General features: G+C 57.2%; 53 protein-coding genes and 4 pseudogenes. 22 read left to right on the forward strand and 35 right to left on the reverse strand.

The window, feature by feature from the left end; genetic code table 11:
• The first annotated feature begins 421 nt into the window (after positions 1-421).
• On the forward strand, positions 422-1,234 hold the full coding sequence (locus tag C476_RS15890) for a hypothetical protein (protein WP_008014761.1): 813 nt from the start codon (positions 422-424) through the stop codon (positions 1,232-1,234).
• Here the strand turns inward: C476_RS15890 and C476_RS15895 are convergent.
• The 4 genes from C476_RS15895 to C476_RS15910 all read right to left on the reverse strand — a co-directional run bounded on the left by C476_RS15895 (position 1,231) and on the right by C476_RS15910 (position 3,856).
• Entirely contained in the window at positions 1,231-1,503 is a 273-nt protein-coding gene (locus C476_RS15895) for a hypothetical protein (protein ID WP_008014762.1), read from the reverse strand. The genes C476_RS15890 and C476_RS15895 overlap by 4 nt on opposite strands.
• A 354-nt stretch (positions 1,504-1,857) precedes the next feature.
• Positions 1,858-2,724: a 6-carboxyhexanoate--CoA ligase gene (locus tag C476_RS15900; protein ID WP_008014765.1), complete on the reverse strand. Its 867-nt coding sequence runs from the start codon at positions 2,722-2,724 to the stop codon at positions 1,858-1,860.
• Positions 2,721-2,945: a hypothetical protein gene (locus C476_RS19150; RefSeq protein WP_008014767.1), complete on the reverse strand. Its 225-nt coding sequence runs from the start codon at positions 2,943-2,945 to the stop codon at positions 2,721-2,723. The genes C476_RS15900 and C476_RS19150 overlap by 4 nt, the downstream gene beginning before the upstream one ends.
• A gap of 473 nt (positions 2,946-3,418) precedes the next feature.
• Positions 3,419-3,856: a hypothetical protein gene (locus C476_RS15910; protein WP_008014769.1), complete on the reverse strand. Its 438-nt coding sequence runs from the start codon at positions 3,854-3,856 to the stop codon at positions 3,419-3,421.
• A 135-nt stretch (positions 3,857-3,991) separates the two neighbouring features.
• Here C476_RS15910 and C476_RS15915 point away from each other — a divergent pair, with 135 nt between their 5' ends.
• Positions 3,992-4,300, forward strand: a complete 309-nt coding sequence (locus C476_RS15915) for a hypothetical protein (protein ID WP_008014771.1) — start codon at positions 3,992-3,994, stop codon at positions 4,298-4,300.
• Positions 4,301-4,314: 14 nt separating this feature from the next.
• Here the strand turns inward: C476_RS15915 and C476_RS15920 are convergent, their stop codons facing one another.
• The 3 genes from C476_RS15920 to C476_RS15930 form a co-directional block, all read right to left on the reverse strand.
• Entirely contained in the window at positions 4,315-4,518 is a 204-nt protein-coding gene (locus tag C476_RS15920) for a hypothetical protein (RefSeq protein ID WP_008014772.1), read from the reverse strand.
• Between the two features lie 256 nt (positions 4,519-4,774).
• Positions 4,775-7,612 carry a UvrD-helicase domain-containing protein gene (locus C476_RS15925; RefSeq protein ID WP_008014774.1) on the reverse strand — a complete coding sequence of 946 codons (2,838 nt, stop codon included), beginning with the start codon at positions 7,610-7,612 and terminating at the stop codon, positions 4,775-4,777.
• A complete protein-coding gene (locus C476_RS15930) occupies positions 7,609-10,236 on the reverse strand; it encodes a PD-(D/E)XK nuclease family protein (RefSeq protein ID WP_008014776.1) in 2,628 nt (875 codons plus the stop codon). The genes C476_RS15925 and C476_RS15930 overlap by 4 nt, the downstream gene beginning before the upstream one ends.
• A 245-nt stretch (positions 10,237-10,481) precedes the next feature.
• On the opposite strand from C476_RS15930, the gene C476_RS15935 reads away from it, so the two are divergent.
• Positions 10,482-11,228: a proteasome assembly chaperone family protein gene (locus tag C476_RS15935; RefSeq protein ID WP_049911994.1), complete on the forward strand. Its 747-nt coding sequence runs from the start codon at positions 10,482-10,484 to the stop codon at positions 11,226-11,228.
• A 40-nt stretch (positions 11,229-11,268) separates the two neighbouring features.
• Here the strand turns inward: C476_RS15935 and C476_RS15940 are convergent, their stop codons facing one another.
• From C476_RS15940 to C476_RS15950, 3 genes are all read right to left on the reverse strand, one after another.
• The gene (locus tag C476_RS15940) at positions 11,269-12,168 is read right to left on the reverse strand and encodes a hypothetical protein (RefSeq protein ID WP_008014780.1); all 900 of its coding nucleotides are present in this window, start codon (positions 12,166-12,168) and stop codon (positions 11,269-11,271) included.
• 237 nt (positions 12,169-12,405) lie between these two features.
• Positions 12,406-13,515, reverse strand: a complete 1,110-nt coding sequence (locus tag C476_RS15945; RefSeq protein ID WP_049911995.1) for an AI-2E family transporter — start codon at positions 13,513-13,515, stop codon at positions 12,406-12,408.
• Positions 13,516-13,645: 130 nt separating this feature from the next.
• A complete protein-coding gene (locus C476_RS15950) occupies positions 13,646-14,680 on the reverse strand; it encodes a hypothetical protein (protein WP_008014785.1) in 1,035 nt (344 codons plus the stop codon).
• Positions 14,681-14,954: 274 nt separating this feature from the next.
• Between C476_RS15950 and C476_RS15955 the strand changes: the two genes are divergently transcribed.
• Positions 14,955-15,524, forward strand: coding sequence for a hypothetical protein (locus tag C476_RS15955; protein ID WP_152418237.1), 570 nt, complete (start codon positions 14,955-14,957; stop codon positions 15,522-15,524).
• A gap of 294 nt (positions 15,525-15,818) precedes the next feature.
• On the opposite strand, the gene C476_RS15960 is transcribed toward C476_RS15955, so the two are convergent.
• The gene (locus C476_RS15960; RefSeq protein WP_008014790.1) at positions 15,819-16,664 is read right to left on the reverse strand and encodes a DUF2250 domain-containing protein; all 846 of its coding nucleotides are present in this window, start codon (positions 16,662-16,664) and stop codon (positions 15,819-15,821) included.
• A 354-nt stretch (positions 16,665-17,018) separates the two neighbouring features.
• A complete protein-coding gene (locus C476_RS19940) occupies positions 17,019-17,222 on the reverse strand; it encodes a hypothetical protein (protein WP_008014792.1) in 204 nt (67 codons plus the stop codon).
• Between the two features lie 160 nt (positions 17,223-17,382).
• On the opposite strand from C476_RS19940, the gene C476_RS19845 reads away from it, so the two are divergent.
• Positions 17,383-17,901, forward strand: a complete 519-nt coding sequence (locus tag C476_RS19845; RefSeq protein ID WP_394295557.1) for a MaoC/PaaZ C-terminal domain-containing protein — start codon at positions 17,383-17,385, stop codon at positions 17,899-17,901.
• 517 nt (positions 17,902-18,418) lie between these two features.
• On the opposite strand, the pseudogene C476_RS19485 reads toward C476_RS19845, so the two are convergent.
• The 3 genes and pseudogenes from C476_RS19485 to C476_RS15975 form a co-directional block, all read right to left on the reverse strand.
• Positions 18,419-18,623: pseudogene (locus C476_RS19485) on the reverse strand (RNA-guided endonuclease TnpB family protein); the annotation flags it as partial.
• Positions 18,624-18,898: 275 nt separating this feature from the next.
• Positions 18,899-19,255, reverse strand: coding sequence for a DsrE family protein (locus C476_RS15970; protein ID WP_008014795.1), 357 nt, complete (start codon positions 19,253-19,255; stop codon positions 18,899-18,901).
• Positions 19,256-19,524: 269 nt separating this feature from the next.
• A pseudogene (locus C476_RS15975) lies at positions 19,525-20,546 on the reverse strand (FAD-dependent oxidoreductase).
• Between the two features lie 200 nt (positions 20,547-20,746).
• Between C476_RS15975 and C476_RS15980 the strand changes: the two are divergent.
• The 7 genes from C476_RS15980 (at position 20,747) to C476_RS16010 (ending at position 26,664) form a co-directional block, all read left to right on the forward strand.
• On the forward strand, positions 20,747-21,172 hold the full coding sequence (locus tag C476_RS15980; protein ID WP_008014801.1) for a hypothetical protein: 426 nt from the start codon (positions 20,747-20,749) through the stop codon (positions 21,170-21,172).
• A gap of 68 nt (positions 21,173-21,240) precedes the next feature.
• On the forward strand, positions 21,241-21,816 hold the full coding sequence (locus C476_RS15985) for a carboxymuconolactone decarboxylase family protein (protein WP_008014803.1): 576 nt from the start codon (positions 21,241-21,243) through the stop codon (positions 21,814-21,816).
• 92 nt (positions 21,817-21,908) lie between these two features.
• Complete coding sequence (locus C476_RS15990) at positions 21,909-22,904, forward strand: sulfite exporter TauE/SafE family protein (protein ID WP_206536898.1); 996 nt, start codon at positions 21,909-21,911, stop codon at positions 22,902-22,904.
• Positions 22,905-22,998: 94 nt separating this feature from the next.
• On the forward strand, positions 22,999-23,862 hold the full coding sequence (locus C476_RS15995; protein ID WP_008014806.1) for an SDR family oxidoreductase: 864 nt from the start codon (positions 22,999-23,001) through the stop codon (positions 23,860-23,862).
• Positions 23,855-24,829: a patatin-like phospholipase family protein gene (locus C476_RS16000; protein ID WP_008014808.1), complete on the forward strand. Its 975-nt coding sequence runs from the start codon at positions 23,855-23,857 to the stop codon at positions 24,827-24,829. The genes C476_RS15995 and C476_RS16000 overlap by 8 nt, the downstream gene beginning before the upstream one ends.
• Positions 24,830-24,970: 141 nt before the next feature.
• The gene (locus C476_RS16005; RefSeq protein WP_049912010.1) at positions 24,971-26,065 is read left to right on the forward strand and encodes a DUF3179 domain-containing protein; all 1,095 of its coding nucleotides are present in this window, start codon (positions 24,971-24,973) and stop codon (positions 26,063-26,065) included.
• The gene (locus C476_RS16010) at positions 26,062-26,664 is read left to right on the forward strand and encodes a hypothetical protein (protein ID WP_008014811.1); all 603 of its coding nucleotides are present in this window, start codon (positions 26,062-26,064) and stop codon (positions 26,662-26,664) included. Before C476_RS16005 ends, C476_RS16010 begins: the two co-directional genes overlap by 4 nt.
• Positions 26,665-26,800: 136 nt before the next feature.
• Here C476_RS16010 and C476_RS16015 read toward each other — a convergent pair whose 3' ends face one another.
• Positions 26,801-27,832: an NAD(P)/FAD-dependent oxidoreductase gene (locus C476_RS16015; RefSeq protein WP_008014813.1), complete on the reverse strand. Its 1,032-nt coding sequence runs from the start codon at positions 27,830-27,832 to the stop codon at positions 26,801-26,803.
• Positions 27,829-29,193: a dihydrolipoyl dehydrogenase family protein gene (locus C476_RS16020; RefSeq protein ID WP_008014816.1), complete on the reverse strand. Its 1,365-nt coding sequence runs from the start codon at positions 29,191-29,193 to the stop codon at positions 27,829-27,831. Before C476_RS16020 ends, C476_RS16015 begins: the two co-directional genes overlap by 4 nt.
• Positions 29,194-29,398: 205 nt before the next feature.
• Here C476_RS16020 and C476_RS16025 point away from each other — a divergent pair.
• Positions 29,399-29,692 (forward strand): annotated as a pseudogene (locus tag C476_RS16025) (FAD-dependent oxidoreductase); the annotation flags it as partial.
• A 27-nt stretch (positions 29,693-29,719) separates the two neighbouring features.
• On the opposite strand, the gene C476_RS16030 reads toward C476_RS16025, so the two are convergent.
• The 4 genes from C476_RS16030 to C476_RS16045 form a co-directional block, all read right to left on the reverse strand.
• Positions 29,720-30,319 carry a helix-turn-helix domain-containing protein gene (locus C476_RS16030; protein ID WP_008014820.1) on the reverse strand — a complete coding sequence of 200 codons (600 nt, stop codon included), beginning with the start codon at positions 30,317-30,319 and terminating at the stop codon, positions 29,720-29,722.
• 62 nt (positions 30,320-30,381) lie between these two features.
• On the reverse strand, positions 30,382-30,654 hold the full coding sequence (locus tag C476_RS16035) for a hypothetical protein (protein WP_152418238.1): 273 nt from the start codon (positions 30,652-30,654) through the stop codon (positions 30,382-30,384).
• 623 nt (positions 30,655-31,277) lie between these two features.
• The gene (locus C476_RS16040; protein ID WP_008014824.1) at positions 31,278-31,652 is read right to left on the reverse strand and encodes a winged helix-turn-helix transcriptional regulator; all 375 of its coding nucleotides are present in this window, start codon (positions 31,650-31,652) and stop codon (positions 31,278-31,280) included.
• A gap of 141 nt (positions 31,653-31,793) precedes the next feature.
• Complete coding sequence (locus tag C476_RS16045) at positions 31,794-32,204, reverse strand: hypothetical protein (RefSeq protein ID WP_008014826.1); 411 nt, start codon at positions 32,202-32,204, stop codon at positions 31,794-31,796.
• Between the two features lie 171 nt (positions 32,205-32,375).
• Here C476_RS16045 and C476_RS16050 point away from each other — a divergent pair, with 171 nt between their 5' ends.
• From C476_RS16050 to C476_RS16065, 5 genes are all read left to right on the forward strand, one after another.
• Positions 32,376-32,840, forward strand: a complete 465-nt coding sequence (locus tag C476_RS16050; protein ID WP_008014828.1) for an Rrf2 family transcriptional regulator — start codon at positions 32,376-32,378, stop codon at positions 32,838-32,840.
• Between the two features lie 134 nt (positions 32,841-32,974).
• The gene (locus tag C476_RS16055) at positions 32,975-33,826 is read left to right on the forward strand and encodes an alpha/beta fold hydrolase (RefSeq protein ID WP_008014830.1); all 852 of its coding nucleotides are present in this window, start codon (positions 32,975-32,977) and stop codon (positions 33,824-33,826) included.
• A gap of 118 nt (positions 33,827-33,944) precedes the next feature.
• Positions 33,945-34,208, forward strand: a complete 264-nt coding sequence (locus C476_RS16060) for a helix-turn-helix domain-containing protein (RefSeq protein ID WP_049912015.1) — start codon at positions 33,945-33,947, stop codon at positions 34,206-34,208.
• 95 nt (positions 34,209-34,303) lie between these two features.
• A complete protein-coding gene (locus tag C476_RS18765) occupies positions 34,304-34,480 on the forward strand; it encodes a hypothetical protein (RefSeq protein WP_160162908.1) in 177 nt (58 codons plus the stop codon).
• Positions 34,481-35,140: 660 nt separating this feature from the next.
• On the forward strand, positions 35,141-35,728 hold the full coding sequence (locus tag C476_RS16065; RefSeq protein WP_152418239.1) for a hypothetical protein: 588 nt from the start codon (positions 35,141-35,143) through the stop codon (positions 35,726-35,728).
• A 501-nt stretch (positions 35,729-36,229) separates the two neighbouring features.
• On the opposite strand, the gene C476_RS16070 is transcribed toward C476_RS16065, so the two are convergent.
• The 6 genes from C476_RS16070 to C476_RS16095 form a co-directional block, all read right to left on the reverse strand.
• The gene (locus C476_RS16070; RefSeq protein WP_008014836.1) at positions 36,230-37,276 is read right to left on the reverse strand and encodes a metal ABC transporter permease; all 1,047 of its coding nucleotides are present in this window, start codon (positions 37,274-37,276) and stop codon (positions 36,230-36,232) included.
• 2 nt (positions 37,277-37,278) lie between these two features.
• Positions 37,279-38,046 carry a metal ABC transporter ATP-binding protein gene (locus C476_RS16075; RefSeq protein ID WP_008014838.1) on the reverse strand — a complete coding sequence of 256 codons (768 nt, stop codon included), beginning with the start codon at positions 38,044-38,046 and terminating at the stop codon, positions 37,279-37,281.
• Complete coding sequence (locus C476_RS16080) at positions 38,043-38,264, reverse strand: DUF7511 domain-containing protein (protein ID WP_008014840.1); 222 nt, start codon at positions 38,262-38,264, stop codon at positions 38,043-38,045. The genes C476_RS16075 and C476_RS16080 overlap by 4 nt, the downstream gene beginning before the upstream one ends.
• Positions 38,261-39,718 (reverse strand): metal ABC transporter substrate-binding protein, encoded by a 1,458-nt coding sequence (locus C476_RS16085; RefSeq protein ID WP_008014842.1) that lies wholly within the window; start codon positions 39,716-39,718, stop codon positions 38,261-38,263. Before C476_RS16085 ends, C476_RS16080 begins: the two co-directional genes overlap by 4 nt.
• A gap of 346 nt (positions 39,719-40,064) precedes the next feature.
• Positions 40,065-40,286 carry a hypothetical protein gene (locus C476_RS16090; protein ID WP_008014844.1) on the reverse strand — a complete coding sequence of 74 codons (222 nt, stop codon included), beginning with the start codon at positions 40,284-40,286 and terminating at the stop codon, positions 40,065-40,067.
• Between the two features lie 182 nt (positions 40,287-40,468).
• Positions 40,469-40,720, reverse strand: a complete 252-nt coding sequence (locus C476_RS16095; protein ID WP_008014846.1) for a GTP-binding protein — start codon at positions 40,718-40,720, stop codon at positions 40,469-40,471.
• A gap of 216 nt (positions 40,721-40,936) precedes the next feature.
• On the opposite strand from C476_RS16095, the gene C476_RS16100 reads away from it, so the two are divergent.
• Positions 40,937-41,158: a hypothetical protein gene (locus C476_RS16100; protein ID WP_008014847.1), complete on the forward strand. Its 222-nt coding sequence runs from the start codon at positions 40,937-40,939 to the stop codon at positions 41,156-41,158.
• Positions 41,159-41,443: 285 nt separating this feature from the next.
• Here C476_RS16100 and C476_RS19710 read toward each other — a convergent pair whose 3' ends face one another.
• From C476_RS19710 to C476_RS18770, 4 genes are read right to left on the reverse strand one after another with little or no spacing between them, the layout of a single operon-like run.
• Positions 41,444-41,578, reverse strand: coding sequence for a hypothetical protein (locus C476_RS19710; RefSeq protein WP_275039684.1), 135 nt, complete (start codon positions 41,576-41,578; stop codon positions 41,444-41,446).
• Positions 41,575-42,531, reverse strand: coding sequence for a hypothetical protein (locus C476_RS16105; protein ID WP_049912001.1), 957 nt, complete (start codon positions 42,529-42,531; stop codon positions 41,575-41,577). Before C476_RS16105 ends, C476_RS19710 begins: the two co-directional genes overlap by 4 nt.
• A gap of 40 nt (positions 42,532-42,571) precedes the next feature.
• Positions 42,572-42,856, reverse strand: coding sequence for a hypothetical protein (locus C476_RS19155; protein WP_049912002.1), 285 nt, complete (start codon positions 42,854-42,856; stop codon positions 42,572-42,574).
• 42 nt (positions 42,857-42,898) lie between these two features.
• Entirely contained in the window at positions 42,899-43,057 is a 159-nt protein-coding gene (locus tag C476_RS18770; RefSeq protein ID WP_160162909.1) for a hypothetical protein, read from the reverse strand.
• A gap of 222 nt (positions 43,058-43,279) precedes the next feature.
• On the opposite strand from C476_RS18770, the pseudogene C476_RS19770 reads away from it, so the two are divergent.
• A pseudogene (locus C476_RS19770) lies at positions 43,280-43,405 on the forward strand (alpha/beta fold hydrolase); the annotation flags it as partial.
• Here the strand turns inward: C476_RS19770 and C476_RS16115 are convergent.
• Positions 43,367-44,572 (reverse strand): FAD-dependent monooxygenase, encoded by a 1,206-nt coding sequence (locus C476_RS16115; protein ID WP_008014850.1) that lies wholly within the window; start codon positions 44,570-44,572, stop codon positions 43,367-43,369. The pseudogene C476_RS19770 and the gene C476_RS16115 sit on opposite strands and share 39 nt — an antisense overlap.
• A gap of 84 nt (positions 44,573-44,656) precedes the next feature.
• Between C476_RS16115 and C476_RS16120 the strand changes: the two genes are divergently transcribed.
• Positions 44,657-45,313, forward strand: a complete 657-nt coding sequence (locus C476_RS16120; RefSeq protein ID WP_008014852.1) for a helix-turn-helix domain-containing protein — start codon at positions 44,657-44,659, stop codon at positions 45,311-45,313.
• Between the two features lie 83 nt (positions 45,314-45,396).
• Here the strand turns inward: C476_RS16120 and C476_RS16125 are convergent, their stop codons facing one another.
• Both C476_RS16125 and C476_RS16130 read right to left on the reverse strand, forming a co-directional pair.
• A complete protein-coding gene (locus tag C476_RS16125) occupies positions 45,397-45,783 on the reverse strand; it encodes an HVO_A0114 family putative DNA-binding protein (protein WP_008014853.1) in 387 nt (128 codons plus the stop codon).
• A gap of 23 nt (positions 45,784-45,806) precedes the next feature.
• Positions 45,807-46,058, reverse strand: coding sequence for a toxin-antitoxin system TumE family protein (locus C476_RS16130; RefSeq protein ID WP_008014854.1), 252 nt, complete (start codon positions 46,056-46,058; stop codon positions 45,807-45,809).
• Positions 46,059-46,218: 160 nt separating this feature from the next.
• On the opposite strand from C476_RS16130, the gene C476_RS16135 reads away from it, so the two are divergent.
• On the forward strand, positions 46,219-47,580 hold the full coding sequence (locus C476_RS16135; protein WP_008014856.1) for a restriction endonuclease: 1,362 nt from the start codon (positions 46,219-46,221) through the stop codon (positions 47,578-47,580).
• 27 nt (positions 47,581-47,607) lie between these two features.
• On the opposite strand, the gene C476_RS16140 is transcribed toward C476_RS16135, so the two are convergent.
• Positions 47,608-48,165 (reverse strand): hypothetical protein, encoded by a 558-nt coding sequence (locus C476_RS16140; RefSeq protein ID WP_008014857.1) that lies wholly within the window; start codon positions 48,163-48,165, stop codon positions 47,608-47,610.
• Between the last annotated feature and the right edge of the window lie 158 nt (positions 48,166-48,323).

The following is a 48,323-nucleotide window of genomic DNA, read 5'->3' on the forward strand; positions in this document are numbered from 1 at the left end:
CACTTGTCCTCGTAGTCGTCGGGCAGCGAGCGCTCACCCATGCTCGTCTCGACGGTCAGTTCAGGGAATGTATCGCCAATGCCAGGTACGTCAGTCGTCGGTTCGTCAATCTGATCTGCTTGTTTCGTCATCTACACCTTTTCTTTGGATAGCAGGCTACTAAAGCACTCTCTTACAAACTATATTTTTGGATTCGATAACCAACTACCCTAAGTATGGTACATAATTTCTGGTTGTTCACTCGAACAGTCGTGGTAACGGATTAAAATTGAGTCTACTCGATTCCAACATGACTGCCCAGTGTAGTGATACTGGATAGGTGAACACCATGACAGAACGTCTGACGCTCTCGGAGTTCGCCACGAACCAAGTGACTGACTCGAGGCTAGCTAGTCAGCCATCGACTGACGAGACCACGACAATGACCGCTGACGAGCGGGTTGCAACGTATCTGATCGAAGGTCAGCTGGCGGATCTCACAGACGCGATTCGCGAAGTTGTCCAAAACGGCATCGACAGTTCCGACTCATTCCGTGTTTTAGTTAACATCTCACCTGAGCGATCGCTCATCTTCGATGATGGCGCTGGTATCGATCTCGAGTCAACCAAAGGGCGGCGCAACCTCTCAGCACTTGGCGCAGGAAGCAAGCAACGAGCTGATGACGAGGCGATCGGAGAGTGGGGCATCGGCAAGGATGCGATCATCACGAAGGGTGCAGTTCGCATCTGGAGTCACGACACCGAACTGTGTTTCGACTATCGAGACCGACGCGGCTCTGGACCGTGGGCAGACGTCAGCGGTCGTGATAGCCAACGCGTGGACGCTAAGCATCCTCTCGAGGGGCTGCTCGTCGAGATCGATCATTCCGAGGAGGGAGTTCCTGATCCGGACAGCTACCGATGGCGGCGCAACGTTCGTGGTCTTCGCAAGTGCTTCGTGTACGTGCAGTCACGAACGGGCGTCTCGGTTGTGATCAATGGCGAACCAGTCGACAAGGGCGATCCACTTGAAGTGGCTCATTCGCGGAGCTTGTCCAGCAGGTCGTCAATGAAGGATTCGAGTCCGTGTTCAAAGAGTAGGGGTGAGGGTCTAGCAGAACGCAGCCATCGCTTCTGGATAATTCCGGTAATGGAGTGGCGGGCTGTCGAACTGACTCGAGTTGAGTGCAGTGGCTCGATATCGGTATCGTGTGCTGACAGATCTCTACAGGTCTGCGCTTCGGAGAGGCGTTAACACTGCTCTTCTGGGGAGGTGACCCGAAGTTCGTCTTCGACTTCGTAGAAATAGCCTCGTTCGAGGAGGCGCGTAAGTGCGTGCTCGACGTCCCGTTGCTCGAGTGCCAACTCTGCATCGGAACTCAGTATATTGACGGCGTCGTCGTAATCGATCAGCGGAACACTGTCTTCGCCGATATCTGGCTGACACGCCTGCGTACACAGCCGATCGTAGCACTCGAGAATCCACTCCGGAAGTGGTGGCCGTGGATCTGTAATGCCAGCCATTGCAGTTCTGTATGGTGATTGTGGTGGGCAGCCGCTTAAACTTTCGTCCAAAGTAAATTCGCCAGTGATCCGAATTCGCCTGTCTCGTCGATTGTGGCAAGCCAGTGAACTACCCGCCCTCAAGATGTCGCCGAAGGCGGCAAGTAGGGCGGGGGAGTTCACCTCGACCCTCGCCGCTGCTTTCGCCTGCGATAGCGTCCATGCTACGGACTAACCGTTCATCCTCTGATACGGACTACTGTCAGTCAGTTCCGGTGCACCCGCGACCCGCACTGCGGGCCCACCGGGACATCGGGACAGCAGACCGTATGAGTCTGGCAGACATTCCGAACTGCGTCAATTCAACACGAACAGCTAGGTGAATCCATCGTCTCCGAAGAGCATATCGGCGGTGATTTTCCTGCCGCCGGATACCCCGTTGACGAGTACCGGCTGGGTCTCCAGACAGTCGATGACCTCGTCGACAGGCGCGTCCGGAGCGACAAAGATGGCCCGTCCGCCTTCCGTCGCGCTCTCCGGTTTCAATGCGGGGAACCGGTAGTATGCATCTGGGGTGGCCACGTAGCCCGCGTCGTAGTCGGGATCGTCCGACCAGCAGAGTTCGGCCCGTGTCCCCGGCGCGTGAGCGATGGCGGTTGCAAGCACTACTGCCTCCCGGACCGTCTCTGCAGACGTGACCCCGTGCTCCGTGATCAGAGCCTCAAGCGCGTCCCGACATGCGTCGCTCGTGCCGATGTGGGTTGCCCGCACCCCTCTCGCTGGCTTTGGATCGAGACGCGAGCCGTCGGTAGCGTCGATCAGTGCCGCCCCGCGTCTGGCGGTATCGCCCTCGATGACGTCGAATCCACAGGTTTGTATGTCGTCCTCAACGCCAGCACGCGCGAGGAGTTCCTGTGCTACTCGACGACCTTCGTCAGCATCGGCAACGTCAACCGTGACCACGGGGAGTGCTTCGACGCGACGGAGCTGACGCGACAGCCGTTCGACAGTCACCGTCACGTCGTCCGGATCGCCTCGTGGATGTTTGAGCGCACGTTCGACCATCGACTCAGCGACCGACGCGACCACGTCTTCCGTGTCACCGGAACCGTCGTGGACGACGATCGTCTCGGCACCTGAAACGTGCTCGTCACCAGCGCTCGCTCGCATCCGTACGTTGAACGCATCCGCTTCTCGTTTATTTCCTCCGCCGACGATGCCGTCGCTTGGGGTTCCGTTCACGCTGCTTCCCCCGCACACTCGCATGCCGGAAGGACCGCCGTCGAACGGTGACCCCGCATTCCTCGAACGACATCGGCCATCCCGTCACCGAAGTAGGCACGCACCGCATCCGCAACCGGTCGGGCTAGCACCGCTAGGGCGTCTCGCCTGTCGGGACGTTCGCTGTCCATCACGCGTTCGACCGCTCCGTCGATTGTCAGATTACCAGGCTCGTAAACCATAAATCCACCTGTAGTTTACGAGCTGAAAATAGTTGTGGTGACCGCATATGCAGGTTGATCTTTGCGGGCGGCATGATATTCAGCGAGTACTTCGCTGATGAGCAGGTCTCTTGCGACGTGATGTCCAGCATTACCGTCGGTAGCCGCAGTTTCGGCAAAAGAATCAGAGCTACTCGTCCTCGAGCCCCCAATCCAATGCCCCGAGTCCATCGTCGGCGACGATCAGTTCATCGTATTCGTCGGAGCCGAAGGCACACCCGTGGCCGGGCGGCGAGCAGCTACGGCAGTGTGCGGTTTACGATTCAGGAATATGTGACCGTTTGGACTCGAAGATAGCGATAGTCAGTTTAGCGAGAAGCGAAAGCGGGAACGTTGGTGGAAGTCCCTGTCTAACCGGTTGGTTCCCGCCCGCCATTCGAGATGGCCATGGCCTGATAAATCAGTGTTTGGGAGTGTATCAATACGTGACGTGGCTATGGGCTGGTATCCAACATCACATTTGATGTGAATTTTATATCCACTACTCCGAGAAAATCGGGACATTGGATAGTCAATTCGACCAGAATCTCGAACAGCTCTCGTTCAGCGACCTTCTTGGGCGAGCGTTTTCGGAACACAACCCGTATCAGTAGCCTCAGAAACGCCAGTATTAGAACATCGTTTTCACCGAGACGGCTGCCCAACACGACCAGCTGCTGGCGTTTCTGAACGAGAGTGATCTCAGCCACGACCAGCTTGCCACGCGTCTCGAATCCCTCAATCGATTCTATCGGGCAGAGGCGTACTACCAGAAGTTCAACCGCTGCGGAAATCGATTGATTACCAACGTATTCACTGAGGCAGACTTTGACGATGAGACAGTCAGAGAGTCGCCGGCGGCGACGAAATTGAACACTCACGTTGCTGGCCACGATGTCAGTGTTTTATTTATCGATCAGTCGTCCGATCCGCGGACACGGTGATAACTCCATACTCCGACACGTGGATTCAGCAACCTAACTCAGTGAGCCCGAGTTGTTTTGATCGCGCCGTCCGTAAGTTCGATAATGCCGACCACATGTGAGCTCTGTCGGCGTATCATCCCTGATGAGAAACTCAGAGATCCACAGGTCGTCCAGGAGCACCATCTTCGGCCCGAAGAGCGAGCAGAAAGTCCGACAGTAATGCTGTGCCGCCCGTGCCACAAGCAGATCCACGCAGTGTTTACGAACGACGAATTACGGGCAGACTACGATACGATCTCTGCCCTCCAAGCGGCGGATCGGCTTCAGGACTACCTTGGCTGGATTCGCAACACCGAGAAGCTCGATATTCAGGTCTCGACCAGTAATCACATCCGTGAACGGACAGGATAGGTTATTTGATGGGATCAACTGGAGAGGCTCCTCCGTGTCTGGAGGGGCGTATCGAAAATAGCGATCCCGACCGCAGTGAGGCCAAACGCGAGCACGCCAGCAGCACCGACAGGACTTGCGACCAACTCCTCGAGGGCAAGGCTATCCGCAGGTGCATATTCGACAACGAGCCCGGCAGAACCGTTGAACACGTCGTGAAGGAGCGCTGCAGCGACCACCGATTATGCGCGGATGACCAAGTCGGTGTACACCGGCGAGCGGGAGAGACAAGCGATTGTCATAGCGACAATGCCCACCCCCATAACCGTATCAAATTATTATACAGTGGGTGTACATAGTACCTTCCGGCTCAAACTCCTCGGCCCCCTCATTCGTCGCTTCAAGGCCCACAAGTAGGCGTCCCAAACACCCAGGCACAGAAAAACCGACTCGTCACGTTTGACCAGAGTCAGCTTTCGAGGCGGTTCCTCGTTGCTATGCTCGAATTTCGAGAAGGTCTGCGAGATCGTCCTTCGAGAGCGGTTCAATCTCGACCCGGCTGTCTCTCGCCGAATAATAAATCGAGGCGCTCACGTCTCGACTCTCGAACCACGCATCGAGTGCATGATAGTACACGCTGAGCTGCGTTCGATATTCCGACTCTGCGTGACGTCCCTGATCTGTCTTGTAATCGATGATCTCCGCTCGGTCGGATGTCACATGGACGAGGTCGACAACCCCGGAGATCGTCACCTGATCGCCGTCGATCTCGAGCGGCAGATACACCTGTTCTTCGACTCTGGGGGTCCCCTCGAGCGAATCGAGGAGTTCCTTGATATTCCGCTCATCGTCGTTTCGAGGGGCAACGTCATCTTCGAGGACGTACTGTTCTGCGAACTCATGGGCTGCTGAGCCAAACTCTTTCCCCCTTCCCTGACCCACGTCCTCGTAGATCTCATCACTCATCAGTGAATGAGGTGAGTATCCGTCAGGACCGTTTGGCTGTGGGATCGACACGGTCAGTTGTGACTGGACAGTGTCTCCGACACGATCAATATCAACTGCTGGCTCGAGTGGGATAATGTCGACAGGCAACTCCTCGAGGAACGTGTTCGGATCGTCGCCAGCCGAAAACAGCAGGTGGTCTTTTGCCCGCGTCATCGCGACGTAGAGTAACCTGCGTTCTTCGTCGGCTTCCGTTGGCTGACACCGTCTCAGGACGTCGGTCCGCCAGTTGTCGTAGATGTGGGGGTCGCCGTGGGCTTCGGCATAGCACTTGCGCTGGCGGAGTCCGGTGAGTTCGGAGTACGTGATCGTCCCATCTCGTCCGCCAGCAGGCGGGAACTTCCCACTGTTCATATTTCCGAGGATCACGATCGGATGCTCGAGTCCCTTGACCGAGTGGATCGTCTGGACGGTGATCGCGTTGGTCCCTGCTGCAGCGTGGACTTCCTCGGTATGTCCCGATTCGATCCCCTGTTCGATGAAGCGGATCAGATCACCAAGCGTCATCGTCGTCGTACTGTAGACGGACTGAATCGTGGTGAGAATGACGTCGGCTGTCGGCCCGTCGTATCCGTAGCGATCGAAGACCTGTCGTGTAATGGCGTTCGTGGTCTCGAGTGCTGCGAGCTCCCTACGGAACGCTGCCATGTTCTCGGGATAGGACTCATGCCCGAGGATGTGATCGATCTCATCGAGCGTGTAGCCAGCACGCTCGAGGACGACTGCCCAGCCTCTGTCGGCATTGGTCTCGAGGATACGCAACCAGGCAAGCAGGAGTTTGGCCTGATCGGTTCGGAAGAGTTCAATGCCACCCTCGTACGCCATCGGCAGGTCGTACTCCTCGGCGACAGACAGCAAGTCCCGACCGAAGTCACGTGTGCGAGTCAACACTGCGATGTCGCCATACTCTGGAGTGCGAAGCTCACCATCGTCCTCGACTGCGTAGGCGTCGTTCCCGACGATCTCCTGAACCTTCGTCAGGATCGCCTCGTGTTCATCGTCGTGCTGGAACGCTTCGATCCGTGAGTGTTCGTGTTCGGTGTTCGACGACAGTGAGACAACCTGCTCGAGTATCGACTCTCGGTCGATCGATTCGCGGCGACTCGCTGGGGTTACAAGCGCGTGTTCCGAGAAATCGAGGATCTCCTGGGTCGACCGGTAGTTCTCCTCGAGTTCGATTCTGGTTATCGGCTCGACCGGGAACGAAACGCGTTCGGCGTCATCGTTCAGGTCGGTCGTGAATCGCTCGAGACGGGAGTCGAATTCGGTGATGTTCTCGATCGCGGCATACTGGAAGGAGTAGATACTCTGCTTCCAGTCGCCAACGACGCAGATATTGTCCGTTCCAGCGAGCAAGAGTGAGAGTTTGAACTGGATCTCACTCGAGTCCTGAAACTCGTCGATCATCACGTACTCGAACGCAAGCGACTCGCGAAGGTCGTCGTCCTCACAGAGGAGGACGAACGTGAAGAGCTGGAGGAACGAGAAGTTCAGGTAGTTCCGGCGGAGCGCGAACTCGAGGTACTCAATATAGATATCGTGAATGAATCCGATGAGGTGCTTGCGGTCTTCATCGAAGGCGCGTTCGGCAACCTCGTCGGGAACCGCCTTCGTGCCACGTGGGTCACGCAATTCTGACCGATCGGGAGCGTCCGGAAGGTAGCATTTGTTCTTGCCGTATCGGCCGAGTTTCGAGCGCAGTTTCGATTGTTTGCTGCCCCCATTCCGAGGCTGATTCACCTCATCGAAGATGTCTTTGAATGCATCGAAGTCTCCCTCAAGATGGCTCTTACTGTCACGATACCAGCCGTCGGCGGTCGGGAAGACGCCTTTGGCTGCGAGGTTGTTGATGAGATTCAACAGCTCTGTCGGCTCCGAGAGACTCCGGAACAGATCGTCGTATTCTGAATGGTCGTCGCTGAACTGGTCGATGAACCCCCCGAAGTACTCACGCTCGATCGTCTCGTTCTCAAGGATCTGCGTTGAGCCAGTGATTGCATCGTCGATCCCGAGATGTGTGGGCGCATGGAAGCCGTGTTGCTCGAGGATATCGTTACAGAGGCTATGAAAGGTCTGGATTGGTGCGTCCTTTAGCGCCCGCATATCGTAGTCGCAGTTGGCGACGATGCGGTCTTTCATCTCCGTCGCTGCGTTGCGGGTGAAGGTGATCAACAGGACGTCATCCGGCTCTACGTCGTTCTGGGAGACGATATTCGCGTAGCGACGGGTGACTGTGAACGTCTTGCCAGTCCCAGCGCCGGCATCGACGAGATACAGCCCCTCTGTGCTCTCGATGAGTTCACGCTGTTTCGGGTTCGGTGCTGTCATCGACTCACCTCGGTCTCGTCGGCCGTTTCATCGGTGGCACGCTCTGTCGTCAGAATCATATCTCGATTGTCCACATATCGGTAGTTCGGCTCACCTGCTCGTCCCTCGACGGGGAACCGGGACTCGCCGCGGCGATATCGGTTTAGTTCCTCGAGTTGGTCATCGATGAATCGCTCGAATTCGTCGAGATCCTCGACGAAATAGCCCTCTTTGCGGTAGCCACACAGGTGTCTGAATGCCTGCATGCAACCATTTGTGACGTATTTGTAATCGCCGACGGCCTCGATCATCCGCTCGAGAAGTGCGTTGCCGAACGGTGACTCGGCCATCTCATCTGCATCTCGCGTTCTGGGAGGTTGGTGCGCGTCGAACGCTGCCCGATAGTTCTCGTAGCTTGTCTTCGAGAACGTCTTGTTGCAATCGTTCGGTGCCGCTTCGCGGAGTTCGTCGAAGACGGCTCGTGACTGAACGAATTCGTCGAACGGGATCGGACGGTACGTGACCGTCGTCAGGCAGTCATCGAGAGTCCCCTCGCCTGTGACGACGTCATCGAGCGTCTCGAGGAAGTGGAAGAAGGTAAACTCGAGCTGTTCGTTCGGCCGTTGGCTCCGGTAGTAGGTGAGATAGAGCAACGCCTGGAAGTTCGGACGATCGCTTGGCGGATCGATCGCTGCGCGTTTGATTACCTGCGACGGTGATTTCTTGCTGCCACTTTTGAAGTCGACCAGCTGTGTCGGCGACTGTACGAGGTCGATCTTCCCGTTGATCTCGCGGTCGACGTCCTCGAACCATCGTTCGGTCGCTGGGGAGTCGACCGGTCGGTCGAAGTATATCGCGAAGACGTTGTCACTGCCACTCGTCGGTGTGAGGAAGTCAGTATCCGATGGCGCATTCCTCTCGAGGTAGTCGACGATCGTCTCGAGACCGACACGGTACGTCGTTCGTCGGGTGGCCAGATCGACGTCACGGTGGAACGCCCGTGTTTCCTCGATCATGACGTCGACGACCTCCTCGATGACAGTGTCGTCGACGAACGCGGGATGGTTGACGACGAACTCTGCGAAGTCGTGGAAGAGGTTCCCCTCGACGAAGTGGTCCTTGTCTGGGTTGTCGACGAGCCGTCCAAAGAAGTAGTCTCGAGGGCAGTTCGCGTATGAATTGAGACTCGACTGGCTGAGTGTCGTCTCTGGCTCGGTCTCGACGTTGATTGGTTCTTTGTCGAATCCTGCGCCTGTCGACCGAAACGTCCGTGCGTAGCGAATCGAGTCGAAATCACTGAAACGCTCGAACTCGGTTTCGAGGAGGTCTTCGAAGTACAGACACGGCGTTACGGGTGTCCCACCGGCAGTGTCCTGGACGAGATAGTATTGGTCGACACCACTCTGGAGCAGCGACTGGAACTGGTCGAGGTTCCGCTCGAATTCCTCGTCATGATCGACCCATGGTCGCTCTGGTGACGTGTGCGTCCAACTTTCGTCAAGGCCGAGGTAGAAGACGACTGGCCGATCGACAAACGACGCTGATTTCGCGTCGGCCAGCAAGACGCCCTCGTTTTCTCGGTCGATCGGGACGTCGTAGGTCTCGAGATAGAACGTGAGTCGATCAATGGTCTCTTCGGTGATCGGTTCGGTGAGGAGTCCGAGATGATCGACCTCCTCGCGAAACGTCTCGAGCGTACATTCGGCGCGGTTTTCGTAGGCGGTTAGCGCGTCACCGATCGTGAGCGCTGCTGCCCGATCGCAGAAATCTCGAAGCCATTCGAGTTCGGGATCGTCGACCTCGAAAAGCCGCTTTTCGTCGTGATCGACATCGATGGTCATTCCGAGACGGGTTAGGAGCGGTTTCACACTCTTGAGGCGGGTATCGGATCCCGCAATCGTGCTCCGGAGAAGCTGGATGACGGCTCGGTGATCTTGATCGTCGGTGAACGTGGGGCCACCGTAGTATGGGATCGCTGTGGCGTCGAAGGCGGACTCGATGAGTGGCGAATACTCACTACTCGCATCGAGAACGACTGCAATATCGTCGGCGTTCGCTGGGGTGACGGTATCGAGGACGGCATCAACGATTGCTGCTGGCGAGTCAAAGATTCGGATCGGAGGTAGCTCGAACGAGTCGTCACAGAAGCGGTCGACAGCGTCGTATTCGGCGGGAAGAATCGATCGCTCGAGATTCGTCAGTTGTTGTTCGCCGATGACGGCAACTGAGTCGTCCTCCTCGCGGTCGATCTGATAGTCAGTGAGCGTTCGCGACGTCGTTTCGAGTGATTTGATGCTGTCGACGACAGTCTGTGTTGCTGGCGTATCGAACGCATCGTACTCGAGAATTGCATCGGGGCTGCCCTGATACTCCCAGCACTGGAGCACGTTCCCGATCGCATAGGACGCCTGCTTCCAGCTGAGATCGGTTTGGCTGATGACCTCGAGGAAGGCCAGTCGGTCTTCGGCCGTTTCTCGACGTCTGGCAGCGAGTCGCCGTGGTGTGATCGCGAACGGGCCGAAATGAGGATGCTCGAGGCGTCGGTTGAGTGCACTCGCTAACGGGGCGTCAGGGACAATGACGAGATCGTACTCGGCTACTTCCTCGTACAGCCGATCGATCGGTTTCGACCGCTTGATTGACACGACGCATAGATTCTAGTAGACGACAATAAGTCTGTATATCGTGCTAATCTAGCGATATAGGGGTTTTCAAGGAGTAATCTGAGAGATCGAACCCCTTTCTCGGGTGTAATGAACACCGCGTTTCAACTCTATTCGGGACCGGAGCAGCGCAGACCCGCTTTTGATGATAGAGCACACTTGGGGAGACTCGAACGTGGCACGCCCCGTATGCATATGTAACGGGTCGGTGTAGTCCGACAAGGATCATGCCAGATACATCTAACGTGTCATTTCACCGGTCGGCCGAGCTTGATGCGGAGTCACCGACGCTGATCGAAGGGTTGCCGGGTCACGGGTTGGTTGCGTCGATCGCCGTCGATCAAATCACAGATCAACTTGGACTCGAGGAGTATGGGTCGATTCGGTCGGATTCTTTTCCGCCTGTGGCATCGTTCACGGACGGGATGGTTCAGGATACAGTACGCGTCTATGGCGGAACTGATCCGGATATTATGACGCTGCAGAGTGATGTCCCAATCCCGGAAAACGCGTTCGGCGATCTGAGTCAGTGCGTTCTAGAGGAACTGGTCGACGACTTCAGCCGGGCGATCTTCCTTGCTGGTGCGCCGGCCCAGTCCGAGGAACAGCAAGGCGATGTCATCGGCGTCGCGACGACCGAGACGTTGAAGGCGGACCTCGAGGACGCCGAGATCGAACTTGCGGAGGATTCCGGTGCCGTCGGTGGTGTGACCGGTGCACTCATCAATGCCTGTTATCAGGCGGACGTTCCGGCAGCATTACTTCTTGTCCGCGCGGATCCGCGTCTCCCGGATCCGGCCGCGGCACAGTCCGTGATCGAGACGGCGCTTGAGCCGCTCGTCGAATTCGATATTGATACTACCGAACTCCGCGAGCAGGCGGAGGAGATTCAGCGCCAGAAACAACAGGTCGCACAGCAGTTACAACAGACACAGGAGCAACAGGAAGAACCCGTCCGAGGGATGTTCCGGTAGTGAGAAAATCAAGTATGATCGACTATTGTCGCAGTGTTGATCATTCATACGTTTTAGCGATCGATTGCTGGATGTGAGTGCGTAGTGTATCGGTTGCAAGCGATCCAGTGACGTGCCCTTTTTCCAGAACCGAAAGATCGCTTCCCTCGTATGCAGTTCGTTGGGTCTCGAACTCGATTATCCGATCGTAGCGAGCGAGCAGGGGATCACAATCGTCTGCAGTAACGTCGGTAAAGGCCTCCTCGAAGTCGAGCATCGTTCGCAATACTGCCGGGTTCGCTCGTGCAACTTCGGCTGTCACTTTCCGATAGATCGACGATACGAACATTTCACCGAGGCGTGCGCCGGCGAACATCGGGATGTACCGATCGACACTCCCATAGTAAGCGCGATGGAGATTGACAGCCCAGCCGCCAAGGCTGATACCCGCAGCAAGGATATCAGGACTGCGTATCTCTCGTATCTGACGGACCAGCGCCTCGATGAGCGCAGCCGACGTGGCGAGCATTCCGATGAAGTTTTCGAGGTTGCCCATCGCCCGTATGTACTCCCTGGTCGAGCGGTCGTGAAACGGTGCTCGGAGCGCAATCAGGTTGACGTTTCGGTCAGCGTTCGTCCCGAAGATGCGGTGAAACGAGTTCGAACTGAACCGCCCGACGTTGAACGGCTGCTCGCCACTTCCGTGATGATATAGCAGGGTCGGTGCGTCTTGTCCTCGCCACTGGGAGACGAGATACGCTGCTTGGAACTCTCCGACAGGAGTGGATGCAGAGACTTCTTGTACGCTGCCAGTTCGAATTCCTTCGGTATCGATCACGGTACCACTGACGACGTCACCGATCGGAGCGCCGGAGACGGACCGGGAAAAGAACTTGGAATTCCGTAGCAGCATCCGGGTTATCGAGATTGTCGCGACGTCGATAAGTTCGTGTCTGTTCATCGAGCTCGCAATCCCACATCTCTGTGACGCTTGATAAGTTAATCCCCGCTACCGTTGGTGGTCAAAGCGGACGAAGGTCTGTCGTGTCGCTCCACAATACTTCGTTCAGCAGACAGCCTCATACGGTCTGCTGTCCCGATGTCCCGGTGGGCCCGCAGTGCGGGTTGCAGTCCCACCGGAACTGACTGACAGAGTCCGTATCAGTCGAATGTCGAGGGTCTAGCAGCTGTGAATAGTTCACTTAATCTTCTGCAGTGCTTCGTCTGAACGAGTCTCGTCCACGCTCTCCGTGGCAAGCGGCTCACTCGTATGTGCTCGAGCGAACGAATCGAGGGTGAGCTTTGCGCCGCCAAGGACGACAGGACCGATAAAGAGCCCAATAGCCCCGAAGATGATGAGACCACCGAAGATGCCGACGACGATAATGGCAGAATTGAATGCACTAGTGCGCCCGATCAGCGCAGGCCGAAGGTACGAGTCCGAAAACGTGACGAGCAATCCGTACACGACCATCGCTGCGCTGGCGGCTGGTCTATCCATTGCAATCAAATAGACTGCTGCCGGAATCCAGATCCCGAACGCACCGACTAGCGGAAGCAGTGTCAGAACGAACGTCGCAACAGTGAGGAAAACGATGGCGGGGACACCTGCGATTGCGAGTCCAATTCCGAGCATTACTGCCTGAATGGCCGCGACGGCGACGTTTCCGACGATCGAGGCCCACATGAGCTGATCCAAACCGGTTCGGAGTTCTGCCAATACCTCGTCGTCGATCGGTAACACCCACTGCAGCCATGCGACGAGTTGTTCTCCATCTCGCAATAGTGCAAAGAGGACGAACAGCGTGACGGTCAAGCCGATGAAGATTCTGGGTAGATCACCGACGACAGTAATGATCTCCCGCATTACCTCTTGGAGAGTGGACGCAATCCGGTGTTGATTTGCTTCATATAGTCCAACAAGATCGGCCTCATACCCGTTGCTCTCAAGACTGACCTCGATCGTCCCGAGGATTTCTTCGATCGCCTCACCGTTGGGTTGTCCCTGTCTGATCGCACGAACAAGCCGGAACGACTGTCGAACCGCAGTCGTGACAATGTAGACGAGCGGGAGCAGTACGACGAGTACAGTTGTTGCGACCACTACGATCGCTGCGACTGTCGGTCTGACGTATTGCTCGAGGCGGTGCTGTACAGGTAACATAATATACGCGAGCACGATTCCGAAGAGGACGTACTGCAGATACGGCAGGAGAACGAACAGTGCGAGGAGACTGCTTACCAGTGCGAGTATAGTTACGCCGAGCTGTGCGGTGACCCAGTTCGGCAAATGAGTACGATCGGCCACGTATGAATGTATACTCAAAATATAAGATGAATCTGATGATACGAACCGCTGTCTGACCGGCGCGAGATGTTGACACCTGCCTATCCGTATTGTCGTTTGCTATTGCAGACGACGGGTGTGGTACAACAGATCAGTACTGATGTTCGAAGCTGAGCTCGCCGTGTTTGTACGAATACGATTTGACACCAGCCTCGTCACAGCGTGAACTGAGGTCGGCTGGCTGAATGGCTGTCTGCTCACCGAATTCCTTCTCGAGATGCTTGCAGAACGAAACAGTGATATCGCGCTCGTCGTCGTTTGAGACCTCGAGAACAACTGCGAGATCCGGATCGTCGTAATCCGGCTTGACGACGTAGTCGCCCGGCGTGAAGGGGTTTTCCGCGTACTCGAGATTCGTGTGCTTGTACGTGTAGAGTTTGATGTCCTGATCGTCACAGTAAGAGGCGAGCTTCGCTGGATGGATTTCGCGCCAGTTCCCGGGACCGTCATCGAGCATATTCGGGAACGCAACGCTGACGGCTTCACCGTCCATTGTCTGCCCGTAGAGAGTGACGTCGTGTTCTGGTGGGAGCACTTCCACGACCACTGCGACTGATGCATCGCTATCTTCTGCTTTGACTACCCGATCGCCGGGATTGAATGGATTCTGGGGCTTCTGGTTCATGTGAGCCGTATTCGGCCCCAAATCCTGCAACTCGTTCATCGGTCTAGCAGCGAGATGGGCGAGTTTCTCTGGTTTTTCACCAGAATACGCCTCCTGTGTCTTGACTTTCGACTTGAGCGTCTCAGTTCGCTCCCAGCCGAGGAGGATGAGCGCATCTTCGTTGTCACGGTGCCAGACCATCACGATGATATCGTCGTCTGGATCGTTCTCGAGGAGAGTTGCCGGTTGAAAGGCAGAGACATCCCTCGAGGTTTTTACATCGATCTCGTACCCGAAAACCTCGAAGTCGTGTCCAGAGAAACTCTCTGAGTTACACCGACGAATCGCCTCCTCGTTTTCCCATTCCCACATCTCGACAGGGAGGAATTCTCGACAGAATTGTTCAAATGCGAGCTCGCCAAGATTGCCGATTCGTTTGACGTCCAACCTGTTTGTACCCTGGATAACTGCTTGGTGATGGGCACGCTCTCTATCGATTTCGTCCGGTGTATAGAGATACATTACACTTAGATTATTTATTATCGTAATGTATGCTGTGAATCAGTTGGAATCAACATCGGTGCTAGGTGCTGATTGATCTCATCCGAGTTGCGTGCATTCTGGATAAGAGCAGTCGGAAACCTAGTTCTTTCGAGGTGCTCGAGGCCATGATCGGGCTAATCTTGTCCGACTCTACCGGAGTTCTCGGACTCCGCGCTCGTGGTAAGTAGAGATGCGAACTTTTCGGGGAAAATTGATCAGAAGATATTTACTTACATTTAGACCACAACATCTCATGAACCGGCGACGATATCTCGCTACAAGCGGATTGATAACTATCTCCCTAGCTGGGTGTACTACGGTGGGGAGTGAGAGACGACTCACCGCCGATGACGTGATCGAAGACGATGGAAGTGTCATACTGCCATTTAGCGAGAACGGCGAGGATGTATTTCGAATTCAGTTCCAAAAACAGTTCATCGATGACGAGAAACGCGAGTACTATCCATTCTTTGTGGCTTCGTGGCAGCCAGCTGGCATTCGACTCGACTCACTCCGGCTCGAATTTCGCTCTCCACCATACACTGCTGGCTTCTCACCAGCCGGAATCTCCCTTCGGGAAGACGCCCATGCATACAAAGCGACGCTCTCTCAGGACGGTGACGACCCATCGACGACCATCTTAGACATGCCTGACACTACTGATATCGGCCGCGGAAGCGTGAGGGCGAATCTTCTTCTTGCTGGAGCTCACGAACAGAATCCCCAAGAACTGTGGATTGGAACCGAGGCCACGCTTTCGGATGACGGTTTTTGGAGAACTGAGTATAGTGCGACTGGAGACTTTACTGTCGAGTTTCCTTAATGTGCTATGCTGATAGTGTGGTCATTACTATACATCAAATCGAACATTCCAACCTGATCATACATACACGCTCTGTACTTACTGTTGCTCGCGCTCGTCCGTCCGACCCTCCCCGATTTCTCGGACATCGCGCTCGAGGTAACTGCAGATACGTATTCAACGTCGTCGGGGTCCGTAGCAGTAAGTTTATGGCCAGTTTCCCCGGCAGTGTTCGGATAAGATTGAAGGAATGAGGCGTCGCGTTTTCAAAGTGATTCATGTCCGAAAACGTGCGGAAGATTGATAATCACTAGGTCATCCGCTTCCAACCGATTCGAGCAGATCATCGCCGGTCTCTGTCGTCGCATAGTACGTACGGTCCATCGCTGATCTGGCTTCCCCATCGACCGGCTTACCATCGCACTGGGTGACGAGTCCCACGCGTCGAAGTGACCGGTAGTGGTGTCTCACATATTCGAACTCCATCTCCCACTCTGCAGCAGTCGTACGAGGAGAGTCCGGACCGATACGGGAAAGTCGCTGGACGATCGCTTTTCCATCCGGGAGGTGTCGCAAGACGTTTACTTTTCCCTCGCGCTTAGAGAGAAATCGGAGAAGATGATCCTCGTCCCGTGACAGCCGGTAGTAGGTGTGATGCTGGCGGACCTCGTCAGCCATTTTCGCCTTGACTCGACGTTGCTTGACAGTTCCAGATTCAACGCGTTCGAGCAACCCCGACTGTTCCATCTCCTTACACAGGGTTCTCACTTGGCTCCGCTCCGCGTCAAGGTGTCCAGCAATCGATTTTGGGTAATTCCCTTCGACGGTATTGAGATGATAGCAAATAAGATACGCAACCGGATCTGCTGGGAGTGGATCCAGTTGATCAGCGATTTGCTGTCGTCGCTCTTGCTCAGCTTCACGTTCGGCGACCTGGTCATATCGCGCTTGAGCGTTCCGCGCTGGATTCGCGTGGAGATCAAGCGCGACATCGATCTCCTCGCCATGCGGCGTTTCGAGTGTAATCTCGATTTCTTCCGTCTCCCAGTGTTTACCATCCTCGTTACGTGCTCGTTCCAACGCCTGCTCAACCTCCTGGTAGCGAGTCATAATCGTGTCTGCTTCCAGTTTAAGCCGCTCAATCTCCGACTGGCTGGTCATCGTTGTTCGTTTAAACCTTCTACTCTTTGCCGTTGCACCAGTAATCGGTGGGATTTGTGGGTTTATCGGATGGGCTTAGTATGAATGGAATGATAGGGGAATCCGTCTTCTTTGGCAACGCTGCATCAATTTCACAACCTGTTTTGAATAAAGACGTCATGTTCTCAACTACTGTTACGGCGGTATCACCAATAAGGACACCTACAGCAGTTCCGTTCGACGATGTCGCGGTAATCCACCCACGATCTCCGAGCTAGTGATCCGGCCTTCGCTCGAGGATGTCGAAAATATCGATCGCTTTGTACTCTTGATTCCGCTGATTGCCAGTCGTCTCAACGAGAACATCGTCGGATACTACTCCTCGATGGCGTTATATGCGGTTTGTCGACTGACATCGAACTCGTCTTGGACATCGTTGGCAGTGAAGTACGGCATGTCGAAGTTGTTCCCGCTTGCGACCTCCCACTCGAGGCGTACTTCGAAGACGAAGTGGGACTTGCCCGATGGACAGCAACCGACTAACGCGAGAACTGACTGTTGCCCTCGATTGAAGACCACTATCTATCTTAGCTGTCTAAGATAGTCATCTAAGGCAGCCATCTAAGATATCAACTAACAAGGGTTCGTCTGTAACCATTTCTCGAAAGAGTGTGCGAGTTCAGTACACGACCGAGAACTGGCTAAGGTGAGTCATGTCGTATTCTCGAACGAGAATACTATGGTGACAGATCCCGCCTGCGGTATGGAAGTCGATCCGCTCACGACCAGCGTGATGGCCGAGTACGACGGCCAACTGTACTACTTCTGTTCGGAAGGCTGCAGAGAGCAGTTTGAAAAGAACCCGCAACGATTCGCCGAGAGCGCGATCTCGGCGTTTGGCCGACGGGACGGCGTTCAATCGCCGAGGCTCTCCTCGGAGTCGGCCGGCGGAACATTCGAACTGCACATCCGTCACGATGATCACGTCAACGTCGGAGACGAAGTAACGCTAACGAAGACGATCTCCGAGGATGATGTGAACCGGTTCGCAGTGGCGACAAGCGATACCAACGCGTTACATCTCAACGAAGAGTTCGCGAGCCGCACGCGGTTCGGTAGGCGAATCGTCCATGGAACACTCGTCTCGGGCCCCATCAGTGCCGCTCTCGCCTCGCTCCCGGGAATTACGATCTACATCTCCCAATCGCTCGAGTTCCACGGGCCCGTCTTCATCGGGGAGACGGTTACGGCCCGTTGACAGATAGACGAACGGGTCGATGGAAGCAGATATCGTCTCACAACTCGAGTCGAGAAGGAAACTGGAGAGACGGTTATCGACGGGAGTGCAACCGTTCTGATCGACGAATTGCCGGTTAGGGAACGTGACGAGTGAACCTCACGGACGGTTACCGGCGCGTACTCTCCTAACTGATATGTTGGATTTTGTTTTATATTCGTGCGGAGCCATCCTCGGTATGGAGCACCTATTGCACACGCTCTACGTCCCTGCAACACCGAACCATCCCTGACCGCTCGAACCTCGGGCGCTCCGTTGCTCGGACTCATACTGCCGGACAAAACGGTTCATCCCACGATCGCACCCACGACGCTGTCGCCGACGGCGACAGCCGTCGAGACGCGATCGAGATTCCAGCCTCAGCGAACAGGTCGCGCCCGGTGCGTTCGGGATGGACTCCGAAGTGTGTCAGTCCTACGCCAGCGATATGAACTCTTGCCATACAACACCGCATCTGATAACAACATACAAAGACCCAGAGGAACGTTCCCCACGCTGCCGCTGAGCGATTTCGGCTGTTAGATGGCCGTTCGTCAATCTTCTCGCGTCAAGATCTTAGACCGCGACGAGATCATACTCTCGAGCGTAGTCTGTCGAGAGTTGCCTAAGAAGTTGTGGCGCTTGCGCTTCATATCGGCGTGGCACTCGACACCGCGACGGCGTTGCTTCTCGGAGTTGTTTGATACTACTGGACAGAAGTCAATACGAAACCGGTCGCGAATTCGCGGCCGTCCCCATAGGTGACGGCCGCATACGTGCGGCCGGCTTCNATACGAAACCGGTCGCGAATTCGCGGCCGTCCCCATAGGTGACGGCCGCATACGTGCGGCCGGCTTCACGTCGTTCTGTCCAGCAGTATGAGCTGTATTCTTTTCGTGAGAGTTTCTGTTGTTCATACTCGAGGTGGAAGAGCTTCACCTCCGCCCCGGTAGGGCGAGGAACTCGCGTTGCGTTCCGTTTAGAACGTAATAACTTCGTACCCGTCGTCGACAAGCGATCGAACACTGGGATGGCCATCGTGGTCGTCCAGACGGACCACACCGGCGTCGTTCACCGCATCGTCGACTCCAAACGCCCCGGTGCAGTAATCACAGACTGCTGCATCGTCTTGGACAGATTGATACAGTTCGTAATAATCACTCTCTTCGTCTTCGAGTTCGGGAATCCACTGCGTCCCGGCACCGTCGAAGATGAGCTCCACTTCGTCGTCATTGTTCTCAGCAAATTCTTTGGCTGTTTCGAGGCCATTTACGAGACGACCGAGGTTAGCGTGTCCGTCAGTACCTGCGAGGATTATGACTGCTGTTTTCGACATTGTAGTCTCTGGTAGCGGCCGGTAACATATAGCCCACATGCGGGTGTGCAAACTAAATGCCCTTTCGACGGTCAATTATATGTCTTGGGAGAATTATTACTCGTAGGTACGAACGATTTTGATTGAAAATAGACGCTAAGTACCCGAAATTGAGGTTTAACAGCGGCTGCCGTAAGCTATCGTATAAATATCAATAGTAACAGTATATTTATTTTAATATTTAAATATAACTACCAAAGTAATATTCGGCAGCTATTTATATGTCGTTCTCAGTGAGAGTGGCGACTGTTTCTTCCACGGGAAAACTGTCCAGAAAACGCCCGTTGGACGACCTCGGAGAGAGCAGGATGGATGTGGACCGAGTCGCGGATGTCCTGTACCGTTCCTGTCCCTGCTTTCATCGCCACGACGACTTCTTGAATGAGGTCGGCGGCGTCCGGCCCGATGATATGGCAGCCGAGGATCTCTCCATCTAAGTCGATGATGACCTTCACGAAGCCGTCGGCGTTCATGGCGCTCCCTCGAGCCGTCTGGTCGTATTGATACGTTCGCGTCGCATACTCTAGACCAGCGTCCCGAAGCGTCTCCTCGCGTGCACCGACACCGGCGACTTCCGGGGAAGCGAACACCGCAAACGGCATCGCCGTGTAGTCGACCGGCTGGAGGTCATCTCCAAAGAGGTTTCGGGCGACGGCCTGAGCCTCGTGGTTCGCGCTGTGTTTCAGCAGATACTCGCCGACGATATCGCCAAGCGCCGGCCGAGTTCGGCCGCGATATACCCGCCGCCGACGATGACGAGGTGGTCCGGTGGCGTCTCCGACTGGAGCGCTTCGGTACTGGTCAGGTACTCGACCTCGTCGATGCCGTTAATATCTGGAATTGACGGGCGCGTGCCAGCAGCGATCAGGACGGTCTCCGCCCGGATACGGGTGCCTTCGTCGTCGCCACTGATGAGTTCGACCGTCCGGTTGTCGACGAATCGCCCTTCGCCCTCGTATAGTTCGTGCTTCGGGGAGGAACGCAACCCACGGCGAACCGACTCGGAATCAGCCTCGACATCCTCGCTGACTTCACGGACGATCTCTGAGAACCCGACATCGCGCGCCTTCGCATCGATATGAAACTCGTCGGCTCGGTCGAACATCTTCGAGGGAATGCACCCGCGGTTGAGACACGTCCCTCCGAGCGGTCCTTTTTCGACGACTGCGACCGACTGACCGCGATTCGCGGCTGCGTTTGCGACGTCGAGTCCGGACCCTGAACCAATCACCAGAAAACCGACTTCGTCCATGCTCGATTCCTCGATCCCACACGCACAATAACTAATTGCGGGTGCGTAGTTTCGTTACCAATCCGTTGGAGCGATCACGGACGACGCTGTTCGAGAGCCGAAGGGTAGCGGGATGGTTGTGCATGCAGGCTGTGACCGGGTGTGCGACTGAATTAAACAACCGCACCGCGGCTTAGTAGCCGTCATGCGTCCAATAGATCATGGCAACCATACTTGCCGGTCTGGCCGGCGGCGTCGTCGCAACGATCGGTATGACTGTATTGATGATGGCGATGGGGGACGGCGGTCCGCCGCCGACGGCGGGGCTCGTCGCGAAGTTCGCCGACGGTGATCCCGAAGACTACGCAATGCCTGGGATGGCACTGCATATGATCTACGGCGTCATTGCCGGCGTCGTCTTCGCTGTCGGCGTCCCGCTCGTCGGCTTCGAACTCACCTCGATCGTCGTTGCTGCGGGCCTCGGCCTCGTTTACGGCATTGTCCTCATGGTCGGCGGGATGGCCTTCTGGATGCGGACGGTCATCGGAATCGATCCCGATAGAGACATGCTAACGATGTTTGGGACTGTTCACGTCGTCTACGGTGTTGTCCTAGGCGCATTCCTTGGGGCCGGCATCGTCGCATAAGTACGGACGTGAAAGTAAACTGCTACCAATACTCATATCGACGCATCACGAAGTGAGAACGAAACCACATGTCACGACTACCCCTGCTCGAACTGGACGACATCCCGGAGGAGTACCACCACCTGTTCACCGATGACTACCTCGGCGACCGCCATATTTTCCGCGTGTGGGCGCACAACCCCGAGGTGCTCGAGGCCACCCTGGAGTATCTGAACACGCTGTACGATCAGCTCGGAGCGAGACGGAAAGAGCTGGTCATCCTCACTGTCGCTCGAGCCCGAGGTGCCCGCTACGAGTGGCACCAGCACGTCGACATCGCCCGCGACAAGGGCGTCACGCTCGAGGAAATGCGAGCGATCGGCGGCGATGATCTCTCCGGGTTCGACGACGCCGAGTTCGTGTTGCTCCAGTACGCTCGAGCCGTCGAATCCGGCACCGTCACCGACCAGATCCACGAGGCGCTCTCGCGACAGTATTCGCCGGCGGAGATCGTCGCACTCGGCCTCCTCGTCGATTTCTACGTTGGCCTGTGTAACTATGTCGCTGCCGTCGACCTGCCGTTCGAGGGGGGTGAGTTCGTCGGCTGGATCCCCGACGAGGAGTCAATCGCAGAACTGTTCGATGAATCCGCAGCTAGCTCGTGACGACCACAGCGACACGACAACATGATCCTTCGGACCGATAGATTCCTGCCGCCCGTTTTCGACGACAGTAATGGCACCCGACCTGCCCGTCGATGACCAGAAACCGCACTGCCGTGATCAGCGGCTTCGTCGGTGTTCTCGGGATACTGGTCGGTTCCGCGGCGTCTGGTTTGGCCGGACTCGAACTCGGACTCGTCGATGTCGTGCTACAGTCGCTTCCCGTGCCGGCTGGGTTCCCGGTCGAACAGTTTTTAGCCCACTGGTGGGTGTTTCCGGTGTCGATTCTCTTCTCGCTGGTCGCGCTCTCCTCGGGCGTCTCGGGCGCGTTATTTTTCAGCCCGCTCTTCATGCTGGTCGTGGGCCTCTCGCCCTCGCAAGCGATCGGTGCTGGCCTCCTGACCGAAGTGTTCGGCATGGGCAACGGATTGCTGAATTACGTTCGTCAGCGGACAGTCGACTATGCGACCGCGAAGTGGCTGCTCCTCGGTGCAGTGCCAGCCGTGGTAGTGGGGGCGTTTGCCGCCCATCACGTCCCGACGACGCTGCTGACCATCGCTTTCGGAGCCGGATTGCTTCTTCTTGGGAGCTTTCTCGTCTACTACGACCCGCCCGAAAAGTGCGTTCCAGGTGAGGGCGAAGGGGCGTTCCTCGAAGAGAAGAACACCGGTCGTGGCGAGACCGTTATCGAGACGACCGGCGGCGAGACGTTCAGATACGACACCTGCTGGCGACCGCCCGGCCTTGGCCTCGCGACCGCTGGTGGGTTCATTACCGGCCTGATCAGCGCCGGACTCCCGGAGATCACGACGACACAGTTGATCGTTCGGTGTCGACTCCCACCCAGGGTGGCGATCGCGACGAGCGTGTTCGTACTCGCTATCGCCGCGATTGCCGGCGCGGCTGTCCACGCACTCGCTGCCACACCAGTGTGGTACGTCGTGGCCTGGTCGATCCCTGGCGTGCTGATCGGCGGCACCGTCGGGACGCGGGTCGGCAAGTACGTCCCCAGCGAGATCATGGAACCGGCGCTCGGAATCGTGTTCGCGATCGTAGGCGTGATTGTGCTTGGGAGCGAGGTACTCGTCTGAGTCGTGTCCACTCGAGCGCGTTGCCGATCCTCGCCGTGTATCTGTGGTACACAGCCGTTATAACACTATATGTGCTGCCCGCATAGCCCCGCGTATGTCTCCCAATGAGGTCGACCTCACCGAACCGACGCTTATGACCGACGACCTGCTCGTTCTCGAGGACCCACACTTCGGCCCCGAAACCACAGCCGTTGTAACAGGTGCCGCCTCGGGTATCGGACAGGCGACTGCGGTCGCCCTCGCAGCGAACGGTCTCACGATCGTCGGTGCCGACATTGACGAGGACGGCCTCGAAGAGACGACGGAACTCGCCGAGAGACTCGACGTGCCAGGCAAGATTCACTCGGTTCCGACCGACCTCACCAACGACGCCGATGTTGAGACGATGATCGACGTCGCGGCCGAGGAGGGAGAACTCCGGTACGTTGCGAACATCGCGGGGATGCAACACATTGCGTCGGTTTCAGAGTTCCCGATGGAGAAGTACGACCTGCTGTTGGACATCATGTTGCGGGCACCGTTCCTGACAGCGAAGTACGCGATGCCCCACGTTCGTGCCACCGACCACGGCGTCGGTGCTATCGGAAACATGTCCTCGGTCCATGGGCACTATGCGACCCAGGACAAGCCTGCCTACATCACCGCGAAACACGGGCTGCAGGGACTCACTCGAGCAATCGCTGCCGAGGGCGAGGGGACGCTTCGGGGGTTCTCGGTCAGTGTCGGATACGTCCTCACGCCGCTCATGGTCAATCAGATCGAGGACACGGCCGCGGAACGCGGCATCTCCGAGCAGGAAGTCGTCGAAGACGTGATGCTCGGGCAGGCCCGGACGAAAGAGCTGATGACGCCGGCCGAGGTGGCGAACCTCTTCGTGTTCGGGTTTTCCCGGCACAGCAAACATCTCAACGGCGGCGACCTGCTCTGGGACGGCGGCTACACGACGACGTATGAGTGAGGGAAATCCGACACGCGTCGCCATCGCCTGTCAGGGCGGTGGCAGCCACACCGCGTTCACTGCGGGTGTCCTTCGGACGCTGCTCGAGGAGTGGGACGACGAGTACGAACTCGTCGGCATCAGCGGCACGTCCGGTGGCGCGTTCAACGCCCTCGGGACGTGGTACGGGCTCGTCACTGACGATGCCGACCGGGCGCGTGCGATCCTCGACGGGCTGTGGACGGATCTGGCAGCCGACGGGGGACAGGACCGCTGGCTGAACTCCCTGGTGACGACGCTTTCGCGAATGGAGAGCGCCGGCTTCCCGCTGCCCACGATCAGTCCGTATCAGGTACTCGGCCCGGAAGTCGGGAAACAGCGGCTTAGAGAGGTGCTCGAGCGACACATCGACTTCGACGCGATCCCGGACCTCTGTCAGGAGCACGTCCCGGAACTAGTGATCGGGACGGTCGACATCAACGCCGGCGTCTTCGAAACGTTCGTCAACGAGGAGGTCACTGTCGACGCCGTCCTCGCATCGGCAGCGGTTCCGAACCTGTTCGAGGCCGTCGAGATCCACGGGCACCTCCACTGGGACGGCCTGTTCTCGCAGAACCCGCCGGTCAACGATCTGATGCGACTCCCGCCGGAACGCAAACCAGAAGAGTTGTGGATCGTACAGATCAATCCGCAGGAATTCGAGGGCGAACCCGACACGCTGGACGTCATCGCCGACCGGCGCAACGAACTGTCGGGAAATATCTCCCTCAATCAGGAGCTGGGGTTCATCGAGCGGATCAACGAGTGGGTCGCGGATGGAAAACTCCCCGCCGACGAGTTCCAGCGGACGACGATCCGTCGCATCCATATGGGAACGCGATTTCACTGCTCGACGAAGGTCGACCGTGATCCCGCGTTCCTCGACGAACTTCGATCCTTGGGTAACCAACGAGCCCGCGAGTTTCTGGACTCAAGACCCGGCTCGTGACGAGGACGGTCTCGAGCACTCGAGGCTGTCCTCCGCGGCCGAGACGGGCGCTCGGAACGTCCCGTTCGGCGAGAACGCTACTGTGTGTCCGTCACACACGACTGACGCTCGGTTATGAGTGTCGCGCTCCAACCGACGGATATGACAGATGGATACGAGAATGCGGGCGTCTCCCGGCGGCGTTTCCTCGGCGCGGCCAGCGGTGTCGGCCTCGCTGCGCTCGCTGGCTGTCTGGACGGTTCCTTCGCGCCCATCTCGGGCGACGATGGGAGAGCGATCACTAGCGCTCCGCCCACGGTCGACCGGTCGCTCCCCGAGGAGTACGCGACCAACGAACTCGACGAGGCGAGTCTCTCCGGCGGCCCGGGCAAGGACGGCATCCCCTCGATCGACGAGCCAGAGTTCGCCGCAGCCGACGATCCGCCATCGAGACTGTCGGCCGACGATCTAGTTTTCGGCGTCGAACTGAACGGCGACGCGAAGGCGTACCCCCGGTACGTTCTCGTGTGGCACGAGATCGTCAACGATGTCGTGGGTGAGGAGTCTGTCGCGGTAACGTACTGTCCGCTGACCGGAACGGCACAGGGGTTCTATCGCGGAGCAAGCGAGCTCGGCGTCTCCGGGCGCCTCGTCAACAGCAATCTCATCATGTACGACCGCGGGAGCGATACGTGGTGGTCGCAGGTGCTCGCACGGGGGATCCGCGGCCCACACGAAGGGGCGTACCTGTCGGAGTTTCAGGTGACGTGGACGACGTGGGGACGGTGGCACGAGCGACATCCGGAGACGGCCGTGTTGACCGAGAATACCGGCCACGTCCGGGATTACGGTGGCGATCCCTACGGGCAGTACAATCCCCGGACCGGCTACTACGACGACGAGAGCTTGCTGTTCGACCCGCTGGCGAGCGACGACCGGTTCACCCCGAAGAAAATCGTCGTCGGGGCCCGGACCGCTGACGGAGCGCTGGCCGTCCCCAAGTCGACGCTCCGGGAGCGCGGGGCCGTCGTCGACTCAGTGGGCGACGTTCCCTATGCGACCGCCTACGACGAGGAACTCGATACGAGCTACGTCTACCGCAATCCCGACGACCGGTCGGTCGAGTTCGAGAGCGGTGCACTCACCGTCGACGACGAGTACGAACCGGATGCGCTCCCGCTCGAGCGCGTGATCGGATTTGACGCGATGTGGTTCGCCTGGTACGGCTTCTACCCCTCGACGGAGGTTCATGGATGAGCACCTGGACTCAGTTCGACCCGGCGCCGAGGCGGCGGATCGACGAGACGATCGCCGCAACGGCGCTCGTCGTCAGACGCCGTGATTCGCTGGCGGTCGCCATCTTCGTCGGGATCGGCTACCTCGCGGCCTTCCTCTGGGCTATCGGCGACCTCGCGATGCGACCCGGCGCGGCCCCGAACCTGATCGTCGTCGACGACCCGCTGGTCCGGATGTTCCAACGGATCGGCCCCGCGTCGTTCGAGGCCGTTGCGCTGCTCGACACCGGTGTCATCCGATTTCTGGTGTCGCCGATCGACATCGCGATCGGGCTCGCGATAGCTGGCCTCGTCGGCCTCAACCTCGGACTGACCTACCTCGCGGTCGTCCAACCGGCGGCCTGCGGGATCGGAGCTGGCTCGGGGTTGCTTGCGTCGGTGCCGGCCCTGCTGTCCGGAACGGTCTGCTGTGGACCCGCCGTCCTGATCGCACTCGGGATACAGGCGAGCGGCCTCCTGTTGACGATGTTCGCTTGGCTGTTGCCGCTCGGAGTGGTGCTGATGCTTGTCAGTCTGACATACGTCGCTGGGAAGGTCGACGTCGCGAACGCGTCGGGCTGAGAGCGGGCGGGTCGCAGCGGCGCTCGAGTTCGCGGAGCCGACTCGTCTCCGCCTCATACGGACTCCTGCAAGTCAGCACCGGAGGGCTCGCAACCCTCCATGCGGGTGTGCCGGAAACCAGTAAGGGGGGACCATATCACTCGTAGGTGTGGAAGTCGACCGCCTGCTCGAGCAGTTCGTCCGGTATCCCCGGAACTTCCTCCGAGCGGACCGGGCCCTGTTCGTCGAGGATGTCAGGGTCACGCGGGAAAGCCCGCAGCTGGAAGTGAACGTCGATCCCAGCTTTCGCGCCTTGCCCCATTCCGATGGGAAGCTGGTTGTGGCCCGGCGTGCAGTCGCCAACGGCGTAGACGCCCTCGACGGAGGTCTGGCCGTGATCGCCGACCTCGATGGTCCCGTCGTCGTTGATCTCACAGCCGAGTTCCCGGGCCAGTCCGTTGTTGTACTCGGCGCCGTACATGGCGAACCCGCCCTTGTACTCCCGGACGACCCCATCCTCGAATTCGAGCGCTTTCAACCAGCCATCGTTCCCGTTCTGAACGCCTGTGATATCTTCGTGGACGATGTCGATGGGGTGGCGCTCGAGCATGGCGGCCGTCTCGTCGCTCCACTCGGGATCGTCGCCGCGGGTGAGCAAGTCGACCTCGTCGGTGAAATTCAGCATAATTCCTGCGACGTGGGCCGCACTCTCCGAGTGGCCCATCACGTAGGCCGGCTTGTCGACGAACATGTGGGCGTCACAGTGTAGACAGTAGTGGAGCCCACGACCGGTTCGCGGCAGCGGCGGTTCCGGGCGAACGTCGTTGAACCCCGTCGCGAGGATCACGATCTCTGCTTCGTAGTCGTTATTGTTGCCCGATAGTCGGATCAGTCTCTCCTCCCTCTCCCTCTCCTCGCGGGAGCACGAGGTGACCATGTCCTGATGGAGGTCACAGCCGTACGCTTCGAGTTGTTCCCGCCCGATACCGAGGAATTCGGCGCCGCTGGTTTCCTCACGAACGCCCAGCAGGTTATGAACTTCCTGCATCATCGCCGCCCGACCGCCGCCGCGACTGACGACTGCCGTCCGATGGCCCAGTCGCGTGCTGTACAGCGCCGCCGTCATCCCTGCAGGACCACCACCAACGACGATCACCTCGTATTCCGTAGACGGCGATTCCTCGCTCATTGCCGTGTCACCTCTCGAAATGCGGCCTCGAGGACCTTGCTCAGCGTCGGATGTGCGTGGATCGTCCCGGCCACGTCGTCGACGGAGAGCCCGTGTCGCATTGCGAGGACTGCCTCGTGAAGCAGCGTCGATGCCTCGTCGCCGATGGCGTGGGCGCCCAGAATCTCGCCGTCCGGGGCGGCAAGCACCTTCACGAATCCGTGCTCGAGTTTCTTCGCCCGCCCCATCGCCGAGTCGCTGTAGTCGGCCCGGCCCACGACGTACTCCGTATCGTCGTCCTGAAGGTCCGCCTCGGTCGCCCCGACGCCGGCGATCTGGGGGTCGGTGAAGATGGTATGGGGCATCGCTGAGAGGTCGATTGCCGTTCGCTCTTCGTGGACGACGTTCGCGACTGTGTGCTGCGTCTCGTAGTCGCCGGAGTGTTTGAATAACGCGTTCCCGGCGACGTCGCCCTGGGCCCACACGTTCTCGGCGCTCGTCTCGAGATACTCGTTCGTCTCGATAAATCCGCGGTCGTCGATCTCGATGCCCGCCGCCTCGAGCCCCAGCTCGTCGCTGTTCGGCCGTCGGCCGAGTGCAACGAGCACTTCGCTCCCTTCGACGGTCAGTTCCCTGCCGTCTGCCGTCTCTGCGTGGACAGCGTGGCCATCACCGTGCTCTTCGACGGCGGTCACGCGATGACCGGTGTAAACGTCGTGGCGCTCGGCGGCGAGCTCGGTGAACGCTGTGGCGACATCAGCGTCTTCCCGCGGAACGAGCGAGTCCATCATCTCCACGATCGTGACGTCGGTGCCCATCGACTGGAACACGTATCCCAGTTCCACTGCGATGTACCCGCCACCGAGTATGACGAGGCTCTCGGGCGGTTCGCGGAGGTAGAGTGCCTCCTGACTGGTGAGGTAGTCGATCTCGTCGAGGCCGTCGATCGGCGGGACGATCGGCCGGCTCCCCGTAGCTACCACGACTTTCTCGGCAGTAACGGTCTCGCCCGCAAGCTCGAGCGTTCGCTCATCGACGAACTCGGTGTACTCCGTGAAGAGCGTGAGATTGTCCTTTTCTCGGTACCGGTCTTCCATGTCTTCGGCAATCCCACCAAGCAGGTCGTCCATCTCGTCGACGACAGCGGCGTGGTCGATTCCATTGAGGGTGGCATCGACGTGGAACCGCTCGGCGTCCCGGACGTGATTTACAGCGTTTGCCGCCTGAATCAGCATCTTCGAGGGGTTACAGCCCCGATTCAAACACGTTCCGCCCAACGGTCCCGGTTCGACCAGCGCGGTGTCGAGCCCAGCGTCGGCGGCGGCCGCAGCGACGTTATTTCCAGTTCCTCCGCCGACGACGATGACGTCGAAATCAGCCATAGGTACAGTGCTGAACGATAGCTGTGGTAAAGAACCCCATGCGCCGGTTCAGTTCGGTTGCACGCCCGTGAGGCGGGGTGGGGACTAAAGCGCACACTCGAGCCGCAGTTATACGCGTTCCCGCAAAGATCAATCCGTGAGTACATTCGTTGTCGTTGGGGGTGACGCCGCAGGGATATCGGCAGCAAGCAAAGCAAAGCGCGAAGACCCGATCTCGGAGACGATCGACGCGAAATCACGCGCTGGCTACTATCCCGAGGGTGGAACAGTACGCGTGACGCTCACAGCCGATCGTCCATCTGGACGCGTGTTGGGAGGCAGTCTCGTTTCCGAGTACGGCGAAGATGCTGTCCACCGAAGCCACGCGCTCGTTGGGGCGGTTACCGAAGGAATCACCGTCGACGAACTCTCCGATTACGACCTCGCGTATGCGCCCCACTTCAACACGACCTGGGATCCCGTGTTGACCGCAGCGAAGGTACTCGAGGGCAACCGATAGTCCCTGGTTCGTCGCGCGCAGCCTCTATCAGCTGTCTCTCCCTTGGAACGATTCCCAGAACACGTCTGGAAGCTCTTGATCGGGATTCTCTTCGAGATAGTCCTGTTTAGTCAGGTTCGCATCTTCGATGAGGGAAGCAGCCTCGCCAGCCCAGACGTAGAATCCAATCAGCGTCTCGCGACGCATCCGCTCGAGATCGACCGAGTGATAGACGTTAACGACACCACCTGCTTCCCGGTTTAGTTCAGACCGCCGGAGGAGCCCGAGTTCGACCAGTTTGTTCAGATACCGGGTGACTGTACTTCGATCGTATCCGAGCGTCTCGGCCACTTCGTTCGCCGACAGCGGACCTTCTCCGATGACACACAGACAAATGTCCAGCCCGGCTTTCGGGAGCCCGAAGGCCTGGAGTAGTACCTGCCTGACGTCCGGCGGCTTGACGCTCATTTCTAGGTCAGTCACGCGTTCCATCGGTTCGTCGTGACACGACATCGGCGGATCGTCGCGACCGAGGACGAGGACGACGTTATCACAGTCGGGACACTCGAAGAGATCGTATCGGCTGGCTGATGGATCATACTGGATCTCTTGGGGTCCTTCAGGGTCGGTCGTCTCGCTATTAGACATTCGTTTCTAGTGCCTCCATATAGGGCCTCGTTACGTAGGCACATGCTAAATACTACCCCATCTCATTCATCCGGATTTATCGTCTCCGGATCAACGATCACTAGCTCGTCGAGTTCGAGTTCGAGCAGTTCTTCACCAGTAACTGTCACTCGGACGCTCCCGTCTGATCGGATCCGAGCCAGTTCGCAGTCTGCCAACCCGTGGAGGTGGGATTCAATCGTGCGTTCGTCGGCTTCGAGTGCCGCTGCGAGCGCTCCACTCGTCGTCGTTTCTCGCGGATCGCTATCGCTGGCTGTCGCAAGTTGCTCGAGCACCGCTCGTCTCGTTATTACCATGGCGCTCAGAGCGCTGTCCACACTAGTGGTTCGTCACGCCTGACGTTGCGGGCCGAACCGATTGCGGTTCTCTGGTTCGGCTCGCACGTCGACGCGTGACGGCGTACTAGCCGTGGTGGTCCGTTGGGCTGGACGGACGTTCTCATCGGTCCGCTCTCGATGGAGTTCACAGAGATGGATCTAGCAGTTCGTTTCCCTCGCTTAGAGCGACTCTTGGACATGATAGCTCCGCCTCGAGTCTAATTGACTGTGTGTATGTGCCCTCACGTAACCCTCGCCACGGCTCCAATCTGGCCCGTAGTCCAGTTCCCGACCGGTGGTCAGGATCGCGTTTGGTTCCATGCCCTGTGGGCTTGAGACAGCAACTCGTCGTATTCCAGAAGCCGTCCGGGAACGACTGTTTCTCACGAAGTGAGCGTCTCTTGGTCCCTCGAATCCTGATACGTCGTGAGAAGCGCTCATCATGGGAGTTCACTCCCATCTACATTAGCGATAACGTTTCTTATAGGTTCGTCGAGAGTGCAAGTCAGTCACAATATCGCTCTCAATTGAGAGATCCTGGATTGTAAACCCTCATACCCCAACGGCGGTCGGGAACCACATTGGTCATATTGTGGGACGTATCAAGCGATCGAGCTTTCCTTGTCCCGTGCAGCCGTCAGGTGTTCTTGTCCCCACTTAGCCATCTCCTGGATCACTGGCTCTAGCGATTTCCCGTGTTCGGTCAACGAATACTCGACTCGAACCGGTTTTTCGCTGATGATCGACCGCTCGATCAGCTGTTTGGCCTCGAGATCCTCGAGTGAGTCCGAGAGGACCTTGCTCGAGATCCCGCCGACTTCTTCTTTCAGTGCGTTGAAACCGAGTGGTCCGTTGGCAAGCAATCGATGGAGAATAACGGTGTGCCACTTCTTGCCGATCAACGTTGCTGTGGAGGTGACGGGACACCAGTCTTCGCCTGCACACCACACTTCCAGTTGTTCAGTCGACTCGCTCATATCTGTACACTAGTGCTGGAACAGTATATAGTTACGTGTTGTAACCAAGTTACTAGTCAATACTATTCTTTGTCGGTCGATACGTCCTGCTCACGGGATGGTCCTCGAGTGAGTGTGATACGACACAAACACACTCATACGCTATTCACCCTCGTCGGTAGTGTAATCTTGAGCAACGAGCGCATACGCCAGCGCAACAGGAACGGCGTAGACGACGTGGCCGACGAGGCTCACGATCGTGCCAGGAATCGCGACGTTCGGGAACGGCGGCGCACCGGGGAAGCCGAGCGTCGAAAGCCAGATCGGCATCACGAGGACCGCAAGAGTGGCAGTTGTCAGCACCCTGTAACCGATTCCGAGTCCGATTGCAGGGCCGATGCGCTTCGTGGATTCGGCAAGCGGCCCGAACTGAACGAGTGCGACGTAGGCCAGGCCGAGGACGACGCCGTGGAACTGGTGGATCGCCCATCCCGCGAGCAAGGCCGGCCCCTCGATGCCGTACATTGCGGGGATCGCCATCTCGAGCATCGGTGCCGGGATGACGTACTGCATGATGAGGCCGAAGAGGACGCTGCCAACGAAGCCGCCGATCGCTCCTGCTGCCCAATCTGTGGGCGTGATAGTACTCGAGGATATAGACTCCGTCTCAGAGGCGAACCCTGCGAGCTACTGCGCCCATGGTGATCGGAAGACGTTACAACGCTAGATCGTCTCGTTTCAGATATGAATGGGAGTAGTCGGCTCGTCGTCGCGACGCATGTGCTGACGGTGCTCGCTGTCGTTCGTGATGAACGCCTTTCCTCGGAAAAACTTGCTTGGAGTCTCAATACCAACCCGGTCGTCGTCCGTCGCCTACTTGGATCTCTTCGGGATGCAAACCTCGTTACGACCAAACGTGGACCGAATGGAGGGTTCGCACTGGCACGGAATCCGGACGACGTGACGCTCTACGACATCTACGAAGCGCTCGAGGTGGAGTCGATTTTTACGTTCCATCCGACCGATCCGAACGAAGCATGTCCCGTTGGTGAGAACATCCAGGCAGTCCTCACCGAGACGCTGCAACCGGCGGAGGCCGCCCTGAAAGACGAACTCAAAACGATCACCATCGCTGATCTCAGCCAGCAGATTCTCGAGCAGGCATCAACGCCGATCGAAAGCGTCGAAAGCGCCGATCTCGGCGACTGAAAACGCCTCTCTACGGTGGTTGTTCTTCTCGATAGTTGTGAGAAGAGCGGTGGTGCCTTCGATACGGAAGTGATTCGATAGCAGTATTTGTAACATACAAAGTTACAAATAGTGGGGCGGTAAGTGATCATTCGATGACGAACGAACTGCCCCATCAAGAATGGTCGGACGCACAAGAAGAGACAACGGTCTCGGTCGACACACACGAACTGACCGTGTCGTATTACGACGAGGGGCAGACCAATGCATCCGAAAACCCGCTCGTGTTCCTCCATGGGATTCCGACATGGTCGTATCTTTGGCGTGGTGTCGCACCGGCCTTCGAAGACGATCGACGGGTAATCGCCCCAGACTTCGTCGGCTACGGGAACTCCGCAATGTACGATGGCTTCGATCGGTCCATCCGTGCCCAAGAGCAGGTACTCGATGGACTGCTATCGCAACTCGAGGTCGACCAGATCGATCTCGTTGCCCACGACATCGGTGGTGGTGTCGCGCTCCGCTACGCGGCACACAACCCGGATGCGGTCGGAAAACTCGTGCTTTCGAACTCGATCGCGTACGACTCGTGGCCAATACAGTTCATCGTCGATCTCGGGCTTCCCGGGACAATTAACGATATGAGTGTCGACGACGTGGACGAACAGCTCACCGGCATGTTCCAATCGACACTCATCGATCCAGACGACGAATTCGTGGAGGGAATGGTATCCCGATTCAGGAGTGATAAGGGCCGGATTTCCCTCAGCCGGAACGCGATCGCAACGAATACAAGTCACACGACCGAAATCGACTACGAAGCCATCACAGCGGAGGCGTACTTCATCTGGGGCGAGAACGACGAGTTCCAGCCGATCCAGTTCGCAGAACGGCTGAACGACGACCTCGAGAACACTGCTGGCATCACCCGACTGGACGCGAACCACTGGGTCCCGGCTGATCGTCCGTCGCAGTATGCCGACCACCTCTCAAGTTTCCTCGATTGAATTTCTGTGACCTCTCTACCCGACGAACACGTCTCCGCTCGAGTGTGATCGTCACGGTCGTGTCTAGTCGTTGCATCGGCGCTGAAAGCATATGTGGCGACACGAGCAACGTTGGATCATGACCCACGTTCCGGATCAACTCTACGACCTTCCACCGAGTGCCAAACTCGTATTGAAAGTTCTCGACATCAATGGCGAGATGACGCAGAGTCAAATCGCAACCGAAACTCGGCTGAGCAAACGGACCGTTCGGTACGCACTCGATGCGCTTCGGGACGCCGGCGTCCTTCGTGAACGAATGTATTTTCGTGATGCGAGACAATCGCTCTACTCGATTTCCGACTCGGTGCTGACAAACGAGCCGACGTCCGTGGACGACTGACTTTTAGGTAACCTCCTAACGAGGTGGTTCGCGAGTGCTTATACGTTACCAAGTGTTACCTAGTAGTGTAAGGTAAGCAATCGAGGAGAGATCCTATGTCCACAGATACAACACACCGCGACCAGCAACCAACGATTGGCGTCGACGCCGCCCCGCTCGAGCACTATTCGGCTGTCCAGACGGAAACCAACCAGTTGATCGTCTACGACGAACACAACGAAGACGCCTGGATTCAGTCGGACGACTGGATCGACGCACTCACAATGGCGTGATCAACTGGACCCGTACAACAAGTGGAGAATCGACTGGCAGTTCAGTGAGGATTCTGATGGCTGCCATTACTGCGACTGGCGGTCTCAAGAGATCATATCCGCGATCAGTGTGCAGAGTGGTGTTTCAACCTTTGACTTGTGAGTATCAGCATCCGTGCAGTGGCAGATTTGAACTGTGAACTGATAGTAATGGCGTGCAAGATATAGAGGATGAGTGCAGCACGCCACCTCCGTTTGTTTCACGCCACAGGCAGTGAACCATCCGCACACTACACGAGTGTAGTTACCGAATCGAGCGTTCTGGTTCCGCTGTTAATAAAGAAGGCGTACATCCTCATCAACTACTGGCAGAGAGTGTCATAGAAAGACTCGCAAGTGAGTTGTTTCAACTCCCTTTGAGTGAATCAGTCGGTAAGTAGAGGGTAAGCCGGTAGCGGAGTGGCAATTGATTTCATCGGCTTTTTCCAAGGTCAGCGTGCCGAATACAGAGAGTGGCTTATCCCTCAACTGTGGAACTGGTTTATCGATTTATACGATTTGCAAATTCAAACATATTTGCCAATATCGAGAGATAATATAACACACAGTCAAAATTGTTAACCCTGCAACCGAAAATAGAAAATAGCGTGATCAAGGATGGGCGTGACGTATCATCTCCGGATGAGTGAGGTAGACCAATATCTCGAACTGGGTAAAAAGGTGCATAAGACATTGGATACTCCGTGGGTAAAGAACCACACAGAAAAAGCACTGAATGAATACAAGAGCCTCGATCCTCCACCAGCAATCAATGCACTGAACGGACCAGGATGCCCGGGATTCTGGGACGGGTTACGTCACTTTGTCGGTGATGAACACCACTACTGGCTCTACGATGATTGGGGAAAGTGGCTGAGACAGGAGGCCCCTCGACAGATAGTCGATACCAAGCCAGCCTCCAAGTTATGGACGAAATTGCTCGGTAATCAAGAGGATCAGTACCGTATGAAGATCGAGGGTCAGGAGTATCTATTTGACAGCGGGAAATTTTTGTACGGACCTGAAATTCCAGAAATGGGTACCAGTCTCAATGAAAATAGAGATGCTTTGTTGTCGAGCTGTCCGGAATCCTCCCGGGTTTATTACTCAAGGCGTGACCAGGAGAATATCAAGGAGAGAATCGAAAGTGATCAATTTGTAAATGATTTTATCGATAAGTGCTGTGAGGCCCCTGAAGGATCGATCCTTTGGTATCGTGCGAGCCCATAACCACCAAGCCTCAATTGACAGTGTGTAGGTCAAGTATTCAGCACGCTTTGAAAGCATTATTTGAACCTAGCAGATCTGACCTACAGACCTGCCGTAGAAGCGTCCGATTGAGTCGGTCAGTAAGCAGGTCTACTGAGCGTTAGATTCGCTGTAGACTACGAGGAATAAACGGAGTCAGTTTGATGCATCCATTCTCTATTCAGCAGGCGGCTTTTGGCATAGTTCGGATATATCGATAGCCACTTCGGTAACTGCTTGTCCTGTATTGACCGTAACCGGGTCAGAGTATATCACTCGCTGAGGATTTCAACAGAGCCACTGGCTTCTGTTTTTACCAGCATTGCTAGATTGACCCCTTCTCTTTGAGTGCTTCGACTGGTGGTTGATTGTCGAGATGAACGACGATTGGAGTATATATCCCGATCCGTTTGGAGTCGAAGAACGGGAACTCGCACTCGCGGACGACTAGGCCGGCTTCTTTTTGTGGCGGCCCTGTGCGATTTATCGTTCCTCGTCTTCGGTCCCTCCGTCGGCTTTCGGTTCACTGGCAGTGTTGTCGATTATACGCGTGAACACCCGTTCGCCGGGACGACCGATTCGGCGCCACGCTCGCGTCCGAAGTCCGAGTCGACGACCACCCAATGACAGCACGTAGAGTCCAATTCCTGTGAGGACGATGGTTCCGCCTGCTGCGATCCCGTACTGATACGAGAGCGTAACACCGGTGATGACAGTGACTTCCGCCACGAGGATGCCCGCAAGTATCGATCGCTTGAAACTGCGGGCACTGTCAGCCGTTGCGACCGGAATGACGAGCATCGCGGCGACGAGGATGACGCCCATGACCTGCATCGCGCTGACGACGACGAGCGCGGTCAGAACGACCATCAGCCGGTTGTACCATACGACGCTGATACCGGCTGCCCGTGCTGCAGTCGCGTCGAAGGTGACGTACAGCAGCGGTCGATAAGTGATCACGACCGCCACAGAAACAAGACCGGTCATGAGGACCAAAAGACCCACACTTGCCCTCGACACAGTCGTGAGCGATCCGAAGAGGTACGCGTCGATGCCGACCGCGATGCCGCCGTCGGTCGCCGTAATAAGCACGCTTCCCAGTGCGAAGCCGCCAGTCAAGATCATCGCCAGTGAAGTGTCCGTCGTGACGTCTCCGTATTGGACCAGCAGTTCTACGAGCAGTGCTGTTCCAATAGCGACGACGAGCGCGCTGTGGATAGGCGACAGTGACAGCGACAGGGCATTGTTGACGAACAGGCCGACAGCGACACCGGCAAAGGCCGTGTGTGCAAGGGTGTCCGCGATCATCGACATTTCTCGGTGAACGAGGAACGTGCCGACCAGCGGGCCGATGACGCCGATACAGATCGCAGCGAGATACGCACGCTGCATGAACGCATATTCGAGTACCGGAAGGCCGAGCGCTTTCGCGAGCGCCTCCATGAACGCCCCGTACGCGTCTTCAAGGAACCAATTGAACGGTGCGAACGCGAACAGCTTCACCGTCAGCAGGGAGGTCATCTCGAACATGGTCAATGATCGTGCTCGAGGACGGCCCGCCCGTCACCGTACGCGTCGGCCAGTGCGTTCGTCTCGGCGAACGTCTCGGGGTCGCCGTGGAAGTGCAGTTTTCGGTTGATGCAGGCGATTTCGGTGGCGTGCGTGGTGACGACACCGATGTCGTGTTCGATGAGGACGATAGTGATTCCGGTTGCGTTGAGGTCGCGGAGAAGGTCGTAGAACGCATCTCGAGACTCGGCGTCGACGCCGACAGTTGGCTCGTCCAAGACGAGCAGGTCCGCTTGCGCGGCCAGCGCACGAGCGATAAATACGCGCTGGCGCTGGCCGCCGGACAACCGTCCGACACGGCGCTCGGTCAGTTCGGTCAGGCCCACGCGTTCAAGCGCCTCGTCGATCGCCTGTCGGTCCGAATCGGAAAAGCGACCGATGAGACGGTGTGGGTACCGGCCCATGGTGACCGCTTCGCGGACGGTGACTGGCATACGACCAGCTGCTTTCGTCGCGTGCTGGGCAACGTAGGCGACCCGTTCGCCGTCGTCGAACTCATGTGCTGGCGTGCCGAACAGCCGAACCTGCCCGCTGTCTGGGCGGCGCAGACCAAGCATGAGTTCGACGAGCGTCGTTTTTCCAGACCCATTCGGGCCGACGAGACCCAGAAACGTGCCCGGCTCGATTGTGAGTGACACGTCGTCGACCACGGGCCGGTCGCCGAAGGCGAACGACACGTCGTCGGCAGTTACGACTGCTTTCGGGGCCGTCTCGACTGTCGCCCCGGTCATCGCCACTCACCGGAGTCGACGAAATCTTGGTCTCGTGCGGTAATCCAGCGCTCCATCTGAACGACCGGCGCTACGTCTGGCGGGTAGATCGTTCGCTGCGCTGGCCCGTCCACAGGATCGACGACAGCCGACGCCAGTTGTGGTGGCTGGTCACGGTCGCGACGGTCGACCCAGTCCGGGTCGGTCTCGCCTCGATGCGGTTCGCACTCACCAGTCATTGTGCGTCGAGTGCCTTCCGCAGCGTGGGAAGATTGACGTTTTTCATGATGTCGACGTATCCCCAGTCGTTGTCGGCCCACTCCTGTGTCTGTCCGGGAATCGACGTCAGCGGCAGTACTTCCGTAGCGTCAGTCTCGGCAACGAGCTGTTGGGCAGCCTGCTGGGATTCCAGTGGATCCGAGCAGACGTACTGGAGGTCATGTTCACTGATGAGTTGCTGGGCCTGTTCGATATCTCTCGGGGTTGGCTGATCGTCAGGAGAAATGCTCGTCAGCGTTTTCACCTCGAACCCGTAGCGAGCGCCCAGATAGCCGAACGCGTTGTGACCGGCGACGAAGACGACGTCTTTCGAAGCCCCTTCGAGACCACTCTGGAGCGAACTGTGCAGGTCGTCAAGTTTGTCTTTGTACTGCGTTGCATTGCTCTCATATGTGGACGAATTCTCGCTGTCTACGTTCGCGAAGCCCTGCTGGATGTTGTCTACGGCTGTCTTTGCGCGGACCGGATCGATCCAGAAGTGTGGATCCATCCCACCTGCGTGTCCGTGCCCGTGGTCGTGACCATCCTCGTTCTCATGATCGTCTTCCGTTTCGTGACCGTGGTCATGTCCACCGACCGCTTCCGTTACTTCAGGTGTAACCGACGCGCCGCCCTCGTTTGACAGCGCCGCGTTGAACTCCGAAGGGACGTGCTGGGCGAACAGCACGTAGTGCCCTTCTGACTCGACCTGTAGTGTGTATGTCGTTGCACCATTTTCGGCGAACTCGAGCGTGTAGAGCGACTCTGACGACGGAGAGAGTGTTCCATCAGCCTCAACCGTCGTGTGTGAACTGTGGTCGCTCTCGTAGAGCGAATGTGCGGTCTCTTCGACGTGGTGGATACCGTGGTCGCCACCCTCGTCCGTCGAAAGGACGGCGAGGTGCATCTGGGTGTCCGGACCCTGCTCGAACGTATAAGTGTACGTTCCTGTCTCGAGGTGATAGAGTCCCGCCCACTCCCATGGGGGCGATTCACCGTGTTGGTTTGCAGCTTCGTGTTCATCCTCGTGGTCGTGTGCTTGTTCGTGACTGTGCCCAGGCTCCTGGAGTTGGATACCGGCACTAGCATCGACGACAGCGACGTCTGTACCGTCGGATTCGATCGTTTCGACAATGTCGTCGGCCCACGGCTGGAACCCTTCCGTCCCGTGAATGAACAGGTTCGATTCGAGGACGGTCTGTTGCACCCTCGGACCAGGCTCCCAGCCGTGTCCGTGCTGGCCGACCGGGACGAGCGTTTTCCCGGCCGCTGCGTCGCCGGCGACCTGTGAGGCGATATCACCGAATACGAAAAATGACGCCTGACCAGTCGTCCCGCTCGACTGTCCGCTGGCCCCCAGACAGCCAGCAAGTGCACTTGCAGCAACGGCTCCGATTCCACCAGTGACGAATCGTCGGCGTGTGTGTTCTGCCATCAGTTATTAACACAAGTAAAGTAGATAATAAGCACTATGATTTTTGGTCAGGCGTTAACAACAAGGAACGCTCATTTACACGGCTGGAAGCAAGCAGCTCTCTGCACGATTGAAAGTGTCTCTGGCACTATTCTCACAACTTTGGAAGCGAGACTGGAATGATTGTTCGAATTACAAGAAAATCTGTTTACTCGACGAGGTACAAGTCCTCGGTGTTCGGTGTTTGCCGACCGCGTCGCGTACACGAGCATGTACTGATCTCGTCTATCGAGTTCGTCTGATACGGACTACTGTCAGTCATTTCCGGTGCAACCGCGACCCACACTGCGGTTGCACCGGTAAATCGTTACAGCAGACCGTCTGAATCGTCAGTGAGAAGCGGATTTCCACCTTCTATGAAGAGTTCCCACCAGAACAATACGTCGTAGCCCGCAGCAGTGAGTTCCTCATACTGCCGGACAGCAGTCAATACGAAGTCGGTCGTGAATTCGCGGCCGTCTCCACCGGTGACGGCCGCAGCAGCGCGACCGATCTTCACGTCGTTCTGTCCGGCAGTATCACGGATCATCGGCGCGTTGGTGACTTTGAACGGGATCGTTCACTCGAGGCCTGTCGGTGCTCCGACGGTCGCTCCGTGTCGCAGTGTTCGAGTCAAGGAACTCATACCGTCGTCACATCCCATTTCTCGACATCAGTGTCGAAGACGAGTTCCTCCTCAGCACGGCTCGGAAACGGGTTTTCATACCGCTCTCAGTCTTCGTCCCAGTCGAGGTCGGGTCTGGCTTCACGGTAGGATTCCTTCTGGAACGCCGGCATGCTCGTGGCCCACTGACTGTTGACATCCACCTGGACTTGGGTGCCAGCGAGATTACAGTTGAGCGCGTGCCGCTCTCTGCCGGCGATCCACATGAGCCTCTTTGCGCGGACGACATCGTTGAGAACGTCTGCAAGCCAGTCGACAAGTCGATCGGGATGGAACGGTCGCTGTCTCGCGTAACTCATAGGTTGGATCAGCGTGGATATTCGGAGGTTTTCAGGAGGAAAACAGTCTACGAGGAAAATCGCACGATGAGAGAAACTATGAACTAGTCTGCTGATCCCTATCAATCGGCTCGGCAACCCGGTCGGGCTTTCAAGGCGCAGTAACGGATCAGTACTCGACCAGCGTTCAGAAGGGCGGCCTAAAAATGTTTTCAGGGCCGTTCTCGTAGCTCGGGTATGTCCACGACCATTGCAACACCCGACGCGGACGAGGAGTGTGCGTATTGTGGCTCGCGTCTCTTCGACCACGACCCGATCTGCGTCCGTGACTGTACCGACGACTGTGGGTCGCCGACGTACTTTTGCAACTACGCGTGTCTCTCGGCCTATATCGACGAGAACGACATGACGACGGGCGACGCATGCAAATGGGGGCCCGACGAAAGCGGTTGTTGTTGATCGAAGCGTGTCGTCGAGTTCATACGTCTACTACGTGGTTGTTCACAAGCTATCCTCGAGAATTGATCACGAGCTAGTGATACTGCTGGACAGAACGACGTGAAGCCGGCCGCACGTATGCGGCCGTCACCTATGGGGACGGCCGCGAATTCGCGACCGGTTTCGTATNGTGAAGCCGGCCGCACGTATGCGGCCGTCACCTATGGGGACGGCCGCGAATTCGCGACCGGTTTCGTATTGACTTCTGTCCAGTAGTATGAGAAACGCCAGGAAAACGCATCGGTGTCACTCGCATGGGGGTGAATCGGAGTGCCCCGACCGGCCACGATCCTGGTAGAAGTCACCGGCCCACTGTCCGATCCAGATATCCTGGTTCGCGAGGTACAGCGCCCACTCGGTATCGAAGCGATCATCGGTCACGGACCACTCGTCAGCGGCGGGGTCGTACTCGACTGCAGCGTTGTAGACGGCTGCCTGTCCGTATTCGCCACCAGCCTCGGGAGGTAACGGGAGCGTGTATTCCGCGTTCTCATCCGGGACTGTGGACGCTCAGCACGCTGCAGTCGGCCGCGATTGAAAGTCTGGTTGAAAAACCGGGCGAACGTGTCTTTCACGCCGCTTCGCTCGAGCACGGCGTCCGCTGCATTGAGGCCGCCGGTGATGTCGCCGGCGTCTCGAGCGGTGATCGCGTAGGTATCCGCGTTCGCACCTGGTTTGAACGTTCCCGCATCACTGTCCCAGAGTTCGTCGATCATGTATCCGAGCACGTCCGTGGCAGTATCGGTGTGATCGACGCCGTCGAGTTCGGATGCCCACAGCAGTCCCTGCCCAACGATTCCCTGCGTTGCGGCCTGATTTGGAGAGCCGTTGTCGACGAGCCCGTTATCGTCGAGGTTCGCGTCGACCTGCTTTGCGAGGGCGCTCGACTGCAACTCGTTACTACCGGCCTGGGTGCCGTACCATCCAACTGCCCCGAGCGTCTGTCCAAGCTGTCGCGTCGACTGAGATGCGATGTCAGCCGGGGCGAATTGAGAGCGAGTCGTCTGGAACATCCCATCGGTGAGCTGTTGGATATTCTCTGCAGGGATGAGCGGTTCAGGGTTCTCGTAGCCGAACCAGCCTCCTTGAGCGAGGCTGACCATGTCCGAGAGGAACCAAAGCATCGCCGAGTGATGGTGGACACGCGGCGTCGCATCGGTGATTTCCGGACCGCTCGGACGAAAACCCGAAACTAGCTCGAGCGAATCGTCTCCGGCCGTCAAGGCACCGTTCTCCTGTGGCCCACCGGCGATGAGTGCCGCGTTGATTCCGATCTGGGCGAGCGTCGAGAGGACTTCCGAGCGAAACTCCGCCGCGATGTCGTCCGGTAGCACGTCGAAGTTTTTCGCCCACGTAACGCCTTTCAGATTGGGTCTAGGCCACCGAGGACGGACTGACCACGCCGGAAGACAGTGATTTGTCCCACTCGAGCGTGCTCGCATCCGGTCGCCCGCTTTCGTCTTCGAGCATTGGCTGCTGGGTAAATGATGGATCACCCTCGGTGAACGGAGCCATGTTCAGGTTGGCGTTCGTGACCGGCGGCTGCTCTTGATCGGCCGTCTCGAGAATGGCCGGAAATCGCTGGTCGAACTGGGCTTGTTGCTCGTCGTTGTGGGGGAACAAGACGCCGTTGCCGCTCATCGAAATGTTGGTACTCATGTTGTAAAGGGAGTACCAGTAGGAATCCCAGGTTGCGTCCTGTCAGTCGTACGACTGTCCGCCGGTGGTTCCATTAGCTCCGTCTTGCTCGTCGTCCGAGCGATTTTCGTCTTGCCCGCTGCTCGTGCCAAAGCAGCCTGCAAGCGTTCCGGCTGTCGCGATGCCGCCGAGACGAAGTATGTGTCGTCTGTCAACTCCCATGACGAGTAGACGATAGACGACGAATCATAAGGCCATACCTCGTCTGTGGATAATCAGCCCACGATCGTACCTAAGATGCTGTCGCCGACGGCGACAGCCGTCGAGACGCGATCGAGTATTCACTGACTGTTGTCCGGTAATATGAATACGTATACCGTCGGGGCTCGCTCCTCTTCGTATCGGACAGAAAGCCGGCTCGCGTCGCAGTCGTGCGGCAGCGTAGCTCTTCATGAGGTACTTCCCCACAGCCATCTCGTCGAATTCGACGGTATCAGCCACAGTGGTCCCGGTGAAGCGCCGGAGTTGATTTCATCGGAGGTCGATTCCTTCCTTCGTCACAGGGAGTGAGGTACCAGTCGTTCGCCGGTGGCGAAATCGGCGGAAGATGCTGTTTGGAAGAAGGTTGACTGCGTGATTGCGCGCTCGGCAACCGAGATTTGATTGTATCGTCGCGAACTTTCCAAGCCAGTGTGACTCCGAGCGGATCCGCTCGGCACGATGCTTTCGCTTGCGTTCATATGTTTCTAGCGCCGCTGTGTGATCAGAATACCTACTGAGTGCGGCGGCCAACGCGAGTGCGTCCTCGATCGCCTGTGCTGCACCTTGGCCGGCGAACGGTAACATTCCGTGAGCGGCATCTCCAGCAAGAACCACTGACCCGCGTGACCACTGGTCAAGTGGTGGCACATCCATGAGACCAGTCGTGATTATGTCTTCGTCAGGGGCGACCGAATTGATGACAGTCGGAACTGGTTCCGGGAAGCTACTGTAGTATTTGCGTAACTGTTCCATGATGCTCTGTCTGCCAGTAGTCGCCGTTTCGAACGGACTCGGACTTGGTGCTGTAGCGAACCAATAGAAGCGATCGGAGTCGATCGGAGCGCCGCCAGTGTAGGTTCCCTTTCCCCAGATCTCTACTCCTCGAGTGCGGTGTTGCTCTGGCAACTCACAGGTTGCGGTGGCTCGATAGACGGTGGCGTCGAGCGTTTGCAATTCGATATCGGGAGCGATCACGTCACGCACAGTCGAATTGATGCCGTCTGCACCAACGAGGATGTCAGGGTGGATACGTGTCCCATCTTCGAATCGGGCAGTTGGTGGGTCCGTGTCTTCAACTTCTGCACAGGCTTTGCCTGTTTTGACTCGTGAGTCGAGTTCCTCAAGGAGGAGTCGCTGCAGGTCGCCGCGGTGGATTGCGACATAGCCGTAGTCGAAGTGCGCCCGTTCAACGCCATCCAGATCGAATCGCTGCAGGGTTCGACCACTCATCGAGAGGATCCGACCACTGTCGAGTGGTACTCCTGTCGACTGGATTTGGTCTGCGATTCCGAGCCGGTCGAACACCAGCAACGCGTTCGTCTGGAGGAGAATGCCGGCACCGACCGGTTGGTATTCGGATGCTGCTTCGTATACCGTCGGCGACAGCCCCCGCTGCTCGAGCGCGAGTGCAGTCGTGAGACCGCAAATTCCGCCGCCGATGATCGCGATCTCTGTTGTCTCTCCGAGATGCTGCATGGCTATCAGTACGGCCTTGAAAGTAGAAGCGTAACTGCCGGTCAAACATGGCTTTTTAAGTTGTCAGATTCGATTCTTCTGTCAATGCGATACCTCACTGTCAAAATAACTCCTGCTGAAGGTGAGGCATTTCACCCAACTGCGGCGGCGCTGCGAGACGAACCGGCGATCACTCGAGAGGCGATTCACCATATTGAACTGCTCGCCGATGATACAGTGCTGGTGTTTGCTGAGGGGAGTGGCGATTCGGGCCGATATGAAGCGATTATGCAGGAGTCCTCCCTTGTGGAGGAATATCTCGTCTCCGGAGAGGACCGGTGGATGGCGGTGAGTCAGTTCCAGCCCTCGGACGTGATGCGGCGATTCTTGGAGTTCGAACGCGAGTCGGACATCGTCATCGAGACGCCGATTACGATCAACTCTGATGGATCGGTTCGAGTTACCTACGTAGGGAGCGATTCAGCATTTCAAGAGGCTCTTCGACGCGTCGATGAGGAACTCCCGCTGACGTACGAGGTCATGGAAACGGGAAGCTATGATCCGGACGTGAATAAGCTTCTGAGGGTGTTAACAACGCGTCAGCAAGAAGTACTCGAAGCGGCTGTCAAAGTTGGGTATTACAGTTCTCCCCGGGAGGCGACTCACAAGGACGTGGCTGAATGCGTTGGGATCGCACCCACAACCGCAGGTGAACACCTTCGGAAAGTCGAGGAACAAGTCTTTGACGCGCTCGTTCGGTAAAACGCCTCTCTGTGCAGGAACCGGTAAACTAGACTGTCCTGCGAGGATTTCATGTTGATAAACAAAATGAGAAAACTGGACGACTAATGTGCGCTGGCGGGAGTACTGTCGTCGTCAAGGAGAGGGTAGTCAATATGCATCTCGATCTTGTCGAACGGGACAATCGGTTGTATCGCGCCACCAGGGTCACCTTCCTCAAGTTCGAGAATGCCAAGCACTTCGAGATGGGGCAGGTCTGCATGAACATCGGAAACATCGAGATCGACGAGCCGTGCAGCTTCACGCATACTCGAGGGGTGCTCTTTGGCGATTGCTTGGATGAGAGTTAGACGCAGTGGTGTGAGACTGTCAACGAGATCGTCGTAGGTGCCGAACTGGAGGACTGCCTGCTCATCACTCTTATCTAGTTCATCAGCTGTTTCCTTACGAACCTGTGTTCGATCGCCGACGGTGATGTGAAGTGTGGTCATCGGTTGTGTGGTGTCTGCGGTTTTCAATAGGGACGTGGTGGATTGCCGCCAGTGGTGTCCCAGTATTCGCCAGCAGTGACCCAAAACTCAACGAGGAGTTCCTCCATTCCAGGAAACTCGAGATCAGTATCGCCAGCAGCGGTGTGGAGTTCATGGCCTTTGGTATCTTCGTGGGCGTTGTCGTAGCGGATGAGCGTCAGGTCCTGTAGCGTGCCCAGGAGAAGTGTGTATTTCCAGCCGGACAGGTAGGTGTTTGTATCAGTCGTACGTCGCATGACGACATTTCCGACAAGTCCAGCTTCGACGTGGGTTGGGATATTCCCCAATATCAAATGTATGTCGAATAAATACCCAACACCACCCTAGCTATCTGACACACTCAATCGACTCAGAACATATTTAGTAATTGAGTAATGTGTTTTGAATATCTCCGAAATGGCTGTCTTGGACAATTTCTCTGGGTTCGAATTCGAGGATCTGATGGAGGACGTCTTCCGAAACCTCGGTTACGAAAACGTCCGGCAGGCCGCAAAAACAGCTGATGAGGGGAGGGACATTCTGATGGAGGAGGTCGTCGACGGGACTCGGCGAGCGATTGTTGTCGAGTGTAAGCATACAGGGACTGTCGGACGGCCGGTCGTCCAGAAACTGCATTCAGCCATTGCGACGTTTGACTTCGACGGACCCAAGCGCGGAATGGTCGTCACGACAGGTCGATTTACCAGCCCCGCCCAAGAGTACGCTACCCGCCTCGAGCAAAACGGCGATCCCTATCCTATCGAGCTGATCGACGGCACGGAACTCCGCGAGATTGCTGATGAAATCGGTCTTGATCTCTATAACGGCCGTATCGAGATCCTCTGTGACGAGACGCTACGTCCCTACGATCCGGCGGCGACTGTCGATGCACCTGTTCGAGAGGCATTCCGCGACATCGAGAACATCGCGGCATCCGACCTTCCGGAGCCACACTCGCAAGTGACGTTCCGTCCAGTCGTTTCGATTACTGCCGATACGAATGCGGTCTTCGAGACATCGGTGGGTGTCATCCACCGGATTAACGAGCGAACACGGTTCGTCGTCCATGCGAAACGCGGCTATCCACAGGTAGCCGATGACAATGTTGTGACGCTCGTCACCGAGAATCTTCACACGACAGTCGACCTCGATGAGAATCGATTTGAGAAGGTCTTTGATCAAGTCACCGAACGCCGGTTCGGACAGACCCAGACCGAGTACAAAGAGTGGGCCGTCGATCGACTGCAAGACTACCACACGACGACAGTGACCTACACGGGTGACAACAACGTCACATACAACAAGACCTGCGAGCCGAACCTCTCGGATATCTCGGTTCAATCGATCGAAGCTGTGTATCTGCCTGAAGTCCGACAGACAACCGAACTGCAGGCGTACACGTACCCTTACGAGTACTATGCAGCGGGGCCGTCACGGGTAACTCTCGAGAACGGTATCCACCGCTGTGTCCACTGTGAGACGAGCGGCAGCGACGAAACCTACACCTACTGTGCCAACTGTGGCGCGATTGCCTGTGGCAGTCACATCAGAACTGAGCGACTCGAGGGCAACCCGGTCTGTACAGGCTGTGCGGTCACCGAACGGTTCGCACTCAAGACGAAATACTTCTACGACGACCACAACCTCGAGGCGTTCCGCACAGAATATGCAGCGATGCCACTCCACGAGAAGGCGATGGAGAACAAGCCGCTGGCCGGCGCTCTTCTCGTGTCGCTCTTCGTGATCGTCGGGTTCCTCGTTGTCAGTGGCGTAATCTGAGCCAATCAACCGTTCTGCAAATTCGACCTACAGTTCCTCGAGAGCAGTTTCCAGCGGTCCATGAAACTGCCAGGACGCTCGCTTGAACGCCTCGTCTGTCGGCCCGTCCCACCGCGGAAAGCCGGCGTGGTCGCTCACCTTGACGGTCCACTCTGCCGGATCATCGAATGGGGTTCGCGTTGGCAGTTCGACGACGTAGAGGTACTCCTCATCTCCATGAATGCCGTTGACGGGATTTTCGACACTGTGGCCGAGCAGGAATAACGGTTGCTCGAGATGTGCCATGTTCGACGGGTCCAGCAAATCATCCGGCTGATCAGCGCGAATACTTCGCTCACGTCCTTCGTCCACGTAGAGGCTCATACTCGAGAGCATCTCGAGGAAGATGAACTGCGCGGCGGCGTAGCTGGGACCACGTTCCGTTCGTGTCTTCTCGAGCAGTTGTTTGAGTCGAGCGAGGTCTTGGAGGACACTCTCAGGATAGCCGTCGGAATGCCGGTAGACCTGTGCAATGCGATTGGTTGAATCCTGTTCTGCTGCAGACTCGTTTCGGTGGACGAATCGGAGTTGACTTCGGGTTGACATCGATCTCTCCTCTCCAGCGCGAGTGCGCCGGCGCCCATCACCGGCGCATAAACAATCCTGTGGACGGGGTGTTCTGGCGTCTAAGTACGGTTATGTCGACTCTCCGTATTGGGTGGGATACGTCCACGGGTTCGTCCATGGTGTTGGACTCGCCCTGC

Origin of the sequence: Natrinema limicola JCM 13563, assembly GCF_000337475.1 — an archaeon.
GTDB lineage: Archaea > Halobacteriota > Halobacteria > Halobacteriales > Natrialbaceae > Natrinema > Natrinema limicola.

What these genes read in the sequence shown, in the direction of transcription:
- C476_RS15890 (WP_008014761.1), top strand. Translation starts at nt 422, where the DNA reads ATGACCGCTGACGAGCGGGTTGCAACGTATCTGATCGAAGGTCAGCTG.
- C476_RS15895 (WP_008014762.1), bottom strand. Translation starts at nt 1,503, where the DNA reads ATGGCTGGCATTACAGATCCACGGCCACCACTTCCGGAGTGGATTCTC.
- C476_RS19150 (WP_008014767.1), bottom strand. Translation starts at nt 2,945, where the DNA reads ATGGTTTACGAGCCTGGTAATCTGACAATCGACGGAGCGGTCGAACGC.
- C476_RS15915 (WP_008014771.1), top strand. Translation starts at nt 3,992, where the DNA reads ATGCCGACCACATGTGAGCTCTGTCGGCGTATCATCCCTGATGAGAAA.
- C476_RS15925 (WP_008014774.1), bottom strand. Translation starts at nt 7,612, where the DNA reads ATGACAGCACCGAACCCGAAACAGCGTGAACTCATCGAGAGCACAGAG.
- C476_RS15935 (WP_049911994.1), top strand. Translation starts at nt 10,482, where the DNA reads ATGCCAGATACATCTAACGTGTCATTTCACCGGTCGGCCGAGCTTGAT.
- C476_RS15940 (WP_008014780.1), bottom strand. Translation starts at nt 12,168, where the DNA reads ATGAACAGACACGAACTTATCGACGTCGCGACAATCTCGATAACCCGG.
- C476_RS15950 (WP_008014785.1), bottom strand. Translation starts at nt 14,680, where the DNA reads ATGTATCTCTATACACCGGACGAAATCGATAGAGAGCGTGCCCATCAC.
- C476_RS15955 (WP_152418237.1), top strand. Translation starts at nt 14,955, where the DNA reads ATGAACCGGCGACGATATCTCGCTACAAGCGGATTGATAACTATCTCC.
- C476_RS15960 (WP_008014790.1), bottom strand. Translation starts at nt 16,664, where the DNA reads ATGACCAGCCAGTCGGAGATTGAGCGGCTTAAACTGGAAGCAGACACG.
- C476_RS19845 (WP_394295557.1), top strand. Translation starts at nt 17,383, where the DNA reads ATGGTGACAGATCCCGCCTGCGGTATGGAAGTCGATCCGCTCACGACC.
- C476_RS15970 (WP_008014795.1), bottom strand. Translation starts at nt 19,255, where the DNA reads ATGTCGAAAACAGCAGTCATAATCCTCGCAGGTACTGACGGACACGCT.
- C476_RS15980 (WP_008014801.1), top strand. Translation starts at nt 20,747, where the DNA reads ATGGCAACCATACTTGCCGGTCTGGCCGGCGGCGTCGTCGCAACGATC.
- C476_RS15985 (WP_008014803.1), top strand. Translation starts at nt 21,241, where the DNA reads ATGTCACGACTACCCCTGCTCGAACTGGACGACATCCCGGAGGAGTAC.
- C476_RS15990 (WP_206536898.1), top strand. Translation starts at nt 21,909, where the DNA reads ATGACCAGAAACCGCACTGCCGTGATCAGCGGCTTCGTCGGTGTTCTC.
- C476_RS15995 (WP_008014806.1), top strand. Translation starts at nt 22,999, where the DNA reads ATGTCTCCCAATGAGGTCGACCTCACCGAACCGACGCTTATGACCGAC.
- C476_RS16000 (WP_008014808.1), top strand. Translation starts at nt 23,855, where the DNA reads ATGAGTGAGGGAAATCCGACACGCGTCGCCATCGCCTGTCAGGGCGGT.
- C476_RS16005 (WP_049912010.1), top strand. Translation starts at nt 24,971, where the DNA reads ATGACAGATGGATACGAGAATGCGGGCGTCTCCCGGCGGCGTTTCCTC.
- C476_RS16010 (WP_008014811.1), top strand. Translation starts at nt 26,062, where the DNA reads ATGAGCACCTGGACTCAGTTCGACCCGGCGCCGAGGCGGCGGATCGAC.
- C476_RS16015 (WP_008014813.1), bottom strand. Translation starts at nt 27,832, where the DNA reads ATGAGCGAGGAATCGCCGTCTACGGAATACGAGGTGATCGTCGTTGGT.
- C476_RS16020 (WP_008014816.1), bottom strand. Translation starts at nt 29,193, where the DNA reads ATGGCTGATTTCGACGTCATCGTCGTCGGCGGAGGAACTGGAAATAAC.
- C476_RS16030 (WP_008014820.1), bottom strand. Translation starts at nt 30,319, where the DNA reads ATGTCTAATAGCGAGACGACCGACCCTGAAGGACCCCAAGAGATCCAG.
- C476_RS16035 (WP_152418238.1), bottom strand. Translation starts at nt 30,654, where the DNA reads ATGGTAATAACGAGACGAGCGGTGCTCGAGCAACTTGCGACAGCCAGC.
- C476_RS16040 (WP_008014824.1), bottom strand. Translation starts at nt 31,652, where the DNA reads ATGAGCGAGTCGACTGAACAACTGGAAGTGTGGTGTGCAGGCGAAGAC.
- C476_RS16045 (WP_008014826.1), bottom strand. Translation starts at nt 32,204, where the DNA reads ATGCAGTACGTCATCCCGGCACCGATGCTCGAGATGGCGATCCCCGCA.
- C476_RS16050 (WP_008014828.1), top strand. Translation starts at nt 32,376, where the DNA reads ATGAATGGGAGTAGTCGGCTCGTCGTCGCGACGCATGTGCTGACGGTG.
- C476_RS16055 (WP_008014830.1), top strand. Translation starts at nt 32,975, where the DNA reads ATGACGAACGAACTGCCCCATCAAGAATGGTCGGACGCACAAGAAGAG.
- C476_RS16060 (WP_049912015.1), top strand. Translation starts at nt 33,945, where the DNA reads ATGACCCACGTTCCGGATCAACTCTACGACCTTCCACCGAGTGCCAAA.
- C476_RS18765 (WP_160162908.1), top strand. Translation starts at nt 34,304, where the DNA reads ATGTCCACAGATACAACACACCGCGACCAGCAACCAACGATTGGCGTC.
- C476_RS16065 (WP_152418239.1), top strand. Translation starts at nt 35,141, where the DNA reads ATGAGTGAGGTAGACCAATATCTCGAACTGGGTAAAAAGGTGCATAAG.
- C476_RS16070 (WP_008014836.1), bottom strand. Translation starts at nt 37,276, where the DNA reads ATGTTCGAGATGACCTCCCTGCTGACGGTGAAGCTGTTCGCGTTCGCA.
- C476_RS16075 (WP_008014838.1), bottom strand. Translation starts at nt 38,046, where the DNA reads ATGACCGGGGCGACAGTCGAGACGGCCCCGAAAGCAGTCGTAACTGCC.
- C476_RS16080 (WP_008014840.1), bottom strand. Translation starts at nt 38,264, where the DNA reads ATGACTGGTGAGTGCGAACCGCATCGAGGCGAGACCGACCCGGACTGG.
- C476_RS16085 (WP_008014842.1), bottom strand. Translation starts at nt 39,718, where the DNA reads ATGGCAGAACACACACGCCGACGATTCGTCACTGGTGGAATCGGAGCC.
- C476_RS16090 (WP_008014844.1), bottom strand. Translation starts at nt 40,286, where the DNA reads ATGATCCGTGATACTGCCGGACAGAACGACGTGAAGATCGGTCGCGCT.
- C476_RS16095 (WP_008014846.1), bottom strand. Translation starts at nt 40,720, where the DNA reads ATGAGTTACGCGAGACAGCGACCGTTCCATCCCGATCGACTTGTCGAC.
- C476_RS16100 (WP_008014847.1), top strand. Translation starts at nt 40,937, where the DNA reads ATGTCCACGACCATTGCAACACCCGACGCGGACGAGGAGTGTGCGTAT.
- C476_RS19155 (WP_049912002.1), bottom strand. Translation starts at nt 42,856, where the DNA reads ATGAGTACCAACATTTCGATGAGCGGCAACGGCGTCTTGTTCCCCCAC.
- C476_RS18770 (WP_160162909.1), bottom strand. Translation starts at nt 43,057, where the DNA reads ATGGGAGTTGACAGACGACACATACTTCGTCTCGGCGGCATCGCGACA.
- C476_RS16115 (WP_008014850.1), bottom strand. Translation starts at nt 44,572, where the DNA reads ATGCAGCATCTCGGAGAGACAACAGAGATCGCGATCATCGGCGGCGGA.
- C476_RS16120 (WP_008014852.1), top strand. Translation starts at nt 44,657, where the DNA reads ATGCGATACCTCACTGTCAAAATAACTCCTGCTGAAGGTGAGGCATTT.
- C476_RS16125 (WP_008014853.1), bottom strand. Translation starts at nt 45,783, where the DNA reads ATGACCACACTTCACATCACCGTCGGCGATCGAACACAGGTTCGTAAG.
- C476_RS16130 (WP_008014854.1), bottom strand. Translation starts at nt 46,058, where the DNA reads ATGCGACGTACGACTGATACAAACACCTACCTGTCCGGCTGGAAATAC.
- C476_RS16135 (WP_008014856.1), top strand. Translation starts at nt 46,219, where the DNA reads ATGGCTGTCTTGGACAATTTCTCTGGGTTCGAATTCGAGGATCTGATG.
- C476_RS16140 (WP_008014857.1), bottom strand. Translation starts at nt 48,165, where the DNA reads ATGTCAACCCGAAGTCAACTCCGATTCGTCCACCGAAACGAGTCTGCA.